The following is a 57,671-nucleotide window of genomic DNA, read 5'->3' as shown; positions in this document are numbered from 1 at the left end:
TACGGTAGATGTCCAGCAGAGCCTCATCGCGGTCCTTGACGGAGTCCTTCTCGAGGGTTGCGCGGATGGAGTCGTACTGACCGAACTCAGCCAGAATCTTGGACTCGGTCCAGCCCAGAGCCTTGAGCAGAACGGTCACGGACTGCTTACGCTTGCGGTCCAGACGAACGCCCACCTGGTCGCGCTTGTCAATCTCAAGCTCGAACCATGCACCGCGGGAGGGAATCACGCGGGCCGAGTAGATGTCCTTATCGGAGGTGCGGTCCGGAGCCTTCTCGAAGTAGGCGCCGGGGGAACGCACCAGCTGGGAGACAACCACGCGCTCGGTACCGTTAATCACGAAGGTACCGGCCTCGGTCATCAGGGGGAAGTCGCCCATGAACAGGGTCTGCTGCTTAACCTCGCCGGTAGCGAGGTTCATGAATTCAGCCTTGATATACAGCGGTGCCGAGTAGGTTGCGTCGCGGTCCTTGCACTCCTCGACGGAGTACTTGGGGTCGGCGAACTCGGGCTCGGAGAAGGAGAGCTGCATGGTCTCCTGGAAGTCGCGAATCGGGGAAATCTCTTCAAAGATCTCAGCCAGACCGGACTTTGCGGGAACAGAGGTGTCACCAGCAGCCTGCGCGGACTCCAGACGCTCCAGCCAACGCTCGTTACCTACGAGGCGGTCGAAGCTATCGGTCTGGATAGCAAGCAGGTTGGGAACCTTCAGCGGTTCGTTAATCTTCGCGAATGAAATTCGGCGCGAGACGTTCTCTGCGCCGTTAGCGGCGTCATGGTTAGAGGTGCTCGAAGCGACCAAAATGGGGATCCTTCCACAGACATGTCTGTTAGCAATCAGCCTCCCGGCGACTTTACCGGCGACATGACGACCTCGGCCCCCGCATAAACGGTGCTCGAAGCTACAGATGTCGGACGGAAAACGTCACCTTCAGCCCGTGCCCACCGCTATATGAAGGCACAAAGGTTAGGGAAAGCGTAAATACTAACGATACAGGAAGAAATCTATTTTGTCTACCACACCCAAAGAGCGAGTGCAAACCTAACACAGAAATGTATTTTCCACCCTGAAGAAGAACCATACACGAGTGGTCGCCGGCCGGTTCTCAAGGACTCATCCTCCTGAGAACCCGCCCGCTACCGCAAGGAACCTAGCACTCCACCACGTTAACGGCCAGGCCGCCCATCGAAGTTTCCTTGTAACGGTGCGACATATCCAGACCGGTCTGGCGCATCGTCTCAATCACCTGATCCAGCGACACACGGTGCATACCATCTCCGCGCAGGGCCATGCGCGCTGCAGTCACGGCGTTCGACGCGGCCATCGCATTACGCTCGATACACGGAATCTGCACCAGCCCACCCACGGGATCGCAGGTCAGGCCAAGGTTATGTTCCATTGCAATCTCGGCCGCGTTCTCCACCTGTTCGGGGGTTCCGCCCAGCACCTGAGCCAAGCCGGCAGCAGCCATCGAGCTGGCGCTACCCACCTCGCCCTGACAACCAACCTCGGCGCCAGAAATCGAGGCGCGCTTCTTGTACAGCACACCCACGGCGGCCGAAGCCAGGAAGAAGTCCACGATTGCCTGCTCACGGGCGGCCTGGCCGCAATGGCGGATACCCGGGGTGTAGTTCATCGCGTAGTGCAGTACCGCCGGAATAATGCCGGATGCACCGTTCGTCGGGGCCGTCACCACACGGCCGCCAAAGGCGTTCTCCTCGTTTACAGCCAGAGCAATCAGGTTCACCCAGTCAATCGCAAACTCCGGAGACTTGCCGGGATCCTCCACCATCAGGTCACGGTGCCACGCACCCGCACGGCAACGCACCTTCAGCGGACCGGGCAGATACCCCACACGAGCCAGAGAGGAGCCGATGCACTCCTTCATGATGCGATAGATATGCAGGATGCCCGCGCGCACCTCCTGCTCCGTGCGTAGCGAACACTCATTCGCCATCTTCAGCTGTGCAATCGACAGGCCAGCCTCGTTCGCCATCTCGACGAGCTCGGCACCCGACCCAAAGGGGTAGGGCGGGTTCGTGAGCGAGGCACCGCCGGTAGCTTCCTCGTCTCCCTCAACGATAAAGCCACCACCAATCGAGTAGTAGGTACGCTCCAGCAGTAGCTCCTCCCCCGCAAACGCGGCAATCTTCATGCCGTTCGTATGGCGCGGAAGAACAGTCAGGGGGCGCAAAGTCATGTCAATCTCACGGTAGTGCACCACCGGGCCGTATACCTTGTTCTCCTCACCGCCGGGAGCATTCACTCCGTACGAGGAGGAAGGATATCCGGCCAGAGGCAGGGTACCGTCAACACTATTGCGCTCAATCATCGCTTCCGCAGCGGCGATATCAATCGTCTCGGGAACGAAGCCGCACAGCCCCTTCAACGCGGCGCTCATCGTACCGTGACCGGCACCGGTTGCCGCCAACGAACCGTACAAATCGATATGCACGCCGGTCACGCGGTCCAGCAGACCTTCATCAATCAGCTCAGCCACGAAACGATTCGACGCACGCATGGGACCCACGGTGTGGGAACTGGAGGGACCAACACCAATACTGAACAGCTCAAAAACGCTGATGTCGTAGGGAAGGGCCTCCGCCTTTTTCTGGGCGCTGCTGGGGGTGCTCTGATTAATCGCCACGTTCTGTCTTTCGAAGTCATTGCGCCCTGCGGGGCGCAGTTGCGCGGAATATCGGTTACCGAAAACTATCCGGCTCGGTATTCCACCTAATTCATATGAGGTAGTGATAACGGACAGTCCTCCTTGACTAACCGCTCTAATCCTAACGCACTTCCGAGGATGCAGAAACTAAGGTGAGGGTACGCCTCGGTTCCTCCTCTCCCTCCCCTGCCGCTTCGGCGCAGTTGCCGCCCCGACACGCGAAAGGCGCCGTGTCCTCTCGGAAACACGGCGCCGTTCACCTCGCGGAGGTTACCTCACGCAGTATATTTCGTTACTTTTCGCGCTTGTAGAAGGGCAGAGCCACAACGTCGAAGGGTGCGCGCTTACCGCGAATGTCCACGTCAACGGTGGAGCCAAGCTCCGAGAACTCACGGTTCACCAGTGCCATAGCAATCGGGAAGCCCAGAGTCGGGGAAGGAATACCGGAGGTAACCTCACCAATCTCATTACCTTCAGCATCCACCAGCTTAGAACCGGCACGAGCAGGGCGCTTCGCCTGAGCCTTCAAACCAACCAGGATACGCTTCGACTCACTCTTAGCCAACTCAGTCAGAGCCTCACGACCCACGAAGTCGGAGGCCTTCTTCTCCAGCGCAATCTCAACCAGGCGGCCCAGGCCGGACTCGAAGGGGGTGATGTCCAGACCCAGCTCGTGGCCGTACAGGGGCATACCGGCCTCAAGACGCAGGGAGTCGCGGGAAGCCAGACCCGCGGGGGTCAGGCCAAAGGGCTCACCGGCGGCAGCCAGCTTGTCCCACAGCTCAACTGCGTGCTCGTTCGGTACGAACAGCTCGAAGCCGTCCTCACCGGTGTAGCCGGTGCGGGCCAGCAGAACGTCAACGCCGGCGATGGTCAGCGGTACGGACGCGTAGTACTTCAGCTCGCGCACGGCATTCTCGTCAGAGGCACCGGCTGCCAGTAGAATCTCCTCCGCGCGAGGGCCCTGAACAGCAATCAGGGAGGTCTGATCCGACTCGTTGACGAACTCAACGTTGAAGTCGCCCAGGCGCTCGCTCATAGCAGCGTAATCGGTGTCAATGTTCGCAGCGTTCGGAACAACCAGGAACTCTTCATCGCCCAGACGGTAAGTAATCAGGTCGTCAATCACGCCGCCCTTGTCGTTGACCAGAATCGAGTACTTTGCCTTACCGACCTTCAGGATGGACATGTTCGACACCAGAGCGTAATCCAGGAATGCGCCCGCATCCGGACCGGTCACGCGGAACTCACCCATGTGAGACAGGTCAAAAATACCGGCACGAGTACGGACAGCCTCATGCTCGGCAACGTCATTAGCGTACTTCAGGGGCATATCCCAGCCGCCAAAATCGGTGAAAGAAGCGCCAAGCTTCTCGTGGATAGAGTACAGAGAGGTCTTCTTGGGTGACATTAGATTCTCCTCACGCACAGCCTTGTGCTGTTATCGTTCAATCGTCATAGATTTCATTCACCCCCACAGACACAAAATACACTGTGGAGGCGACCCCCACCCGCCCCCAGAAATCTGAGGACGGGTGAGGCAGGTAGACCGCTACAGCCTACCCAGGAGCGTTATAGGCTCCTTATGCTTCCAGGTCGAAAGCCTCCATCGGGGGGCATTCGCACACGAAGTTACGGTCACCGCCGGCACCGTCAATACGGCCCACCGGAGTGAAGTACTTGTTGACGCGCAGGCTCGGAACCGGGAAGGCAGCCTGGGTGCGGGTGTACGCACGATCCCACTCGTCTGCGCTGACCACATCAACGGTGTGCGGTGCGTTGCGCAGGACGGAATCCTCAACGGCGACCTTACCCTCGGCGACCTCGATGATCTCGTCGTAGATGGTCTCCATCGCTTCGATGAAGCGGTCGAGCTCTTCCTTGGACTCGGACTCAGTCGGCTCAACCATCAGGGTGCCGGGAACCGGGAACGCCAGGGTCGGAGCGTGGAAGCCGAAGTCCATCAGACGCTTGCAGACATCCTCAGCAGTCACATGAGACTGATCAGTCAGCTGACGCAGGTCCAGGATGCACTCGTGCGCGACCAGACCGCCGGGGCCGGTGTACAGCACCGGGTACTTGTCGTTGAGCTTCTTCGCAATGTAGTTAGCGTTCAGAACCGCGTACTGCGAAGAGTCCTTCAGACCCTGAGCGCCAGTCATCGCAATGTACATCCAGCTAATCGGCAGAACGCCGGCAGAGCCGAAGAACGCCTGCGAAATCGGCAGTGCAGCATCGTTGGGGAGCTTACCCTCAGAGTCAGCGCGGTATGCGTCACCGGGCAGGAACTTCGCCAGGTGCTCACGAACAGCCAGCGGGCCAACACCGGGGCCGCCACCACCGTGAGGAATGGAGAAGGTCTTGTGCAGGTTCAGGTGCGAAACGTCGCCGCCGAACTTACCGGGCTGAGCGAAGCCCATCTGGGCGTTCAGGTTCGCGCCATCCACGTACACCTGGCCGCCAGCCTCGTGAACCAGCTGGCAGACCTCAGCAACCTGCTCCTCAAACACACCGTGAGTGGAGGGGTAGGTAATCATGATGCCGGCAACCTTGGGACCGTACTTCTCGATCTTTACCTTCAGGTCGTCAACGTCAATCGAACCGTCAGCCGCAGTTGCCACACCGGCAACCTTCAGACCAGCCAGAGCAGCAGATGCCGCGTTGGTGCCGTGAGCAGACAGCGGAATCAGAACGGTATCGCGCTCGTGGTCACCGTTAGCCTCATGGAAGGAACGGATAGCGCGCAGACCAGCGTACTCACCGGTCGCACCCGAGTTCGGCTGCAGGGACACAGCATCGTAACCGGTAATAGCAACGAGCCACTCGCTCAAATCCTTAATCAGCTCGTGCCAGCCCTCAGCCTGATCCTCCGGGACCAGCGGGTGGATGTTCGCGAACTCAGGCCAGGAGATGGGCTCCATCTCAGCGGCCGCGTTCAGCTTCATAGTGCACGAACCCAGCGGAATCATGGTGCGGTCAAGTGCCAGATCCTTGTCAGCGAGGTGACGCAGGTAGCGCATCATCTCGGTCTCGGAACGGTACTTGTGGAAAATCGGGTGCTGCATGTACTCATCAGTACGCAGCAGCTCAGCGGGCAGATCGTACTGTGCATCTGCCTCGCCCAGGGTGCCGCCCAGAGCCTCAACCAGGCCCTTGAGCAGCTCCTCACCGTGAGACTCACCTACGGAAATGCCAACACGGTTCTCGTCGAAGCGGCGGATGTTCACGCCAGCTTCCAGAGCCTTCGCAACCAGCTCGTCAGCACGGCCAGCAGCCTCCACCACGACAGTGTCGAAGAAAGTATCGTGAGCGATACCGTAGCCCGCAGCCTTCAGCGCAGTAGCAACACGAGCAGCATTGGTGTGCAGGCGGTCCGCGATAGCGCGCAGACCCTCAGGACCGTGGTACATCGCGTAAGCGCCAGCAACAATCGCCAGCAGAGCCTGAGCAGTACAAATATTGGAAGTAGCCTTCTCACGGCGAATGTGCTGCTCACGAGTCTGCAGAGCCAGACGGTAAGCAGGCTTACCGGCAGAGTCCTTAGAAACACCCACCAGACGGCCAGGCATGGTGCGTTCCATACCCTTGTGAACGGCCATGTACGCAGCGTGGGGGCCACCGAAGAAGAAGGGCAGACCGAAACGCTGAGTGTTACCCACAGCGATATCAGCACCCAGCTCACCCGGAGACTTCAGCAGGGTCAGAGCCAACAGGTCAGCGACCACAGTGACCAGGGCGTTACGCTCCTTAGCGGCCTTAATCAGCGGCTCAATATCGCGAATATCGCCTTCATTGCCGGGGTACGCCAGGACGATACCGTACAGGTCGCCCTCGGGCAGACCCTCAGAGAAATCGGTGATGACAAAGGGAATGCCGAGCATCTCTGCACGGCCGCGAGTCACCGAAATAACCTGAGGCAGGCAACGGGAGTCAATCGCGAAGAAGCCATTCTTCACCTTGCGGTTCGCACGGTGCATCATGACAGCTGCCTCAGCTACTGCGGATGCCTCATCCAGCAGGGAGGAGTTTGCAATCTCCAGGCCGGTCAGCTCCATCACGGTGTTCTGGAAGTTCAGCAGAGCCTCCAGACGGCCCTGAGAAATCTCAGCCTGGTACGGGGTGTAAGAAGTGTAGAAACCGGGGTTTTCCAGAATGTTACGGCGCAGAACCGCGGGAGTTACTGCATCGTAGTATCCGGCACCAATCATCTGGGCGAGAACCTTATTCTTCGCAGCATAGCCGGCAATCTTTGCCTGAGCCTCATGCTCCGACAGCGGAGCAGGCAGCTGCAATTCGCCGTCAAGGCGAATCTGGGAGGGGACGACAGCGTCCATCAGCGCATCCAGGGAAGAGTATCCCAGGGTTTCGAGCATCTGCTCTGCGTCTGCGGAACGGGGGCCGAGATGACGATCAATAAAGGACATAGGATTCTCCTATTGGTCGGCGCAAACCGTAGAGGGGTCACGTCGCGCTATTGCGACGAGTCGAACGCTTTAAGTGTCCCACATCTCCGCAAAGTTTCGCTAGCTTTACCAACATTTGACATGCCCAAACATCAGACTCTTCTGCCCCGACAAAGCTTACCCCTGTTAGACGAAAAACAGTAGAAAAGCACAAAGTCCGGCTCGTTCCCTCCGAAGAGAAAACGAGCCGGACTCAGTCAAAGCAAACTTCATATACACCCTGCAGAAGGATGTACTAGAAGAACCTACTTAGCGTGCTTAGCGTGGTCAGGCTTGCCACCGTGCGGCACGAGGAATGCCGACAGAAAGGCGAGGAACGCGGTCACGGCCAGCAGCATCAGACCGATGAAGTAGTTGTTCTCAGCCTGGTTGTAGGTTGCACCCATCACCAGCGGCGGGAAGAAACCACCCAGAGCGCCAGCAGCAGCAACCACACCGGACACCGCACCAACGTTCTTCGGATCAGCCGCACGAGCCACCCAGCCGAAGACCGAGCCGTGGCCCAGACCCAGAAGAGCAGCCATCAGGATGAAAACAGCACCGTACACGTGCTCAGCATCAGGCTGGAACGCGGTAATAACTGCCAGGATCACCACACCACCCAGGGAGATGAGGGTGATAATCTTCGGACCGAACTTATCAGCCAGCACACCACCGAAGGGACGAGCAATCACAGCAGCAACCGCAAAGCCAGCCGCACGCATACCAGCGTCGTTAGCGTCGAAGTGGTAGATGTTGCTCAGGTAAGTGGGCAGGTAGTTCGAGAATGCCACGAACGCACCGAACACAACTGCGTAGAGGAAGCAGAGCTGCCAAGTGGTCTTCACCTTGAATGCGCGAATAATCTTCGGCATCAGCGGGGTGACCTCACGGCCAATGGTTGCCGGGGAATCCTTCAGGAACACGAAAGAAATCACGGCGGTTACTGCACAAATCACAGCAATCAGAATGTGAGTCGGGAAGTAACCGATACCCTGCACCAGGCGGGGGGTAGCGAATGCGGAAACCGCGGTACCCACCATGCCTGCACCGAACACACCGGTCGCAAAACCCTTCTTGGAAGCGTCATACCATGCCGAGCTGAAGGGAATACCCACAGCGAACACGGTACCCGCAATACCCAGGAAGAAGGAGACAATCAGCAGCATGGGTAGCGAGTTCATCTGACCAGCAACACCAACCAGGAAGACCAGGGGTGCGCTAATCGCCAGAACAGCGGTGAACATAATACGACCACCGTAGCGGTCAGTCAGACCACCGACGGGAATACGGCCGATAGCGCCGATAAAAATCGGCATAGCCACCAGAACACTGGTCATACCAGCGTCCAGGTGCATCTGCTTGGCGTACAGCTTGGCCAGCGGACCAACAATAGTCCAGGCCCAGAAGCCGATGGTCGAGATGAACGTTGCCAGCAGAACGTTAAAAAGCTGACCCTTCTTTAGGTCGTAGCTCGGTGCAGCAGGGGTGCTCATATTTCCTCTTTTGCAATATGGATATGTGTATTAGCGGTCGGCACGCTCACGCGGGAGAGTACCCACCGGGTCCCAGCCTCGACGCGCACCCACACGCTGACCGCCACGGGTGCGGTACACGGTGTAGGGGCGGAAGACGTAGTGCAGCGGCACGGTCAGTGCGTGCACCAGGCGGGTGAAGGGCCAAATAATGAACAGAACCATAGCTACGACGATGTGAATCTTGAAAGCCACGGGGATGTTCACCATCAGGGCCACCTCGGGGTGGAAGTAGAACAGCGAACGGAACCATACGGCAATGGTCTCACGGTAGTTGAAGTGAACTTCGTGGCCATTGACCGGGGGCAGACCGCCCGACGGGTTCACTGCCGAGATCAGGGTAGCCGCGGTACCGGCGAGAATCACCAGAACCAGGACGATGTACATGAAAACATCGTTACGAGTGGTAGCCGCACGAACCTCAGAGTTCGTGGCGCGGCGACCCAGCAGAATAAACATACCAACGATGGTGGCAACAGCCGCTGCAGAACCTGCAACCAGCGCCACAATGTGGTAAGTCTCATCCGAAACGACGAGGTCAGTCAGGAACTTGGGGACCACCAGACCACCAACGTGGCCCATAAAGACGGCGGCCAGGCCGTAGTGGAACAGCGGCGAACCGATGCGAAGCCACTTGCCTTCGTAAATCTGCGACGAGCGGGTCGTCCAGCCATACTGGTCGGTACGGTAACGCCAAATGGTGCCGCCAATCAGAACGACCAGTGCAACATAGGGCAGAACGCCCCACAGCAGGATGTCTACGACGCCCGGATCGGCTACAGCGTGTGCAGCGTGTTCTGCGCTCTCAGAAGCAAGTACGTACACGTGTTGTCTCCTCAGGGATAAAACTAGTTAGAACGAGCCTGAGCCTGCTGGAGTAGCTGATGATCAGCGTAACCATTCAGGCCAACAGTCTCGACGGGCGGGCCGTAGCCGGCCATCCGCTGGACCTCTTCCTGGGTCTCGGGAGAGACGCCGGGAAGAGTTGCGCAGATGCTCTGCAACAACCCGTAGTGGGGCAAGCTTCCGTCCTTCATTGCAAGGCGGAGAAGCTCAAGGGAAGGACGGTACGCCTGCAGAGCCGAGCGACCCTTACGGCGATCAACCAGCGCGCAGAACTCGAGCACCAGCGGCAGGTAATCCGGAAGCTCACCGTTCAAAACGGTCAGCATGCCGGAGTCGCGGTACATCTGCTTGAAACGCAGAAGGGTCTCACCGCGACGGCGAGTATCACCATCAGTCCAGTACGACAGGTGCAGGGAGTGACGACGCGAAAGATCGTATTCCTGCACGTACTCAGACTGCACGTCCTCCAGATCCTTGGAGGTAAGCCACTTCTGCATCGCATCAACAGCTGCGATGAAGGACTCATCCTCAGTAGCTGCGGTGATGGCGACCAGCTCGGGGAGAACCTCCAGCATCTGCTCATCGGGATAGCCCAGGAGCATAGCGCTGACCTGGTAAATCACCGAGTCCTTGTCTTCGCCGGGTCCGTAGTCGATATCGAACGGATTCGCCGGCTGAGCCGGTTCCGAGGCCTGAGCCTCGGAACCGGCCTTGCCCATGAGCTTGGAAAAGAATCCAGCCACTTATTACTTCTTTCCGGTGGTATTCGGGAAGAGGCCGTCGGGGCGGGAAGAACCGTCCCAGCTGAACAAGCTGACCTTGTTGTTAGCCTCGTAGACACCGGTGGACACGGGGGTCGGGCGACCCTCCATATCGTTGAACGCATCGCCGTACATGCCGGGTCCGCCATCCACGCTCAGGGAGCAACCCATTTCCTCGAGGTTGTGGGCGTCTTCCATGTGAGCCTTCGGAATGACGTAACGCTCGTTGTACTTTGCGATAGCCATCAGACGGTACATTTCGTAGATCTGCTGACCGGTCATGCCAACCGCCTGAGCGATCTCCTCGTTGCCTTCGCCACCGAGGTTGATGTCACGCATGTACGAACGCATCGCAGCCAGGCGACGCAGAACGTTCGTCACGACCTCGGTATCACCTGCGGTGAACAGCTCGGCCAGGTATTCCACCGGAATACGCAGAGCCTCAATAGCACCGAAGAGGTTGTTGCTGTTCTCAGCGTCGTGGCCCTGCTCCTTGAGCAGGTCGACAATCGGGGACAGCGGCGGCACGTACCAAACCATCGGCATGGTGCGGTACTCGGGGTGCAGGGGCAGAGCCACCTTCCACTCCTTGGCCAGCTTGTACACGGGAGACTTCTGAGCCGCAGTAATCCACGAATCGGGGATGTCGTTCTTACGTGCCTGCTCAATCACGGCCGGGTCGTAAGGATCAAGCATCAGCGACAGCTGAGCCTCGTAGAGATCCTTCTCGTCCGGAACCGAAGCAGCCTCGGTCACGCGGTCTGCGTCGTACAGGAAGACACCGATGTAGCGCATACGACCCACGCAGGTCTCAGCACACACGGTCGGAATACCGGCCTCAATACGGGGGTAGCAGAAGGTACACTTCTCAGCCTTACCCGTCTTGTGGTTGAAGTACACCTTCTTGTAGGGGCAACCGGTGATGCACTGACGCCAACCACGGCAACGGTCCTGGTCCACCAGCACGATGCCGTCCTCGGCGCGCTTGTAGATAGCGCCGGAGGGGCAGGAAGCCATGCAGGAGGGGTTCAGGCAGTGCTCACAAATACGGGGCAGGTAGAACATGAAGGTCTGCTCGAACTCGAACTTAATCTTGTCCTCAGCCTTCTTGCGGACCTTCTCAACCAGCGGATCCAGGTGACCATACTCGGTTGCACCCGCCAGGTTGTCGTCCCAGTTCATACCCCACTCGATCTTGGTGTCCTCGCCGGTGATGAGGGAGACCGGCTTTGCTGCCGGGAAGTCATCACCGAGGGGCGCGGTGGTCAGGTTCTGGTAATCGTAAGTCCAGGGCTCGTAGTAGTCGCTGAGCTCGGGCTGAATCGGGGAAGCGAAGATCGAGAAGAGCTTCTGGAAGCGGTTACCGCTCTTGAGCTCCAGACGACCGCGCTTGTTCAGCACCCAGCCGCCCTTCCACTTTTCCTGGTCCTCGTAACGGCGGGGGTAACCCTGACCGGGGCGAGTCTCCACATTGTTGAACCAGACGTACTCGGTACCGGCTCGGTTCGTCCATGCCTGCTTACAGGTCACGGAGCAGGTGTGGCAACCGATGCACTTATCGAGTGCCATCACCATAGCAACTTGTGCCATAACGCGCATTAGAAAGTTACCTCCTGGGACTTACGGCGACGGATGTACGAGACGATGTCTCGCTGGTTACCGGTCGGTCCAAGATAGTTGAAGGCGAACGCCAGGTGAGCGTAGCCACCAATCATGTGGGTGGGCTTCAGCAGAATACGGGTCACCGAGTTGTGAATACCACCGCGCTTGCCGGTGATTTCAGACTTCGGGCTGACCATACGCTCCTGAGCGTGGTAAACGAAAGAGATACCCTCGGGGATACGGTGCGAGACAACCGCACGACCCACGAAGACACCGTTGGTGTTCACGCACTCAACCCATTCGCCGTCCTTGACGCCAATCTTCTCGGCGTCCTGAGGGCTCATCCAAGCGACCGGACCACCACGGAACATGCTCAGCATGTACTGGTTGTCGAAGTACTGCGAGTGGATAGCCCACTTGTTGTGCGGGGTCAGGTAGCGAACAGCAACCGAAACACCATCGGTCGTGCCGAGCTCGGGCTCGTTGTACAGACCGGTCATGTCCAGCGGCGGACGGTAAATCGGCAGGGCCTCGCCCATTTCGTGCATCCAGTCGTGGTCGAGGAAGAAGTGCATACGGCCGGTCAGAGTGTGGAACGGCTTCTTCTTCTCGATGTTGACAGTGAACGGAGCGTAGCGGCGACCGCCGGTCTCCGAACCGGACCACTCGGGGGAAGTCATCACGGGCTGCGGTGCGGCCTGGGTCATGGGGAAGGTGATACGACGTTCCTCGTTACCTTCTGCCAGGTCCATCAGGTGCAGACCGGTCTGCTTCTCGAGCTCCTTGAAGCCCTTGACAGCGACCGCGCCGTTAGCGGTACCGGAAATCATGAGGATTGCTTCAGAAATCTTCACGTCGGTATCCAGTGCCGGACGGCCTGCGCCCTTACCGGAGTCCATCACGCCGAATTCCTTAGCCATCTTCGCGACTTCGTCCTTCAGATCGTAAGTGATGAACTTAGTGGTGGCACCGAGCTTGTCGAACAGCGGGCCAACGGTGGTGTACATGTCATACAGTGCGCCGTAGTCACGCTCGACAGTGACGAAGTTCGGCATGTTCTTGCCGGGCACGCCCACCATACCGGGGGTGTTCTTCCAGTCGGGTGCGTGACCGCCAGGCTGAGCAATCTGGCCGGGGGTGTCGTGCAGCAGCGGGACCGAAACGATGTCCTTGCGGACGCCGAGGTGCTTCTTAGCCAGGCGAGAGAACTCGTATGCCAGAGCCTTGAAGGTCTCGTGGTCGGTCTTTGCCTCCCACGGCGGGTCAATTGCCGGGGAGAACGCGTGCAGGAACGGGTGCATATCGGTCGAGGAGATATCGTGCTTCTCGTACCAGGTAGCAGTCGGCAGAACGATGTCAGACAGCAGGGTCGTGGTAGTCATACGGAAGTCCGAGGTGACCAGCAGGTCCAGCTTGCCCTGGGGAGCCTCGTCAACCCACTTAACTTCCTTCGGGTGGGTCTCTGCGTCTTCACCCTGGACGTTGTCCATGCTACCGACGAGGTGCTTCAGGAAGTAGCTCTCACCCTTTGCAGAGGAACCGAAGAGGTTCGAACGCCACAGGGTCAGGGTACGGGGCCAGTTGACGGGGTTGTCAACGTCCTCGACGGAGAACTCCAGGTCACCGGAGTTCAGGCGCTGAGCAATGTAGTCTGCGTTCGAGGATGCCTCGCCACGTGCCACTGCCTGCTCTGCCTTGTCAGCCAGGTCCATCGAGTTCTCGGGGAACTGCGGGTAGAACGGCATCCAGCCCATGCGGGTGGAGCGTGCCACGACGTCAGCGGTGTGAACGTTGCGCAGCTCGCCCTTAGCCAGCGGGGACTGCAGGTAGTCGGTGGAGTATGCGTCCTGACGGAACTGGTCAGTGTGCATGTACCAGAAGCCGGTACCAATCATGTGACGCGGCGGACGGCTCCAGTCCAGTGCGTTTGCAATGTTGGTCAGACCGGTCAGCGGACGTGCCTTCTCCTGGCCCACGTAGTGAGCCCAACCGCCGCCGTTACGACCCTGGCAACCGGTCAGGTTCAGCAGGGCGAGGATAGCGCGGTATGTGGTGTCAGCGTGGTACCACTGGCAGATACCCGCACCGAAAATCACCATGGAACGGCCGCCGGAATCCAGGGCGCTCTTAGCGAACTCACGGGCAATGCGGATAACGGCCTCGGCGGGCACGGAGGTAATCGGCTCCTGCCATGCCGGGGTGTTCTGAACGCTCCAGTCGTCGTAGTCCTTAGCCCAGGTACCGGGCAGGCCCTCACGGCCAACACCGTACTGTGCCAGCATGATGTCGAAGACGGTGGTGACCTCGTGGCCCTCAACGTAGGCAACAGGCACACCACGGGTGATGACGTCGCCGTGACCCTTCGGGTCGTCGAAGGTCGGCATCTTAATCTCGACGGCAGCGGACTCGCCCTGGGGCAGGTCGCGGATCGACAGAATCGGCTTGCGGCCCTGCAGGTCCAGGTTCCACTTGCCCTGGTCCTCGGCTGCGTAGCGGTGACCCATGGTGCCGTTAGGAACGAAGACCTCACCGGTCTCGCGGTCCATCATGACAGGCTTGAAGTCGGAGTTAGTTTGCTCAGCCTCGCCAGCAAGCTTTGCAGCGGTCAGGAACTTGGAGGGGACCTTCACGCCGTCTTCGCGGGTTTCCAGGGTGACCAGGAAGGGAAGGTCGGTGTAGGTCAGGGAGAAGTCCTCGAAGAACTCGACACGCTGGTCAACGTAGTTCTCCTTGAGGATGACGTGGCCCATTGCCATAGCCAGTGCCGCGTCGGTACCTGCCTGTGCGGGCAGCCACTCGTCAGCGAACTTGGTGTTGTCGGCGTAGTCGGGGCTCACGGCGACAACCTTGGTACCGCGGTAGCGGACCTCGGAGACCCAGTGAGCATCCGGGGTACGGGTCAGCGGAACGTTTGCGCCCCACATGATGAGGTATGCAGCGTCCCACCAGTCGCCGGACTCGGGAACGTCGGTCTGGTCGCCGAAGACCTGCGGGGAAGCCACGGGAAGGTCGGCATACCAGTCGTAGAAGCTGGTCATGACACCACCGGTCAGCTGGATGTAGCGAACACCCGCGCTGAAGGAGGTCATGGACATTGCCGGAATCGGGGTGAAGCCGGTGTTACGGTCGGGACCGTAGTACTTGATGGTGTGCACGTGAGCAGCAGCCATCAGCTCAAGAGCCTCAGCCCAGGTCGAGCGCACCAGACCACCCTTACCACGTGCGTTAACGTAGCGTGCACGCTTGGCGGGGTCGGACACGATGGAGTGGAAGGCGTCCACGGGATCGTTGTGGATTGCCTTCGCTTCGCGGTACATCTCCAGCAGGAGACCGCGAACGTAGGGGTACTTAACGCGAGTGGGAGAGTAGGTGTACCACGAGAACGCCGCACCGCGGGGGCAGCCGCGGGGCTCGTACTCGGGGCGGTCGGGACCAACCGTGGGGTAGTCGGTTTCCTGTGCTTCCCAGGTGATAATGCCATCCTTGACATACACCTTCCAGGAGCAGGAGCCGGTGCAGTTCACGCCGTGGGTAGAGCGAACTTCCTTATCGTGGCTCCAACGGTCGCGGTAGAAGGCGTCACCTTCACGGCCGCCTTCACGGAAGACGGCGCGGCCGTCTTCAGTCTCATCCCAGCGGGAGAAGAACTTACCGAACTTAATCAGCTGATCGGTAAGGGGGCCATCCGGGCCCTTAATCTGTGATGCTTGTTCCATACTGCCCAATATATCTGAAATTTGGCATGGAAAATACGAGATAAAAACCTTGCCTAATTCATGCGAAATAAGGGTGTTTTAGACCGTAAGCCAGGCAGAAATTCCGCCCTCCAACATATACACAGAACGCCCTACCAAAGGGGCAATTTCGCGAGCCGCCTCAACCGTTCTAGCGTATCCAGTGCAGTAAATAACGATTTTCTGGGCATTTGCGGGGATTTTACGCTCAATCAAGGCCTTTAAAACACTATTCCGACCGGCCTCCAGCAACTCAGTCAGAGGAAGATTAATAGCGCCATCAATAGCGAAAGCTTCGAATTCCACCTGCTCACGGACGTCCAAAAGGGCAATATTTTCATCCGATGACAGCTTTTTAAGGTCCTGGGCACTTATGGGACGAGGCGTCGAATCAGTAGAAGAGCTAGTAAAATCCTGAGAAATATTACGAATTGTTACATAATTTTTGGGCTTATAACTCGTTTCTTGAGGCAAAACGACACTTTTCTTAGGTACAGCTTGCACGCTAGCTACAAGAGGTATATATTCCCACCTCCCACTTAACGCCGAATATAGGCCAACCTCACCCATGAGCGGCTCCCCCCCCCCGGTCAACAGCTTCACTGCCTCCATAGCCATCGCAGCGCCCACCACACCAGTCATAGCGCCCACCACGCCAGCGGTACTACACGAAGGCACACTGCCAGCGGCAGGAGCATGAGGGTACAAATCCTCATACACCGGACCGTGCCCCGCCCAAAACACGCTCAACTGCGCATCAACACCAAGAATCGCAGCCCACACATGCGCAATCCCAGCACGCGCAGCAGCCGCCGAAACCACATACCGCGACTCAAAATTATCGCTACCATCCAGCACCAAATCAGCACCAGACAGCAAATCATCAACATTCCCCTCCGTCAGACGCTCACGCACCGGAATCACCTCAATAAAAGGATTCAGCGAGCGCAAAGACTCAGCGGCAGACTCAGCCTTAGAATTACCCACCCTGGCGTGCGTATGAATCACCTGGCGATGCAGATTCGAAGCATCCACGACGTCATCATCAACCACCACAATCTGACCGACCCCGGCACCCGCCAGGTACAGCAGCGCGGGAGCACCCAAACCGCCAGCGCCAAGCACCACCACTCGCGCACGCTTGAGTGCCAGCTGAGCTTCGTACCCCATTTCGGGCAGAATCAGCTGACGAGAGTAGAACGCACGCTCAGCGGCAGAGAGCTCGCTCGCGCTACGAGAGGTGTGAGAAGACATAGGGGTTCCTCGCATCAAATAGTAGAGATGGTTTGAATTTTAGGGGTCCAAGCTTCAAGGAGAATAAGCCTGCCCGAGAGAAATCCCCCTGACAGGCTTATATTCAGAATATTCAGAAGGCTAGACGGACGAAGTATCCACGCCAACCCACTCGATGCTTCCATCGAGCAGTTCCTGTTCCTTCCAAATCGGCACGCGAGCCTTCACCCGGTCAGCCACCAGCTCGCAGGCATCAAACGCGCGACCACGGTGAGCAGCCGCCGCCATCACGGTCAGAGCCGACTCGCCAATAGCAATCGGACCCACGCGGTGCACAGCCCACAGACGCACGCCATCCAGCTCGGCGGCAACCTCAGCGGCAACCTCGGCAATATACTCACGAGCCTGCGGATGCGCGCTGTAAGACAGCCCGCGCACCGCGCTACCGTGATCATGGTTGCGCACAATGCCGTCAAAAATTACCAGGGCACCCATGGCGTCAGTCATAACCTCAGCCTTAGCCGCTGCGTACAGCGGTTCCAGGGGCGCCTCCGTAATATCGGTGAACACCACGGTCGAGCCGCTCGGCTCAGCACCGTGCGCGCCCGAATGATCCAAGGGTTCTTCCTTCTGCGGCTTAGTGGTCATGGTAGTCCTCCATCTGACGGCAAATGTGCTCAACAAGCGGATCGAGGGTTGCCACGCCGTCCTTCACGCCACCGCGCGAACCGGGCAGAGTCATCACGAAGGTACGGTCAATCACGCCCGCCACGCCGCGTGAAAGCACCGCCGAGGGAACATTCTTCAGACCGTTCATCCAGAAGGCGTGCATGATGCCGGGCACTTCCTTATCCAGGTGGGGACGAACCGCCTCCACGGTCTGGTCGTCAGAGTTTAGGCCGGTACCACCGCTGGTCAGGATGAACGTCGGCAGGTTACCGTTCTTCTTACCCTCGGCCACCAAGGTGTTGAAGTAATCGATAATCTCGCGGTCCTCAATCACCACGGGATCCGGGGTCTCGAAACCGCGCGAGCGTAGCCACTCCACCGCGATGGGACCGGACTTATCCTCGTAGATACCGCGAGCCGCACGCGTCGAGGCGACAATCACCAGACCGGTCAGGTTCTCAGGCATCGTGAAATCGTCAGTGCTCATTGAATACTTTCCTCCTTTGGGACGGCGCACCACTACGCCAACCCCGTTTCTTCATTCTACGAATCTGCGCGCACGGACCAATCGCCGGACTTACCGCCGCTCTTCTCCAGGACCCGAATATCGGTAATCACGGCGTGCTTGTCAACGGCTTTAATCATGTCGAAGACGGTCAGCGCGGCCGAGGAAACCGCGGTCAGCGCCTCCATCTCAACACCGGTCACACCGCGAGTCTTGACGGACGCCTCGATACGCACAAAGTCGGGTCCGCGCTCGAAATCCACCGTAATCTTGCCCAGGGGCAGCGGGTGGCAGAGCGGAATGATCTCGGGAGTGCGCTTGGCGCCCATAATGCCCGCAACGCGCGCCACAGGCAGAGCATCGCCCTTGGGCAGGTCGGCATCAAAAATCTTCTCGATGACGTCCGAGCGGGTGTGGACGGTTGCCTCAGCCACCGCGGTGCGGGTGGTTACGGATTTTTCCGTCACATCGACCATGTGTGCCGAGCCGTCGGCGCGCACATGGGTGAGGTCCTGTTCGGGGGTAGAGGTCATCGTGTCTCCTGGAATCTATAAATTGACGTATCGTGTTCGTCGATACAGCACCGTAGGGGCTACCTCGGCGCGTCTCAAGGGGTGTCTATTAATCGTCGGTAAGGCGGATACGGTGGTAGGGCACGGCCTCTCCCCCGGTGTACGTCATGCCCGGGGAAAGTTCGATGAGCACGTCGGCCTGGGCGGCACGATGTAGCAGGTGCGAACCAGAGAGGACGTCCGGATACAGCTCCACGCGGTAGGTGCCCGGCTCGGTTTCCACCATGGCGAGGGTGCCGCGCAGGAACTGGCGCTTAGTCGGCGGTGCGGTGAGCGAAGTATCGGTCACCAGCACGCCGCGGGGTGCGTTATCAAGGGTGGCCTGCTCGGAGGCTACCGCGTGGGGTACACCGTAGGGGCCGCCAGCGCGCAGGTAGGGGCGCAGAATCAGCGCGTAGGAGATGAGGGTACTCACGGGGTTGCCGGGGAAGGAAATCATGGGGACGCGGTGCCCCTTGAAGTCCAGGACGTTCACGCCCTGGGGACCGCCGGGCTGCTGGCTCACGTGGCCGAACCATGAGACGGGCACCAGGATGTCCGCCTCGTGCGCCTTAGCGATGGCGTTACGCACAACCTCGTACTTGCCGTGGCTAATACCGCCGGACGTAATAATGATGTCCGGTTTGAAGGATTCGTACTCGGCAGCCAGACGGTGTAGCAGTTCAACGGGGTCGTCACCGATTGCGATGCGGCGAACCGTCGCGCCGTCCTCACGTAGCATGGCGCTGAGCATCGGACCGTTGGCGTCAAAAATCTGGCCCTGCGCGAGGTCGTCCGGGGAGGCGTTGTCCTCACCGGCGGTACCGGAGCGAATCTCGTCGCCGCCGGTGCACACCAGCACGCGAGGACCCGCCGCAACGGTCAAACGTGCGTACCCCTGGGAGGCGAGCGCGCCCAGCAGAGCGGGAGTCACACGCTGTCCGGCGCGGGCAAGCACCTGGCCGGTCACAACGTCCTCGCCGCGGCGGCGCACGAACTGCCCCACGCGGCCGGTGGCCAGCTTAATCTTCTCGCTGGGACGACCGAAAGACTCGGGAAGGTCGGGGTACTCGATACGTTCCGACTGCTCCACGGGAATCACCGCATCGTATCCCTTGGGGATGGGAGCGCCGGTCATAATCGGGTAGGTCAGGTCATCGGATGCGCGGGAGCGCTGCAGGGGCCGACCCGCGGGAATCTCGCGGCCGACCGTAAAGATGCGGTCCTCACGATCGACGGCAGCCGCGGTGAGCGCGTAGCCGTCCATCTGCGAGTTGTCGAAGCTGGGCACATCCATGCGGGCGGTGACATCCTGGGCGAGGATTCGGCCTGCCGCATGATCGAGAGGAACGGTCTCCGCCGTGCCGATGAAGACCTCCCTCAGGAGAAGGGCCAGGTAGGCGCGGTATTCCTCGGTGTTGGGAGTTCCGTTGAACTCAGGAGCGATCATTGCGGTTCCTATCGTGCGACATACGGATATAAACAGTGTACGGTGCACCCGGGGGCGGGTAAATACAGTGCCACCTAACGGCCTGCCCCCGTAACTTGGCTACCCGAGGCGCTCGCGTAGCTTCTTGAGCGTGCGAGCCAGGCCCAGCACGCCAAAGATTCCCAGGTAGAGGCTGATGAGGATGAGAGCACTACCCAGGGCGCTCGGGAGGTCACTACTGTTGATGGCCAGGTCAATCGCGAGGGGAATAGTCTGGGTTTTACCCTGCACGTTACCGGCAAAGGTAACGGTTGCACCGTACTCACCCAGCGCACGAGCAAAGGAGAGCAGAAAAGCGGTGGCAAGACCGGGAGCCGCCAGGGGCAGGAGCACCTTAAAAGTCACCTCGGCGGGACCGGCACCCTCGACCAGCGCGATTTCCTCGTACTCGCGGGGAATGGCCTGCAACGTGGTAACCGCGGTGGCCACGAAGAAGGGAAGAGCCACAAAGGTCTGCGCAATAATCACGGCGTTCGAGGTGAAGGGAATCGAAATACCAGCCTGATAGAGGTACGAGCCGATTAGACCCTTACGGCCCCAGAAGAAGAGCAGCCCCAGACCCGAAACCACCGGGGAGAGAATCACCGGGGTGTAGATGATGGCGTAGAGAACCGCACCGAATCGGTGCAGGCGCGAACGATTCAGCACCTTGGACAGGAGCAGGGAGATGGGGGCACCCAGAAGACCGCAAATCAGGGTTGAGACGGCAGCCGTTGAGAGCGAAAGATTAGCCGCGCCCATCACCTGCGGAGTGAAGACGGTCCCGAGCTGGCTCCACGGGACGTTAAGGAACAGGCCCAGGAGCGGACCGGCAATCACCAGAAGACCAATGAAAGCCGGGATGGTGAAGGAGCGAGGAACCGACGCAAAAAGACGAGCCGAAGATCGCGGCGCGCGACGGGCAGAAGAAGATGCAGACATAGATTCGTGAGGGGTTGGGGGCGAAGGCGGTGGATGGGAGTGGGTATCCCGCGAGTAGTGGGTAAAAGTTGGGACGGGATGCGGTGGCACACTTCTATAAGGTGCCACCGCATCCCGGCTTTTCGCGCTAACCCCGCTGAGCGGGCGGGTTAGCGTTTACAGGCTACTTGGTGGTGTTGAAGCCGTAGTCAGCGAGGATTTTCTTGGCCTCGTTGGAGGTCTTCAGCCACTCGTTGAACTTCTTAGCGGCATCTGAGGATGCGCCGGTCTTGCTCAGCGCTGCGGGGTATTCGTTGGGCTCAACGTCCGGCAGGTCGACAGAGCCGAGGTTTACGCCCTTCTTCTTGGCTGCTGCGAGGTCGGTGGTGTAGATGAAGCCCGCATCGGCGTTACCGGTGGTGACCTTGGTGGCCACGTCGGTGACCTTACCCTCGGTGGTTGCGTTCTTGAGGGTGATGTCGTGCTTCTTCAGCTCTTCGTGTGCCAGGGTGCCGCAGGGGACGTCTTCCTTGCAGACTGCGACGACGCCTTCGGTGGTCTGCAGGTCGTCGAGGCTGTTGATCTTACCGGGGTTGCCTTCAGCGGTAACGAGAACCAGCTTGTTGGTGACCAGAACGGTGGAGTCGGATCCAGAGAACTCGTCCAGCTTCTTAGCCTTGTCCATGTTCTTGGTGTCTGCGGTGATAAGCATGTCGGGGGTTGCGCCCTGCTCGATCTGGGTGACGAGCTTTGCGGAGCCCTCGTAGACGAAGGTGATGTCAACGCCGGGGTTAGCTGCCTCGTAGGCCTTCTCCAGGTCGGCGCCCGCATTGTTCAGGGATGCTGCGGCGAAGACCTGAATCTTGCCGGAGGATGCCTGAGATGCAACGGAGGAAGAGGCCTGGGAAGAGCCGCAACCGGTCAGAGTCAGGGTTGCAGCAGCCAGTGCGCTAAGAGCGGCGAGAGGAGTCTTCATGAAAGTACTTTGTCCTTGAACTAGTCGTGTTAGTTGCATGAGGTGAGGTGCTCCACGCGAGGCTTTTGTGACAATTTATGTACGCCCCCTAGCTTGCGTACACCATGACACGTTATCGCGGTTTCTTTGGGTCACCGCGAATGTAACTTACCCTTCACACACTATGTAATGGGTCTTCGAACGTGGAATAATCATATTGTTACCCGAAATATACTAATTTTCTACATAGGTTTTCCATGGCGTACACGGCAGATTCTGGCCGCTCTCAGCTGATTGCAGGCCCTTTGTTAAGCACCTTATCTTCTGCGGATAACAGCGGTGTTGCTTTTGTGACGCCCGAAAAATCTGAGACCTCCACAAAGCCGCGGAGGAAGCTCCCAAATATTACGAACAGCGGTCCGCTCCTCGACCGCTGGGGACGCACCGCAACCGACCTGCGCATCTCATTAACCGATAAATGTAATCTTCGTTGCATTTATTGCATGCCGGCCGATGGACTGCAGTGGCTCCCCAAGGAAAACCTGCTTTCCGCCGAAGAAATTGCGCGCCTTGCAGATATTGCTATCTCCCAGCTGGGCGTCGAAGAGATTCGCTTCACGGGCGGTGAACCCCTCGTCCGCGCTGATTTGGTCGACATTATCTCCCGCATCCATCAGGAGCACCCCGAGGTTCCCCTGTCCATTACGACCAACGGCATCGGCCTGGACAAGCGGGCCGTAGCCCTTGCCGAGGCCGGGCTGACCCGCATCAACGTCTCGCTGGATACCATCTGCCGCGAGACCTTCGCCGAGCTCACCCGACGCGACAAGCTGGAGGCCGTGCTCAAGGGTATCGACGGCGCCGCCGAAGCCGGCCTGTGGCCCATCAAGATTAATGCCGTGCTCATGCCCGGCCTCAACGACGGGCAGGCTCCCGAGCTCCTCGAGTGGGCGCTCAAGGGCGGCTACCAGCTGCGCTTCATCGAGCAGATGCCCTTGGACGCAGACAACCGCTGGACCCGCGAGGGCACCATCACCGCTGCTGAGATTCGAGAGAAGCTTTCGGCCGCCTACGTGCTCGGTTCGGTACGCGAAGCACGCGGCGATTCCCCCGCCCGACTGTGGGAGGTCTACCCGCTCGGCACCGTGCTGGATGAGGCGGGGTTCCCCGTCGACGGCGCCGAATCCCTGGGCCGCGTGGGCATCATCGCTTCGGTGACCGAGTCCTTCTGCGGTGCCTGCACCCGCACCCGCCTAACGGCCGACGGCAAGATACGTTCCTGCCTCTTCTCCGATACCGAGACTGACCTCATGCAGCTATTGCGCTCCGGCGCCACGGACGATGAGCTGGCCCTGCGCTGGCGTGAAGGCATGTGGTTCAAGCCGCGCGCCCACGGCAAGGAAGACGCAGATTTCGATATTGAGGAATTTGCCAAGGCGAGCCGCTCCATGAGCGCCATCGGAGGCTAACCCCTCTCGCTGTCCCGAGCATCCCCTTGTTTTTCGCGCCCCCTCGTATAGCATTAGGAGCATGATGCAGGTTCATTTCTTTGCTGCCGCGCGCGCGGCGGCGGGTACCGCCGAGCTGTCGGTGGCCCCGAGCGACATTGATTCGCCGACCCTGGGCGCGCTCATCGCCCACCTGGGCCGGGAGCTTACGGGGACCACCCCCTCCGGCCTGACCCTGGCCCAGGTTATGGGGCAGTGTTCCTTCCTGGTCAACGGCACCCGCTCCGATGCCGACGCGCCACTAACCGATGGCGATCGAGTTGATGTCCTTCCCCCCTTCGCGGGTGGTTAAGATGAGCGATTCTTCACCGTCGCCCGCCGCGATTCCCCCGATTCTTCCCGAGTACCCCGAGTTCTCCTGCGCCGCGGTTATCGTGGCCGGCGGGCAGTCCAGCCGCCTAGGGCATGTGCCAAAGGCCTCGCTCTCGGACGGCACGAACACGCTTCTCGACTGTGCTTTGCAGGCGGTACGGCAGGCCTCGCCGCGAGTTGTGGTCGGGCCCGATACCCTGCCCGTCCCCTCCGACGTTCTACTCACCCGAGAAAACCCACCCTTCTCTGGACCGGCCGCGGCCATTCACGCAGGCCTAGAACGTGTGGCGGCCCAATGCGAGGGCTCAGGTACCCCGACGCCGAAATGGTGCCTCATCCTGGGTGTTGATACCCCGCGCATCGCTCCCGCGGTACAGCGACTTATGCGTACCGCCGCGGCCAACGATGCGACTGCCCGACCTCTCGATTCCCCCGCATCCGAGGGCTTCTGGGGGGTTTCTGAGGGCATCTACCAGCCACTGGTGGGTATCTACCGTTATGAGAGCATCCGTTCGGTGTTTTCAGAGGGCACCACCGACGCCTCCGTCCGTTCCTTCCTGCGCCGTCTCAACCCGGTCAGCGTTGAGCTCTCCGCCCAGCACACCGCCGATGTCGATACCTGGGAGCAAGCGGAGCGACTGGGGTACACCACTTCCCTGTGGTCTAGCTACTAGACCGCCCCGCTACCACGGGCATCTACTTTCAGCGGCCAACTAGCGCCGCTTCAGCACACACGAGGTACCATGTCCCACCATATTCCCGCCGTCTCATGGGATCAGGCGCGCGAGCTGTTGCACGCCGCCGGCACACAGGCCGCCCCGGACACCAAGGCCGAGGCTCTTCCTCTCTTAGCGACGATTGACCATTACCTATCCGAAGACGTGCACGCCATGATGCCGGTGCCGCACTACAGCTCCTCCGCGATGGACGGCTACGCTGTGGCGGGCAACCCGCCCTGGCGTCTGGTGAGGCCTTCCTACCCGGAGGATTCTCGAGCCAATATTCACCGTCTCACCGTGCCGATTAGCCCGGGCGAGGCCACCCCGATTCTAACCGGCGGCCTGATTCCCGAAGGCACCGAGGCCATCGTGCGCGAGGAGCACACCAGCAACTACGAGGGAGCCGATTCCCTGGCCTCCGCCGATACCCGAGCCAGCATCCACTACCTGGAGATGGCTGAGGGATTTGAACCGCCCGCCCCCGGAACCGATATTCGTTTCGCCGGTGTGGAGCTACAGCACGGTGATTACCTGGCTCGCCACGGCGAGCGCATCTCCTCCCGCATGGCAGCGTTTCTGGGCACGAACGGTTTCGATGAGCTGCCCGTCTACGCGCCCATCCCGGTGCGTTGCGCTTTCACCGGTAACGAGGTGATTACCTTTGGCCTGCCCGACCCGGGTCAGGTGCGCGACGCTTTCGGAGGTTTCGTGGAGCACGCCATCGCCGCGGCCGGATGCGAGGTTCGCCCCTCGGCCCGCCTGGCCGACGTCGAGTCCGAATTCTCGACCTTCCTGACGACCTCCACCGCGCGCATCCTGGTGTTTACGGGCGGCTCGAGCACCTCGGGCGTGGATATGGTGCGTAAGGCCCTCAACGATTTGGGAGCGACCTATATCTTCGAGTCGGTGGATGTGCGTCCGGGCCACCCGGCCCTGGCCGCAAGCCTGCCGGTACCCGAAACCGGGCCGAACGCCGGTCACCAGCGTTTCGTACTGGGCCTTCCGGGTAACCCGTTGGCCGCCTATACGGCTCTCTACTCCTACCTGCCGCCTCTTCTGGCCGGCCTGCGCTCCATGCCCCTGCCCGCAGCAGACGCGGCCGTTCTTGCCGAGGATGTTCCCACGTTGCGCAAGGCTGTGACAACTCGCCTGGTGCCCGTCCGGGTGACCGAGGGCGTTGCCTATCCGCTACCGAAGTCGGCTTCGCACATGCTATCTTCCCTGGCAGCTGCCACGCACTTTGCGGTGCTCGACGATTCCACGGTAACCGGCGGGGCGCATCCTGCGGGTTCACGCGCGCGCATTATTCCGGTCTTCTAAGCCTGGGACACTTCATGCGGGGTGGGAAGGCTGGTTTCACCGTGGGTGTTATCGGCGTTCCCATCCAGTAGAAGGTATAGTTGATAGAGATATGTCAATCGTTTAGCATATCCTGTCTCAACCACAAAGGAGCCCCGTGGCAAAGCCCAAACTCAGCGACGTTGCCGCACTGGCGGGCGTCTCCCCCACCACCGTATCCCGAGTGCTCAACAACCGCGGTTACCTGAGCGAGGCCACCCGCACCAAGGTGCACGAGGCCGTCCAGCAACTCGGCTACCGGCCCAACGCCATCGCCCGAAGCCTGCAGGGTCAGCGTTCCCAGACGGTGGGTCTCATCTTCCCCACCGTGGCCAACCCCTTCTACGGAGAGATGGTGTACCAGCTCGAGAATCACCTGGCCGATGCCGGGTACAGGGTGATTCTCTGCAATAGCGAAGACCACCCCGAGCAGGAGAAGCGCTATCTCGATATGCTCTTCGCCAATCAGGTGGACGGCATCATCACCGGCGCCCATTCGGATGCGCTCGTGAACGTCCCGCATGCCCAGGCCCCCCTGGTGACGGTAGACCGTCGCGAGACCGGTTTTTACCCCAACATCCGCTCCGATAACTACGGCGGCGCACACGCGGCCACGGAGCACCTTATCGCCACGGGCGCCCAGACAATTGTGCACGTAACCTCCACCCTGGGCGAGCACAATGAGCGTCAGCGCGGTTACCGCGAAGCAATGCTCGATGCTGGCCTGACCCCCGAGTTTGTGGAGCTTGGCTTCCGCCCCTCCCTCGGCCTTAAGCGCGAGATGCTATACCGCTACTTAGACGAGCGAGCCGATAGCGCCGAGCCTGTGGATGCAGTGTTCGCCTCCAACGATAACTACGCCGCGCTGGCCCTGGGCTGGGCGCGCACGCGAGGTATCCGCGTTCCCGAGGATTTCCAGGTCATCGGCTACGACGGTACACAGACCGTTCAGCTGCTCATGCCGGAACTCGCAACCGTCATTCAGCCCATCGAGGGAATCGCTCGACGAGCCGTTCAGCGCCTGCTGGAGCTCATCGAAAGACAGGATGCATCGACCGCCTCCGCGGCACCCGCAGATTCGCCTTCCGAGGGTTCCGCGTACCTTCCCGGGGATGTGCTGCCCATCGAGCTACACCTGGGGGTCACCGTGCGAACCATCCCCGATCTCTCGCTCGTGGAGCCGGACACCTCGGCGCCGGACGAGCTGCAGTAGCTCTCCCCCGCTTTTCTTCCAAAGATTCGCCCCGCCACTCCACATTTGTGGGGCGGCGGGGCAAATCTTTACGTTTAGGATTTTGTGGGGCTCTTGAGTACCCGAATTACGACCGGGCCGTCGCGCTAGGCCTGACCGGCGGCACGGGCGACGACTTCCGCGGGGCCGATTGCGGGATACACCATGCCGACCGCGTGAGCCTTCGGGAAGATACCCCCGAGAGGCCCCAGGGAGAGGAAGCCGCGACGCTCGTAGAGGCGAGCGCTATCGTAGGTCGACGCTTCGAGGTAGGCCGGGTAGCCTTCAAGACGCGCGGTGCCGTAGTCGAGGAGCTTGCTGCCGATACCGCGGCCGCGTAGCTCCTCCAGCACGCCAATGTTGAAGAGATACCAGTGCTTGTACGAGGGGCGATACTTGAGCAGGTGTAGCTCCATCATGATGGCGCGAACCAGGGTAACCGGCCCCAGTCCACGGTAGTAGGCGCTAATCTGCTTGATTTCGTTGAGGAATGATCCCTCCTGGGACTCCGGGTTATTCCAGAGGCAGACGCCAACAATCTTGCCCGAGGAATCATCCACGGCAACGTCGATTCGTCCGCGGTCCTTGAAATTACCGTAAACCTGCAGGGTCATAATAGCGCGGAGCTTTTCCATCTCCTTACGGCGGTTTTTGCCACCGATGATGGCCATCATGGCGGGGTCACCGTCAAAAGCCGAGATAAGCACCTCCACTACCTCCGAGTACTCGTGAGGTTCGGCGGTGCGGACGGTATAGGATTCCGAGGACATATTCACCCTTTACGAAAGCTTGAAGTCTACATAAATATTAGCTGTATTCCGTCCTCATGGCTAACGAATCGTGCCTAATCAAGACATTTTACATGCATATGCACAGACTCCCGACAGCAAATATTGCACCATTATGCATAATTTATATGAATAGTTATTCACCCTTTCTATTTAGCTGCCCATAAAAAATTTGAACACCCCGCATCATTTCAAGGAAAAGATACGGGGTGTTCAAAAATGGAGAGTTTATCTACTCACTCTGTGTACAGACTATGCGTTAGCCTTAGCCTTCAGAACAACCTTCAGCACGGAGTCAGCGTTGGTCACAGCCGCGCCGGAATTCTGAGCGTCCTGCACCGACTCGGCCAGCTTCTTGGAGTTCGTGATAACCAGCGGAGTGGCCAGCGGGTAGCCGGCTGCCTTGATCGCGGGAATATCAAACTCAGCGATGACATCGCCGCGCTTGACGGTGTCGCCCTTAGCGACCTTCGGGGTGAAGTGCTTGCCGTCCAGTTCCACGGTGTCCATGCCGATGTGCATCAGCAGGTCCAGGCCGTCCTCGGTGCGCAGACCGTATGCGTGGCCGGTGGGGAAGGCGACGGTGATCTTGCCGTCAGCCGGTGCGTAGAGCTTACCTTCGGTGGGCTCCACTGCGGTGCCTGCACCCAGTGCGCCGGAGGAGAAGGTGGGGTCCTTGACGTCTACGAGAGGCACCACAGTACCCACCAGGTGAGCGCCCAGCTCAACGCCTTCGCCGGAGGTCTCAGCAGAAGCTGCCGAAGGAGCCTCGGCGGAAGCTTCGGTAGCTACAGGAGCGGCAGGTGCCTCAGCTTCCTCAGTGTTGCCTGCCTCGACCTTCTTACCCCAGATGAAGGAGGCAACGAAAGCGATGATGGTGGTCAGAATGAGGCAGCCGAAGAAGCCAGCCCAGCCCGCGCCGGTGGAAGGAATAATCGAGGGGAAGCCAATGTAACCAGCGGCACCCAGAGCCTTAGCCTTCACATTCAGGATGGAAGCAAGCATTGCACCGATACCAGCGGAGACGATTGCAATGTAGAAGGGCCAGCGCAGAGCCAGGTTCACACCGAACATTGCGGGCTCGGTAATACCCAGGAATGCGGAGGGCGCAGATGCCGAAGCAATACCCTTAATCTTCTTGTTCTTGGTGGTCAGTGCGACGCCGGCTGCGGCAGCACCCTGAGCCACGTTAGAGATGGAGGCGACGACGAAGATGAAGGAACCACCGGTAGCCCACAGGCTCATCTCGATGGGCGGGAATGCCTGGTGCATACCGGTCATCACGATGAATGCGTAGAAGGTACCGAAGAGCAGACCGCCGAGCGGGCCGGCAACGGTGTAGAGCCAGTTAATGCTTTCACCCAGCCAGGTACCCGCCTGGAACATCGGAGGACCGACCAGCAGGAAGGTCAGGAAGCCGGTAATGAGGATGGTGAGGGTCGGGGTGAAGATGAAGTCGATGGTGCCCTTGAGAATCTTGTGGAAGAACTTCTCAATGTGGGAGAGGATGAAGGCAACCAGCATGATGGGCAGCACGGTACCCTGGTAGCCCGCCTGCTGAACCTGCAGACCGAAGAGGTTCCAGTACTGCATAGGATCCGCCCCTTCGACGCCTGCCAGCGACTTTGCGACGCTGTAGCCGTTCATCAGGGCGGGGGATACCATTGCGGCACCCATGGTCATACCCAGGTAGGGGTTACCGCCAAAGACCTTGGTGGCGGAGAATCCGACCAGCACGGGCAGGAAGGCGAAGGGAGCTGCGGAGAGCAGGTTCACGATGTCCGCGAAGCCCTCCCACTCGGGGTACATCTCGATGAAGGGCTGCGGACCGAAGATACCCTCGGAGGTCAGCACATTGTTGAGCGCCATCAGCATACCGCCACCGACCAGCACCGGGATTAGCGGGACGAAGATGTCGGCAATGGTTTTGATGAAGCGGGAGACAATGCTGCTCTGCTTCGCGGCGATGCTCTTGAGTTCATCCTTGGACGCCTCGGGTGCGCCAGCAGCGATGAGGTGCTTGTGAACCTCGTTGACGTCGCCGGGGCCGACGATGATCTGGAACTGGCCAGCGTTGAGGAAGCTGCCCTTGAGGTCTTCGTCGTTGTCGATTGCCGTCTGGTCGACCTTGTCCTGGTTCTTCAGGACGAGGCGAAGGCGGGTTGCGCAGTGTGCGGCTGCAACGATGTTGCCGGCGCCACCGACGTCCTTCAGCACGCGCTGTGCCACTGACTTGTGGTCCACGCTCGCTCTCCTTTGCTTGGAGCACCACCGTATGATGCTTTGTGAATGAGGTGAGATATGTCTGTGTGTGCATGTCATGCATATGTCATACGTTTGACATATCGGCTGTAAAACATGGTATCACGGGAAAGTTCTTAAAAGCGAGGGCCCACCCTCCACATGGAGAGTGAGCCCTCAGACATATTCAGAAATTACCGGAAACCACCCGTGCGGGCGGCTCCTAACGTGTAGAAAACGGCTTAGAGACGGCCGTACTCCAGGGACAGCACCTCGCCACCGGTCAGGCGGACGCGGCGCTTATCCCCCTTGAAGAAGGTGCGAGCCGTCATAACCTCTGTACCCATAGAGGCGGCCAGCTTGCCGCCCACGTACAGCTCGGTTGCCGAGCCGTCCACCAGTAGGTCGAACTCACGAATCTTCGAACGTTTCAGGCTGCGACGGCGCAGGCTACCACCCTCGGTGTAGCGGGTACCGCCGCGGTCCATCTGCACAAAGTCCTTATCCAGAACGATGCTCAGGGCCACGCCGTGAGTGTCCTTAATCTTGATCTTCACCCGTTCATCAGCCACGTTCACGCGGCCGCGCAGGCGGAAGGTCAGGGCGTTCTTCAGCTCGACGAGCTTGCCCTTCTCCTCCTCGCGGTACAGCGGCTTCATCTCCATCGCGTCGTTCAGCTGCGGAACCGGACGCTGGAAGAGCTTACCGTTGCGCAGGTGTAGCTCACGCGGGTAGGTGAACATGTGCACCCAGCGGTGGCTCCACGAGGGCAGGTCATCCTGATCCGCGTTGCCGAGCCAGGCGATCATCACCGGGGCATCGCCGCTTGCGGTGTGCGGTACCTCCGGGTCGGCGCTCAGGCCGGTGCCCGAGATGGTCTGCGGGGCGTAGAACTCGAAGCCTGCATCCAGCTCGGTGAAGGGGGTCTCCACCTTAAACTTGAGGGTCTTGTTATCCAGCGAGCCCACAATGTAACCGCTCTGGAAGATATTGTTGTACTTCTCCCCCAGCGGCTCCAGTCCCTGCGGGCTAAAGATCAGCACATCACGCAATTCGCCGGTCAGCTCATCGCGCATGCTCAGCAGGGAGGGGCACTCGTACATGTAGGTGCCCTTGAGGGTCTTATCCTTAATGCCCAGCTCACCGCGGAAGGTCCACTCGCGGCGATCGGCGGAGGTGTACACGACCACGGCACCGGTCAGGTCCTCACGCTGAGCGCCGATGACCATCCACCAGCGACCGTCACGCTGGAACACGTGCGGGTCTCGGTAGTGGGCGGTGTAGCCCTCCTCGGGGCCGGAAATCAGCGGGGGCAGCTGACGAGTCGGCTTGGCGTCCTCACCGGCGGTGGCAAGAATCTGGTAGGTCTCGCGGTTGCCCTTGGAGTCCTTGACGTTACCGGTGTAGAAGAACTCAAAACCGCCGGGAACCTTAATTCCGGAACCCGAGTAGCAACCGTGCGAGTCGTAGCGGCTGTCCGGGACCAGTGCGGTGCCCTCATCGGTCCAGTGGGTCAGGTCCTCGCTCACGGCGTGACGCCAGTACACCATGCGCTCGGGGTGCAGGGGCGAGTACTGGTAGAAAGCATGGTAGCGCTTGCCGTCAAAGACAAGGCCGTTCGGGTCGTTCAGGCGACCGACCGGAGGAGCCAGGTGCAGGGCGGGGTAGTCGCGATCTTCGCGAACTCCGGCACCAAAAGCATCCAGGATCTGCTGTGCCTCTGCCGCCAGGTCACGGGCGGGGCGGGGCGAGGACTTCTGATTCTTTTTCTTCTGCTCGCTCATGTCTTATCCGTTTTCGTCAGGAAGAATGTCTGGGTTGTCTCATCCCATCATACGGCACCCCGGAGCCCCGTACCGGGCCAAGGAGAGAGGCACCACAGAGGACGTTAAATGCCGCAGGGCGGCACATCCAGTGGATGTACCGCCCGCGTAAGAATCGAGAAGAAGTCGATTACTTGAGGGTGACGGATGCGCCGGCAGCCTCGAGCTGCTCCTTAGCCTTCTCAGCGTCTTCCTTGGAAACGCCCTCGAGCAGGGTCTTGGGAGCGCCGTCAACCAGGTCCTTTGCTTCCTTCAGGCCGAGGGAGGTCAGGGCACGAACTTCCTTGATCACTGCGATCTTCTTGTCGCCAGCGGACTCCAGGACAACGTCGAACTCGGACTTCTCTTCAGCAGCCTCGCCTGCTGCGCCGCCTGCGACAACTGCAACGGGAGCAGCTGCGGTGACGTCGAACTCTTCCTCGAATGCCTTGACGAACTCGGAAACCTCAACCAGGGACAGTTCCTTGAATGCTGCAATGAGTTCTTCGATGGACAGCTTAGCCATTGTTTGGCTCCTTCACTATCTGTGCGGGTCGCCCCGCTGTGTAAATCTTGGGTACCCACCCCGTAGGGGTCGGTCAAACTAAGGGTGCGCATACGCTGTTGCGTTGTGCGCTGCTGAGTATCTCAGCGGCTGGTGCAGTAGCACGAAGGGGCTTATGCCTCCTCCGAAGCCTCCTCGGCAGCAGCGGGAGCTGCGCCTTCCTGCTCCTCCAGCTTGACGCGCAGTGCGTCCACAACCTGTGCGATGCGTGCGATGGTAGCCTTTGCACCACCTGCAACCTTGGACAGCAGAACCTCGCGGGATTCCAGGTCAGCGTAACGCTTGACGTCGTCCTCGGACAGAGCGGCACCTTCGTAGTAACCGTTCTTCACGATCAGCTGGGGGTTAGCCTTGGCAAAGTCACGCAGGCCCTTGGCAGCATCGATCAGGTCGCCCTTGATGAATGCCAGTGCGGAGGGACCGTGGAGGTGGCCTTCGAATGCGTCGATGCCAACTTCCTTAGCTGCGATAGCAGCCAGCGTGTTCTTCACCACGGCGTATTCGGTCTCTGCACCGAGTGCGCGACGCAGCTCCTTGAGCTGTGCAACAGTGAGACCGCGGTATTCGGTCAGGATGACTGCGTTCGAAGCTTCGAAGAGTTCCTTCAGCTCGGATACTGCAGCGATCTTTTCCTGAGTCGCCATGGTAGTTCCTTCTTCCGATTCTTGTAAGGTCGCCGGTAGAGCCTCGAAGCACTATTGCAAGCAATAAAAAATGCCTCGACGCGCAGGCGTACGAGGCACGATAGACGAAACCCTCATGGGTTTGCGTCTATTCACTTCGAGTCACCTACGCGGGCGGCGATTTCTTGAGGGAAATCAGCTCTTATCAGAACCCTGTTCTTAACCTCCACCAAAGTGGGGATAAAGGACATAGTTCTAGACCGGCGGTCTTTGGTTTGTTTATCATCTCAGGTTCTCGGGCAGGCCGCAAGTTAAAACAGGAAAATCCCGCCGTTAAGCGGGGTTAATCACTTAAAAGCTCAGAACCTCCGCCAACAGCGGGATTTACCAGCCTCAGCTCGACGTCGAAACAACACCGAAACTCGAGCTATCCGCCCAGGTAGAAGCGTTTGCCCCCGGAGAAGAGGAAGCACCGCTGCGGAGCAACACCCAGCTGCACATCGCTACCAATTGCGTAGGAGATTCCCCCGGCATCAGAGAGGAAGAATTCCAGCTCCTGACCGGCCGGCACACGCACCGAGTACTCAGCATTTTCAACATTCGAGGGTTCCACGGGATGACCGTCCGCCCCCAGCTGTTCCGAAGCCACAGGCAAAGTTGCGGTCTCACTCAGAGCCGCGCGGTAGAGCATACCGCCCACCAGGTGACGCTGCCCCAGAACCTGCGCCGACAGGACACCGTGCAATTGTTCGGATTCTCCCCCACCCAGTTCGTAGAAGGAGGAGGCGCGAATCACCAGGCGGCAATCGGCGGGCAGGGAATCCTCCGGTTCGATATCCAGCAGATTCAGCGCGGGGGCCGAAAGCAGCTTCGCCACCTGCAGGGTGTGAGGATAGTCCAAAAGACGACCCGGGGTATCCACCTGCACCAGGTAGCCGGAGTCCATGACCGCCACACGATGACCCAGCATGAGCGCCTCATTCTGATCGTGAGTCACGTACAAGCCGGTGAAACCGTAACGCTCGTGCAGGCGCACAATATCGGCTCGGATGCTCGCGCTCATCTCCTCGTCAACGCTGGCCAAGGGCTCGTCAAAAAGAACCACGGGAGCACGACGGATAAGGGCTCGGGCAATGCCCACGCGCTGGGCCTGACCGCCCGACAGCTGCGAAGGCTTGCGGTTCTCCAAGCCCTCAAGCTTCAGGGCTGCCAGCAGCTCGCGGTAATAGTCAATATCGACCTCACCGGAAAAAGCATGCAAACGCGTGGGGAAAAGAATATTATCCTTCACGCTCAGGTGCGGGTACAGAATGGGACGCTGAAACACCACACCCACAGAGCCGCGCTCCAGAGGCTGACCGCCGTAGGTCACCCGACCCGTCGTGGGGTCCTCCAGGCCGGCAATAATGCGAAGAAGCGTTGACTTACCGGTACCCGAGGAACCAACCAGCGAAATCAACTCGCCGGGGTGCACATCCAGGTCAATCTCATTCAGAACCGTCGTACCGGTGCCAAAGGTCTTCGCGACGCCTCGAATACGCAGGCCCTCAAAAGGCTCCGCCGCGGCAGAAGAATAGGATGCAGAAGTCATTCCCCCATTATCGCCGAAACCCACCCACGGCATAGGCGCAGAAGATAAGCGCCGTCATACAACAGCGCACTAACTTCACGCCGGCACCTCACACGGGAACCTTAGTTCGGGCGCACCAACAGGCGTCCCTTCACAGCCAAGTACAGCGTGCCCGCCCACAGGAAAATCAAGAAAGCAGTACCCGCCACAGTCAAGACGGGGCCCACGAACCCCAGCGAGCCAGCAGCGGTCAAGCGAATACCACTCGCCGCCATGGAAGCCATACCGAACGAGAAACCCCACATGCTCATCGAGAAACCACCCTCAAGAGTCCACGGGAGCAGACGCATCAGGAAAATCAGCTGCAGAATGCCGTAACCGGTCAGCACCAGGAAGAACCAGTCCACCGTGCCGCCGTTAGCCGCCAGGTACGCGTTACCACCAACAAAGGGCGGGGCCATCTGAATACCAATAATGCCGCGCTCCCCCTGCGGCAAGGGGGTCAGGGTGCGCAGGCGGCTCAGAATCGCGCCCTCAATGCTAAACCACGAAATCAGGCCCGCACCGAAGAAGAGCATCGCCATATCGTGCCACCCCACAAAACCCATCGCCGTAGCGGTCGCAAAATTTGTCGCCACAGTCGGCAGATACAGCACCGGCGAGGCAGCCTCGGGCGCATACCCGCCACGCCACGTACCCGCAATGCGGTGAGAGGCAAAGTACAGCTGGCCCACGCCTCCCAGTACCACCAAAGCGAGAGCCGGAGTCTCCGCATAGGGGTAGAGAGCCGCACCCACCTGCGCCGTCGTTGCCGGAATCAGCGAAAAGAAGCAAGTACGTGCCGGATGCTCCCAAAAACTGCACACCCACGCACGATACTTCACCACCGCGTGAACCAGGAAACCCACAAGGAGCAGCCACACCACGGCGTTAAAAGCCAGGATGCTCTCACCCACCCAATCAGGCGCCATTCCCTTCGAAGCACCAGTACGCCAGGCAGCTCCCAGGGCCCCGGTGCCCAGCGCCACCGCAAAATAATTGACCGGTACACTGAGTCCGCTACGAGCGTTCTGCTCGCTCTGAAGGGAAGAAGGCATTAGGTTTTACCTCTCATGGTCGTAGGGCAGGATAAGGGCGTACAACCCCGTGTATTTGTTTCGACGGTGCCGGGACATGGGCAACACCATAGGAACCAGGGACCAGAAAATCATTCTATGTTTTAAGCCTATACAAGCTGGAAGTCCGTGACGTACTTCAACTGGCCCCGGTTACACATGTCTTGAATCTTCACACAGACAAAATCATGCACAAAAAATCGCCCCCGACGCCTAAACGTCAGGGGCGATCACTAGCGAATGCTAGACGCTACAGGTGCATACCTTAGGCAGCAACGGAAGCCGGATCAACGGGGATACCGGGGCCGAAGGTGGTAGCAACGGTTGCCTTGGAGATGTAACGACCCTTAGCCGAAGAGGGCTTCAGACGGTTAATCTCTTCCAGCGCTGCCTGGAAGTTCTCCTCGAGCTGCTCAGCGGTGAAGGAAGCCTTACCGATGATGAAGTGCAGGTTGGAGTTACGGTCAACACGGAAGTCGATCTTACCGCCCTTGATGTCTGCAACAGCCTTTGCAACATCCATGGTCACGGTACCGGTCTTGGGGTTCGGCATCAGGTTACGGGGACCCAGAATCTTACCCAGGCGACCAACCTTGCCCATCATGTCGGGGGTTGCAACCGCTGCGTCGAAGTCGGTCCAGCCGCCGGCGATCTTTGCGATCAGGTCGTCGGAGCCAACGAAGTCAGCGCCAGCTGCCTCGGCCTCAGCAGCCTTGGGGCCTGCTGCGATAACGACCACGCGAGCGGTCTTACCGGTGCCGTGGGGCAGGTTCACGGTACCGCGAACCATCTGGTCTGCCTTACGGGGGTCAACGGACAGACGCATTGCAACCTCAACGGTTGCGTCGGTCTTGGTGGAAGAGGTCTCCTTCGCCAGGGCGACTGCCTCGGCGGGGGTGTAGAGCTTACCCTCTTCAATCTTGGCTACAGCTGCCTTGTACGCCTTGCTGCGCTTTGCCATCTGCTTTTCTCCTTATGCAGTTGTGGTCTCGTGAGCCGCGCTCGGCTCTGCCACATCCCGTCACTCGACGGGCATTTACAAGTTCTGTGTAGAAAAATCTACGGTGCCGATCACTCGGCTATTCGGTGAACCGAAATTACTCGACGGTGATACCCATGGAACGAGCGGTACCTGCGATGATCTTGGATGCTGCATCCAGGTCATTTGCGTTCAGGTCGGGCATCTTGGTCTCTGCGATCTCGCGCACCTGAGCCTCGGTCAGCGAGCCAACCTTGGTGGTGTGGGGAACAGCGGAACCCTTAGCAACGCCAGCAGCCTTCTTGATCAGCTGGGCAGCCGGAGGGGTCTTGGTGATGAAGGTGAAGGAGCGATCCTCGTAGACGGTAATCTCAACGGGGATGATGTTACCGCGCTGCGACTCGGTTGCAGCGTTGTATGCCTTGCAGAACTCCATGATGTTCACACCGTGCGAGCCCAGTGCGGGGCCGACGGGGGGAGCCGGGTTAGCGGCGCCTGCCTGGATCTGCAGCTTAATGAGGCCAGTGACCTTCTTCTTGGGAGCCAATGTAGGGTCCTTTTCTTAGCTGGGAACCGACGCACAGGAGCGTACGCCGGCAGGGTGATGACCGTGGCGCGGCCATCGACGTGCGCGCACGAAAGCGTGACGTGCGCATACACAAACCAACATTCTAGCGTTAATCCGCTGCTTAATCCAGTGTTCACCGGTATTCGCTAATACCGGAGGCACGCGCCGGAACGAACGACCGGCGGCGGGAATGAAAAGATGCGGGTTAACGCAGAGCGAGCCCGGCCCCTTTCGGGTACCGGGCTCGCTCATGCGCTACAGCCTCGCTAGATCTTCTCAATCTCGGTGAAGCTCAGGGTCACGGGGGTGTCGCGGCCGAAGACGGAAATCATCACGACAATCTGCTGAGCCTCGGCCTTAATCTCGGACACGGTGGCGTCCATACCCTCGAATGCGCCGGACTTCACGCGGACGTTCTCACCCACGGTGTAGTCGGACTCAACGACGGGCTTGGAGACGGGCAGGCCCTGGCTCTGCTGCTGCTCCTCGAAGACGGGCAGGAGCATCTCGAAGACCTCCTCCATGCGCAGCGGAACCGGGTTGTACGCATCCTGGCCCACGAAGCCGGTCACGCCCGGGGTGTGGCGCACAACGCCCCACGAGTGGTCGGTCAGTTCCATACGGACCAGCACGTAGCCGGGAACGCGCACGCGGCGGATGGTCTTCTTCACGGTGTTCTTGAACTCGACCACGGTCTCCATGGGAACCTGGACCTCGAAGATCTCATCCTCGGCCTCGAGGTTCTGGATACGGGTCTCGATACCGGTCTTCACCTTGTTCTCGTAACCCGAGTAGGTGTGCACCACGTACCAATCGCCCACCTGACGGCGCAGCTTCGACTTGAATTCTTCCAGAGCGTCGACTTCCTCAGCCACCTCGGCAACTTCCTCGGCTGCCTCAACAGCCTCGGTAGCCTCCTCGGCCAGCTGCTCGACAGCTTCGGCCTCTTCGGCAGCCTCAGCAGCGGCTACCTCGACCTCTTCAATCTCGGATACCAGTTCCTGCTCGGACACGTCGCTCCTACTTTCTATCGCTTACGATCTGGCTACGCTGCATACGCAGCACCGATCAATAATCCGGGAAAAATTATGATACTCGGCGCAACACCCCACCGGGGATGCGCTCGGTATCGGTTGGCTAGTTACGCTGAATCGTTCCGTTACCAAAGATCCAGAATGCTCCCTGGCCGAACAGATAATCCAGGCCGGAAATCAGCAGGAGCATCACCACGACGAACAGCAGAACCGCGAGGAAGTAACCAATCAGCTCGCGTCCGGTGGGAGTGGTAACCTTCTTCAACTCCGCGATAACTTCGCGAAGGAATGCAAAAATACGGCCGAAGAAACCGCGCTTCTCATCGCTCTTTGAGGATGCGCCAGACTCAGCAGCCTGAGTGGCAGTAGCAGACGATGCCATTTCTTCTGCCCCTTTCTGTATCTAAAAAAGTACGCCCGGAGTGCGGGCGTACAATCGTTTATTGAGGCAATTTGAGCAGGGCGGACAGGACTCGAACCTGCAACCTGCGGTTTTGGAGACCGCTGCTCTACCAATTGAGCCACCACCCTTTGAAGCCTGAGCTTCGGTGTGAGAGTTGCTTCTCACTCGTTCGCTCCTCCATTGCCTCCTAAGCCAGTGGGCTTTAGAGGGGCAAACAATTACACCCTTGCGGGTGCAGAACTAACTCTAAACCATGCCGACGCGCTCGTGCAACTCCAAAACGCAATATTTTTTCAGAAAAAGGCGGTCCATTCTTTCTTTCGGGGGTATCCTATCTCCGGCGATGCCCCGTATCCTATAAGGAAGAACGCATCTTTACACACGAGGAACGTACGAGGTGACGCACCCGTACGCCCTCCAACGGGCCCGCCGGCTACGACCTCACCGGCGTTTCGCCCCCGCTACACACAATAAGAGAGAAGAGAGCCCCCCATGGCGCGCATTTCCAGCCGTATCGGTGCCATTGCACCCTCCGCAACCCTTGCCGTTGATGCAAAGGCCAAAGCACTCAAGGCTCAGGGACGCCCCGTCATCGGCTTCGGCGCCGGCGAACCCAACTTTGCTACCCCCGCACACATTGTGGATGCCGCCCACGAAGCGCTGAAGGACCCCAAGAACTTCCGCTACTCCCCCGCCTCCGGCCTGCCCGAGCTGAAGAAGGCCATCGCGGACAAGACCCTGCGCGACTCCGGCGTTGAGGTCGATCCCTCCCAGGTCATCGTGACCAACGGCGGCAAGCAGGCCGTGTACCAGGCCTTCGCCACGGTCATTGACGAGGGCGACGACGTTCTGCTGCCGGCTCCCTATTGGACCACCTACCCCGAGTGCATCCGCCTGGCCGGCGGTAACCCCATCGAGGTTTTTGCCGGTAGCGACCAGCACTACAAGGTCACCGTCGAGCAGCTCGAGGAAGCCTACACCCCCGCAACCAAGGCGCTCATCTTCGTCTCCCCCTCCAACCCGACCGGTGCCGTGTACACCGAAGAGGAAACCCGCGCCATCGGCCAGTGGGCTCTGGAGAAGGGCATCTTCGTCCTGACCGACGAAATCTACGAGCACCTCACCTACGATGGCGCCGACTCGGTCTCGATTCTGAAGGCTGTGCCCGAGCTGGCCGATCGCTGCGTAATCCTCAACGGTGTGGCCAAGACCTACGCCATGACCGGTTGGCGCGTGGGCTGGATGATTGGTCCTCGCGACGTTATCGCGGCGGCTTCTAACCTGCAGTCGCACATGACCTCCAACGTCAATAACATCGCCCAGCGTGCCGCCCTGGCCGCCCTGACCGGCCCGCAGGACGACGTGAAGGTCATGCACGCCGCCTTCGACCGCCGCCGCCGCGCCATCGTCGAGGGTCTTAACGCTATCGAGGGCGTGCACTGCCCCGTTCCCACCGGCGCGTTCTACGCCTACCCGGACGTTCGCGAGTTGCTGGGCAAGGAAATCGACGGCGTACGCCCGCAGACCAGCGCCGAGCTCGCCGAGCTCATCCTCGAGAAGGCCGAAGTTGCCGTTGTTCCCGGCGAGGCCTTCGGCCCCAGCGGCTACCTGCGCCTGTCCTACGCCCTGGGAGATGATGACCTGGCCGAGGGCGTTGCCCGCCTGCAGGAACTACTGGGTCGTGCGCGCGATTAGTCGCCTCTCGCGAGTGCGTTTCATGAATCGTTAAATATTTTTTTGAGCGCCCGGGGCCTGTCTCTACCGTCGCGGCGGAGGCAGGCCCCGGGCCTCTCTTCGTTGTCAGGGCGCGGATGCGGCAATCACTCGCTCAAAATATGCCAGCTGAGGGTGTAAAGCACCTGAACTTTTATGCCGGAATGAGGCCATTCCCACCCCAATCCACCACTACCCACACATCCCAAACCTCGCTAAAATAGAGACCAAGAGAATGACCTCCCGAGCGGCACTTTCGTGCGTGCCGACTTCGTGGAGGCCATAGTTATATACGCGCGCAACACACCCCCGACGCGCAGACATTCACAAGGAGCCAACATGAAGATCGGTCTGCTTACTTCCGGCGGCGACTGCCCCGGCCTGAACGCTGTCATTCGAGGTGCCGTGCTCAACGGTGTCAAGAAGTACGGTTACGAATTCGTCGGCTTCCGTGACGGCTGGCGAGGCGTCGTCGAGGGCGACTACATGGATCTGCCCCGCCAAAAGGTCCGCGGCCTGGCAGCCCAGGGCGGTACCATCATCGGCACCTCCCGTACCAACCCCTTCGACGGCCCCAACGGCGGCCCCGAAAACATCGAAATCATGATGGAGCGTCACGGCATCGACGCCATCGTCGCCATCGGCGGTGAAGGCACCCTCGCCGGCGCCAAGCGCCTGGCCGACGCCGGCCTGCCCGTCATCGGCGTGCCCAAGACCATTGATAACGATCTGCGCGCGACCGACTACACCTTCGGTTTCGATACCGCAGTCTCCATCGCAACCGAGGCTATGGACCGCATCCGCACCACCGGTGAGTCGCACCACCGTTGCATGGTCGCAGAGGTCATGGGTCGTCACGTCGGCTGGATTGCGCTGCACTCCGGCATGGCGGCAGGCGCACACGCCATCCTGATTCCCGAGGTCAAGGTCTCCATGGACCAGGTCGCCGAGTGGATCACCGAGGTACACGACCGCGGCCGCTCTCCCCTGGTCGTTGTTGCCGAGGGCTTCATCCCCGAGGGCTTCGACGATGTCATGGCCAACAAGGGTACCGAGAAGGACGGTCGTCCGCGCCTCGGCGGCATTGGTGAATACGTGACCCACGAAATCGAACGCATGACCGGCATCGAGACCCGTAACACCATCCTCGGCCACATCCAGCGCGGTGGCGCCCCCACCGGCTTCGACCGCGTGCTGGCAACCCGCCTGGGCATGGGCGCCGTGGACATGGTCGCGCAGAAGCAGTGGGGCAAGATGGTTTCGGTCCAGGGCACCGTCGTCAAGTACGTGCCGCTGGAAGAGGCTCTGGACGGCCTGAAGTCCGTTCCGCAGGAACGTTGGGACGAGGCCTCCGTTCTCTTCGGCCGCTAAGCCGCTCCCCGTACACAAAACCGCTGAGGCGGGCACTCCATCGCGAGTGCCCGCCTCAGCGGTTTCTACGCTTCCAGAAAGAACAGAGAGTCGGTTTCTAACGCTTCAAGAACTCCTGGCCGGGGAGGGAGCGGCGCGCCACCTCGCCCGAATCGGGCGAAACCACAGTCGTCTGAGCCACCGCATACTCCGTGGCCGGTGCCGGGGACCCGTCGGGCAGGAAATCCCCACCGTCTACCGCGCGCAGGGGCGCCTTCGGATCAACGCCACGCTTAATGACGGCCAGGGCGATGGGCCCGGCCTCGTGGTGCAGCGCCACCGAAGTGATACGGCCAACCGGGCGGGCCTTGCCCTCCACGAAGAGCTCACTACCGACGGCCGGCAGGGTGTGCTCCGAACCGTCGATGTCCAAGAATACCAGGCGGCGCGGCGGGCGGCCCAGGTTGTGCACGCGCGCAACCGTCTCTTGCCCCTTGTAGCATCCCTTATCGAAGTGCACCGCAGTGCGGGAGTAGTCCAGCTCCTGCGGAATACTCTTGTCATCCACCTCGGTGCCGTAGCGGGGACGCCAGGCCTCGATGCGCAGGGCCTCGGCGGCCCATACACCCGCGAGGCGAACGCCCTCGCGGTTCTCCGCCAGGACGTTCAGCACCCCGCGAGGAACAATCGTCCAGAACCGCACGTAGTCAGCTCCCGGGTGCGCATCCCCGGCCTCGTCGTAGCGGTAGCCACCCGGGGCGGGGGTATTCCAGGGGTCCTCCCACACCGGCAGGCCTTCGGCGGAGGCACCGGCGAGCGCCGCGGCCAGGGCCGGATGTACTACTCCATCAGCACCGCGGGGATCGCGGCTCGTCTCGAGCACCGCGTACTCGTCGCTGAGATTCTGAATCTCGACGCGCAACATGAACTTCATACGGTTGAGGTACTCCTCCAGGGATTCGGCCTGGTCACCCTCGACGATGAGCCAGAGGGCCTCACCGTCTTCGAAGGCTGCGGGGGCGTACTCGATGCGTCCCTGCGGGGTCAACAGCAGGAATTCACGGCTATCGCCGGCCTTCATATCGCTCAGAATCTGCGAGGCGATGGAGGTCAGCCAGGTCAGGCGGTCCGGGCCCGTCACTCGCACGATACCCAGGGACGAGCGGTCTACCACCACCAGGGGTTCGTCCGCCCCGGCGGAACGGTCGCGGCTCAGAGCTCGCTGCTCGTGGATGGGGTCGCCGTAGTGGGCCGCCACACCCTCGTCGGGGCCGCCGGCGGCGAAAGCCCCGCTCACCGAAAGCAGGGGGCTTGCGAGGCGTGCGGTCCGGTCCTGTTCGGCCCGGACCGGGTCGGTCAAAGATTCAGTCACGAAGAATATACCTTTCACGCAAAAGAACCCACCCCACCGGGGAGCGGGGCAGGCTCTGATGATTGGCACGAACTATTCGGCGGCGGGCTTATCAGAAGGCTCGCCGGTGGGCTCTTCGCCGTCCAGGGAACCGAACATTGAAGTTCCCAGGGAATCGCCGGTCATCGAGGAGGTCTTGCGCAGCTCGGCGGAAGCGTGCTTGTGCAGCTTGCCCTCGGCGTCCGCAATCTCCCAGTCCCACATGAGGTTACCGTTGACCAGGCCCCACAGGCGCACCGAGCCGGCGTACTCGTGGGAAATCTCGTCGCGCAGCAGGTTGCCGGTCTGCATGCGCACGACCGGGCCCTTAACCATGCCCACGTAGTTCTCGCTGATACCGCCGGGGTGGGCGATGGTTGCGAGCAGGGAGAAGCCGTCGTCCTCGTTACGCAGGGTCTCGACGCTCTCCGCGTCGGCGAAGGCGGGAACAACGTCCTTGGGCACGATGCCGAAGCCGCCGTCGGCATCGGTGAGCGGGCGATCGATCTGCCAGAAGCCGGTCTCTACGGTGATGGGACGGAGCTTCTTACCCTCGTCGTCGAGGAGGAAAGATTCGGCGCGGTACTCAATGAAGGGCAGGCCATCCTGCTCAAAGGTAATAATCTGGCCGAAGGGGGTGTTTTCCTGACCCTCGTACCACATGGTTCCGGTGCCTTCCCAGGTGCCGAGGAGCCACGCAAAGGGAACGAGTTCAGGGGTTAGGTTGGAAGGAATTTCAATAGCCATACCCACATTTTACCGGCTAGGGTAGGCAACGGATAGAGATATGTTACGAGTTCGCCAGCGGCCCAGAAGCCTACCGCCGGTAGCCCACCGGAGAAAACAGGCATAGGAAACCCCCGCCCGGATGAACCCGGACGGGGGTTTACGCCGTCATTGGCGCGGGCGGCTCGCGAACCGCCCAATGCCCTATGTCAGGCTTATGCTTCTGCCCTTATCGGAAGATTACTTCTGACCGCTGAAGAGGCCGCGCAACACCGCGAAAGCACCGATTGCGATGCACACGGAGATGATAGCCATCAGCACCATGAAGAAAGCTTCGAGAGCCATAAGATTGTTATCCATGTCTTAAAGCTACCACACGCCCCAGCGCGAAAGAGCGCACGAGAGGCTGGCGGGGCGGGGTGTCCTTAGTCTGAGGCGGGCGCCGCTCCCGGCGGTTGGGGGCCGGGCGGGTACACTAGAAGAGATTTATCAAACCGCCGCGTGACGTGTAGGAAGGGAGAGAACGTGTACCGTATTGCGCTTCTGAGCGACACCACGGCTCAGGACGTCGTTCCCTCTCTGAGCCTCCTCAGCCACCGGGTGCAGCTCTTCCCCCTCGACACGGCGCATAAGGTCCTCGAGGATCAGGGGTTTGACCTGGTCATACTGGATGCCCGCACCGCGCTCGTGCAGGCTCGCCACAGCGCCCAGCTGCTCCGTGCATCCGGCCTACAGCTCCCCCTCATCGCGCTTCTTAACGAGGGTGGTATGGCGGCGGTTGCCTCCTCCTGGCAGGTGGACGACATCGTTTCGGATCAGGCTTCCCCCTCCGAAATGGATGCCCGCCTGCGCCTGGCCATCGTGAGTGAGGCCGAGCCCCAGGACGAGCCGATGCAGGAGCGCATCATCCGGGCCGGCAACCTGGTTATCGACACGCAGGCCTATTCGGCACATCTCTCCGGGGCCGCGCTCAACCTGACCTTCAAGGAGTTTGAGCTCCTCAAATTCATGGCCATGCACCCGGGCCGCGTCTTCTCGCGCGCGCAGCTGCTCTCGGAGGTCTGGGGCTACGATTCCTACTACGGCGGCACCCGCACGGTCGACGTGCACGTGCGTCGCCTGCGATCGAAGCTGGGCACCGAGCACGAGCAGATGATTTCGACCGTCCGCAACGTGGGATATTCCTTCAGCTCGACCCGTTAACCGACACTCGAGGGGCGTAGGACGGTCGGTTCCCGTCATATTCGTTCGTAACCTAGACCAAACTCTTCAAAGAACAATATTCCCCGGTAGAGTTAAAGGGAAGGCTACGAAAGAAGGCAATGATGGACACCAGTCAGACAACCCCTCCCTCAACCGACCTTGTCTACACCGAACCCGCACTCACCGCCGAGCTGCTGGACCGTTTCGATACTTTTGCCCGCGAGGTTGCGCTCCACGACGGCGTCTCGGCGTTCTCCGAGCAGACCCGCATCGAACTCACCAAGGCCCTGCGCGAGCGCACCCTCACCCCTCCCCGCATCTTCCTGGCCGAGGACGGCGGCACCATCGCGGCCGCCTTCGTGGCCCTCGCTCCCGTCTCCGATGAGGACGGCGGCGTCATCGAGGCGGCCGTGGCTCCCGCCTACCGCGGTCGCGGCGCGGGAAGCGCGTTCTTCGAGCACGCCGTCCGTCAGCTCGGGGAGGACGCCGTGCGATACCGCCTCTGGGTGCACGGAAGCGCCAACGACACCGGCATCGAAACCCCCGCGCATGCCTTCGCGACCCTGCACGGGTTCAGCCCGGTGCGCGTTCTGTACAAGATGGTTCTGCCGCTGGACGAGTCAACCCGCGAGGACCTCGTTGAACGCTCCGACGCGCGCGCCCTCCCCGAGAACCTGCGGATGCGAACCTACACGGGCGCGGACGAGTTCCCCTGGCTGCGGGTCAACGCGGCCGCCTTTGCACACCACCCGGAGCAGGGCAAGCTCACCCTGGCCGATTTGCGCGAGCGCACCGGCTCCGATTGGTTCCGTCCCGAGGGCTTCTTCATCGCCTCCGAGAAGGAGGACGACGCCTCGATTGCTGCGTTTACCTGGACCAAGATTCCGACCGGGCAGGTGAGGGGCGAGCTCTCCCCCGCCGGCGAAATCTACGTGGTGGGAGTGAACCCCGACTCGCAGGGAGGCGGCTTGGGCCGCACCCTGACCCTGCGAGCGCTGGCCTACCTGGCGTTGGCCGCCGACGAATCGGGCGAGCCCCTGCACGCCATCGAGCTCTACGTGGATGCCGACAACACCGCGGCCTACTCGCTGTACACCTCGTTGGGATTCAGCGTGGCCACGGTGGACCGCATGTACGCTTCCGGTCACGCCGCCTAGCCCTCCCGCACGCGAGCCCGCTCAGGCCTCATTGCATGCCGGGCCCGCCCCGGTGCGCCGCCGCGGGTGCGCCCACCGATTTAGCTAACCACTACACAGGAAAGGAAGTACAGTATGGCACCCGCCCCTAACGGTCTGAATAAGGCACCCAAACCCAAGCCCACCGAGCCGGCGCCCATGACCGGCGTTATCCACATCGGCAACGACATCTCCAAGATTGAGCGCGCGGACTCCCGCGGCGACCGCATCGAGAAGGGCGAGAAGCGATCCTACTTCAGCCTGGAGGAAGAGTTCGGCCCCGAGCGTTTCTTCGACCGCGAGAGCAGCTGGCTCGACTTCAACACCCGCGTGCTGGAGCTGGCGGAGGATCCGGACCTGTACCTGCTGGAGCGCCTGAACTTCCTGTCCATCGTCGCTTCCAACCTCGACGAGTTCTTCATGGTGCGCGTGGCCGGCCTGAAGCGCCGCATCGCCACCGGGCTGGCCGTGCCCTCCGCCGCCGGTCTGAGCCCCGAGGAGCAGATGGAGGAGATCGCCGAGCGCGCCCACAAGCTGCAGGAGCGCCACGCCAAGGTATTCCACGAGCAGGTGCTGCCCGCCCTGGAGGAGCAGAACATCCGCATCGTGAGCTGGGAGGATTTGGACACCGACGCCAAGGTACGCCTGCGCCAGGATTTCATGCGCGACATCTTCCCGATTCTGACCCCGCTGGCCGTGGACCCGGCTCACCCCTTCCCCTACATCTCGGGTCTTTCGCTCAACCTTGCCGTGCTGGTGCGCAACCCGCAGACCGGCAAGGAGCTTTTCGCCCGCGTCAAGGTACCCGATCAGCTGGACCGTATGGTCTCCGTGGACGGTGCCCGCGCCGCCAACACCGCCGGCCGCGAGAGCCGCTACATTCCGCTTGAGGACATCATCGCGGAGCATCTCGACACGCTCTTCCCCGGCATGGAAGTTGTGGAGCACCACGTCTTCCGCGTGACCCGTAACGAGGATCTCGAGGTGGAAGAGGACGACGCCGAGAACCTGCTGAAGGCCCTGGAGAAGGAGCTTCTGCGCCGCCGCTTCGGCCCGCCGGTGCGTCTGGAGGTTGAGGATACTATTAACCCCACCATCCTCGACCTGCTGATTTCTGAACTGAACATCGACGAGTCCGAGGTATACCGCCTGCCGGCCCCGCTGGATTTGCGTGGCCTGAGTGCCATCGTGCGCGCCAACCGTCCGGCGCTGCACTACCCCAAGCACATTGCGCACACCTCCCGCTGGCTCAACGCCGCCGAGACCGCCAAGGAAGCGGATGTCTTCGCCGCAGCCCGCGACCACGACGTGCTGCTGCACCACCCCTACGATTCCTTCGCCACCAGTGTGCAGGCTTTCCTGGCTCAGGCCGCCGCCGACCCGCGCGTGCAGGCCATCAAGCAGACCCTGTACCGCACCAGCGGCGACTCCCCCATCGTGGACGCCCTGATTGAGGCCGCTGAGGCCGGCAAGCAGGTCGTGGCGCTGGTCGAGATTAAGGCCCGCTTCGACGAGGAGGCCAACATCTCGTGGGCTCGCAAGCTCGAACGCGCCGGCGTGCACGTGGTGTACGGCATCGTGGGCCTGAAGACGCACTGCAAACTCTCCCTGGTGGTGCGCCGCGAGGGCAACCACCTGCGTCGTTACGCCCACATCGGCACCGGTAACTATCACCCCTCCACGGCCCGTTTCTACGAGGACCTGGGCATCATCACCTGCGACGAGCAGATTTGCGAGGACGTCTCGCGCCTGTTCAACCAGCTCTCCGGCTACGCCCCGAAGACCAGCTACAAGTCGCTGCTGGTTGCACCCCGCTCCCTGCGTAGCGGCCTGATTGAGCGCATCGACCGCGAGATTGAGAACCACCAGGCGGGTAAGCCGGCCAAGATTCAGATCAAGTGCAACTCGATGGTGGATGAGGCGGTCATCGACTCTCTCTACCGCGCTTCCCAGGCGGGCGTGCCGGTGGATGTGGTCGTGCGCGGTATCTGCGCCCTGCGCCCCGGCGTTCCCGGTCTGAGCGAAAACATTCGCGTACGCTCGGTTCTGGGTCGCTTCCTGGAGCACTCGCGCGTGTTCGCCTTCGAGAATGCGGGCGATCCGGTCGTGTACATCGGCTCGGCCGACATGATGCACCGCAACCTGGACCGCCGCATCGAGGCGCTCGTGCAGATCAAGGATCCGCGCCACATCAAGTACCTGCTCGATATGTTCACCATCTACATGAGTGATTCTTCGCGCACCTGGCATCTGGCCGCGGACGGCACCTGGACCCGCCACAACACCGATGGCGAGGGCAAGCCTCTGCAGGATGTGCAGTCCTACTACCTGCGTTCGCGCTCGCGTAAGAACGTGGACAAGGTCTAGGCCGGTATCCCCCCTTCCACGAGGAGCCCCGCTTCCCACCCCGTACGGTGGGAGCGGGGCTCCTTCGCTATCCTGCCTTGGTTTGCCGGTTCCCGCACGCCCACCCAGACATAACCCGGATGCAACCCGGACGCAAAGGTGAACAGAAGGTTACGTCAAGGTGACAGGTTGTGGTTTTTCTCCCGTACAATAAGACGCGGAACTCGGCGCTCCCACCGCGCCGTGCAGACCCAACCACCAAGGACTAGAGAGACATGGCCCCGCAGGATTCCTCCTCCATCTACTACTCGGCCCGACGCTTCGACGCGGTGAACAGCGTCGACCGTTCCCCCGCCAACACCGCAGAAATCGTTGCTGCCGGCGCGCTGATTTGGCGCGTGCGCGACGATGTCTTCGAGGTGCTCATCATTCACCGACCCAACTACGACGACTGGTCCTGGCCCAAGGGCAAGCAGGACCCGGGCGAGTCCCTCGCAGAAACCGCAATCCGCGAGATTCGTGAGGAAGTGGGCCTGCAGGTGACCCTGGGCGTGCCGCTGGCCGTCACCTCCTACCCCGTGGGCGGCCGTCCCAAGGATGTCTTCTACTGGTCCGCTCAGCTTCCCGAGGGCGCTCGCGCCCTGGCCGATGAGGGTGAGGTGGACGAGCTTCGCTGGGTGACCCCCGAGGTGGCCCGCGCCCTGCTGACCAACCGTGATGACCTGGGCCCGCTAGATTCCCTCGAGGCTCTGCGCGAGGCGGATGCGCTGCGCACCCGCCCCGTCATCATTGCCCGCCATGCGAAGGCCAAGCCGCGTTCGCACTGGGCCGCAGCCGAGGATGACCGCCCGCTGGCCGGCACCGGTAAGCGCCAGGCCCTCGCCTCCAGCGGCCTGTACGCCGCCTGGGCGCCCAACCGAATCCTCTCCTCGCCGTGGCTACGCTGCCTGCAGACGGTGACCCCCTACTCCGTGGAGCACGGCGTGGCGGTCAAGGAGAAGAAGTCCCTCTCGGAGGCCGGCGCTCAGCGTCACCCGGCGCGCACGACCCGTACCGTGGCCTCCCTCTTCGAGAAGGACGCCCCCTCGCTGCTGTGCACGCACCGCCCCGTGCTGCCCATCGTCATGGAGGTTCTGGGCGAGCACCTGTGGGAGGGATCGCCTGCCGATATCCTGCCGGCCGCCGACCCTTACCTGGAGCCCGGCGATGCCCTGGTGCTGCAGGTGACCGAGGGTGAGAACCCGCGCATCGTTTCGGTGGAGCGGGTACGCCCGGCCCTGGACTAGCCCTCCGCTTTTAACTTCTGACCGCGAACGCGCCGATTCTTACTCCTCGGCGCGTTCGCGCGCTTCTACAATGGATAAACGGCCCGGCACAAACCGCGCCCGGCCATCCCGCACGGACTACCACGAAGGTTCATCATGAGCGACACACCCATCCCCACCCCGTACGAAGATCTTCTGCGCGACATCCTGGAGGAAAACAAGGACGCCATCGCCGCCGACGCTCAGCGTTCCGACCGCACCGGCACCGGCACCTTCGGCGTGTTTGGCCGCCAGATGCGCTTCGACCTGCGGGATTCCTTCCCGCTGATTACCACCAAGCGCGTGCACTTTAAGTCGGTGGCAATTGAACTGCTGTGGTTCCTGCGCGGTTCCTCGAACGTCCGCTGGTTGCAGGAGCGCGGCGTGACCATTTGGGATGAATGGGCCGACGAGAACGGTGACTTGGGTCCGGTGTACGGCGTGCAGTGGCGTTCCTGGCCGACCCCCGACGGAGGCACGATCGATCAGATCGCCAAGGTCATCGACTCGCTCAAGAACAACCCCGCCTCGCGCCGCCACATCGTTTCGGCGTGGAACCCGGTCGAGGTGGACAACATGGCGCTTCCGCCCTGTCACGCGCTCTTCCAGTTCTACGTGCACGAGCGCCCGGACGGCGTGAAGGAGCTCTCCTGCCAGCTGTACCAGCGTAGCGCGGACATGTTCCTGGGCGTGCCCTTTAACATCGCCTCCTACGCCCTGCTGACCTACCTGATTGCCGAAGAGGTCGGCATGGTTCCGGGCGAGTTCGTGTGGACCGGCGGCGACTGCCACATCTACTCGAACCACCTGGAGCAGGTGAAGAAGCAGCTGGGCTACGGCACCGACCCGGAGGGCAACCCCTACCCGCCGCGCGAGCCCTACCCGTACCCGAAGCTCGTTATTAAAACCAAGAAGCCTTCTATTTTCGATTACGAGTACGAAGACTTCGAGCTGGTGGATTACAAGCACCACCCCGGTATTGCCGCCCCGATTGCGGTCTAACTGCAGGTAGCTCTAGGAGGCATGATGTATTGTCTGGGTGCTATTTGGGCTCAAACTGATGCCGGAGTCATTGGCCGCGCGGGGGATATGCCCTGGCGCGCCCCGGAGGATTTGGCGCACTTCAAGGCGGTTACCCTGGGGGCTCCGGTCATCATGGGGCGCCGCACGTGGGAGTCCTTCCCGCCGCGTTTTCGTCCCCTGCCGGGCCGCACGAATATTGTGATTAGCCGTTCGGTCACCGAGGCGGAAGAACGCGATGGTGCACTGTGGGTTCCCTCGCTGGATGCGGCGCTGTACGCGGCTCGTGACGCTGCGGGTGCGCCGGTCGAAGCTACCCCCGCAGATACCGCCGCGGTTGATGCTTGGATTATTGGTGGCGGCTCCGTCTACGCGGAGGCACTCTCCCGCACCGACCTGCCCGCCTTCGGTCGGGTGGAGACGGTGGAGCGGACCCTCTTCTACTGCCAGGAAGGTAACGAGATTACCGGCGATACGCGAGCGCCCGAACTGCAGCTCGCGGACTCCAGGGGTAACTGTGCGGCTGGCTCCTCGAACGGGTGCTGGCGGACGGTCTCCGAGACAGCCTGGGAGAAGAGCGAGAAGGGCTACCTGCTCGATGAGTCGGGCACGAAGAACCCCATGTACTTCTCCTTCCAGAGGCTCGAACGTCTCCCCTAAAGAACGCATCCCGTAAACTGCATCTCAAGCCCGCGGATACTTCGCCCGGAGTGCCGCGGGCTTGAGCGTTTAACCCGCCCCGAGCGCCCCGAGGATAAGCCCCGGCGGTAAGCTCCGCGCCTCCGCGGGATGTTCCGTTCCGAATACCAGATTTTTTGTACGGTGTTATCCCGGATGCGCCAACCTGAGAGTACACTGGGAACCATGAACTTTAATCCCGGTGACTCTGTAGGTTTTGTTGGCTGGCGCGGCATGGTGGGCTCGGTCCTCATGAAGCGCATGGTTGAGGAAGGCGACTTCGAGGGCATTACCCCCGTTTTCTTCACCACCTCTAACGTTGGTGGCCAGGCGCCCACCTTCGACGGCGTTCTCGAGCCGTCCGAGCTGAAGGACGCCTACGACATTGATGAGCTGCGCAAGCACTCGATTATTGTGACCGCTCAGGGCGGTGGCTACACCGAGGCCGTGCACCCGAAGCTGCGCGCGGCCGGTTGGGACGGCCTGTGGATTGACGCCGCCTCTACCCTGCGCATGAACGATGACTCCATCATCGTGCTGGACCCCATTAACCGCGACGTCATCGACCGCGGCCTGGCCTCCGGCGTGAAGGACTACATCGGCGGCAACTGCACCGTCTCCTGCCTGCTGATGGGTCTGGGCGGTCTCTTCAAGAACGATCTGGTCGAGTGGGCAACCTCCATGACCTACCAGGCCGCTTCCGGCGGCGGCGCCCGCCACATGCGCGAGGTGCTCGCACAGTTCCGCGACCTGGGCAATGAGGTGGCCGCCGAGCTGGACGACCCCGCATCCGCAATTCTGGACATTGACCGCAAGGTTCTGGCTAAGCAGCGTTCCGGCGAGCTGGATTCCACCCAGTTCGGTGTGCCGCTCTCCGGCTCCCTGATTCCCTGGATTGATTCGGATCTGGGTAACGGCCAGTCCCGTGAGGAGTGGAAGGCTGAGGTCGAAACCAACAAGATTCTGGGCCGCTCCGCCGACGATAAGGTCACCATGGACGGCCTGTGCGTCCGTATCGCCGCGATGCGCTCGCACTCTCAGGCGCTGACCATCAAGCTCAAGAAGGACCTGCCGCTGGAGGAAATCGAGCGCATCATCGCCGAGGATAACCCCTGGGTTCGCTTCGTGCCGAACGAGCGCGAGGCCTCGATGGAGCAGCTGACCCCCGTGGCCGCCTCCGGCTCCCTGGAGATTCCGGTTGGCCGCGTGCGCAAGCTGGCCATGGGCCCCGAGTACATTAGCGCGTTCACCGTGGGTGACCAGCTGCTGTGGGGTGCAGCCGAGCCGATTCGCCGCATGCTGCAGATTGCCGTGGGCAAGCTCTAAAGCTCGCTGACTAGAACATACGAAAGCCCTCGCTTTCCATCCCCGACGGATGGAGGCGAGGGCTTTTGCTCTGTCAATAGCGCCGGCGGGTGGGATGCAGGCGTGAGACGGGCTCTAGCGTTGCTGAGCTCGGGCCGCCTTGCGTGCGGCTTTGCGTTCCTTACGCTGCTGGCTCCAGGCGCGGTAGCGGTACCAGGCGGTGAGCACCACGTGCTTCATGAATCGGTTGGCGCGGCGGGCCCAGGTAAATTCGGTGCCCCAGATGCCCAGGCCGATGAAGATGAAGAGCCAGCCGGGGCCGGGGGTGACGAGCATGATGAGCCCGGCGATGAAGCAGAAGGCGCCCACACCGATCACGAGGGGTTTGTAGAGGTGCCGCAGGACCGGATGCGCGTTCATACGCTCCTTGCGGGCTTCGAGCCAGCGGTGAAAGCGGCTGGTTTCGCTTTCCTTGACTTCGTCTTCGATGGTTTTCAGGGGTGGTCCTTCCAAACGGGCGGCGAGTTTCGCCGAGCGGCGGGCTGGTTAGAGAATATCATCTGCTGCTGGGCGGGGGCTGTGAAGGATTTCTTAATCTATGAGATTTTTTGTCATCTTCACGTTTTTTTGTTTCTATAGTGTTCAAGTCGAAAATACCTTTATACACTGTAAGGGAAACAATTCACCGGCATTACGCCTAAACACTAAGGAAGCGACCCACCACCGTGTCCTCCTCCCGTCCCGTCTCAACGGACTCATCCAGCACCAACGCCGCTGCGCCCGCCACGGAACGCAACGCCGCACCCACTCTCAACGAGCGCCTCGAAAACCTCCCCTTCACCCGCGCCCACGGCAAGCTCCTGGGCATCTCGGGCCTCGGCTGGGCACTCGACGCCATGGACGTAGGCCTTATCTCCTTCGTCATGGCCGCGCTCCTCAAGGAATGGCACCTCAGCCCCACCGAGGCCTCCTGGCTCGGTTCCATCGGTTTCGCCGGCATGGCGCTCGGCGCAACCTTCGGCGGTCTGCTCGCCGATAAGCTCGGCCGCCGCTACATCTTCTCCCTCACCCTGCTAATCTACGGCCTGGCGACCGGCGCCTCCGCGCTATCCACCTCGCTGGGATTGCTGCTGGTCTTCCGCTTCCTGGTCGGCCTGGGCCTGGGCGCCGAGCTGCCCGTGGCCTCCACGCTCATCTCCGAGTTCTCGCCCCGTTCCATCCGCGGTCGCGTCGTGGTCGCTCTTGAAGCATTCTGGGCCGTCGGCTGGATTCTGGCCGCCGTCATCGGCACCTTTGTCGTTCCCCAGGCCAACGGCTGGCGCTGGGCCCTGGCCATTGGCCTGATTCCCGCCATCTACTCGCTGGTGGTCCGCATGGGTACCCCCGAGTCCGTGCGCTTCCTGGAGTCCGTCGGCAAGCACGATGACGCCCGCCGCGTCGTCGAACGCTTCGAAGCCTCCCCCGCTCTCTTCCCCAAGGCGCAGAAGGCCGAGGAGACCGCCGTCCACGGCACCGAGGAGAGCACCGACAACGCCGAATCCGCCAAGGTCCACTCGATTTGGGCCGCGGGTCAGCGCCGCAAGACCATCGCCCTGTGCATCATCTGGTTCTGCATTAACCTCTCCTACTACGGCGCCTTCATCTGGATTCCGGCGTTGCTGAGCGCTCAGGGCTTCAGCCTGGTCAAGTCCTTCGCGTTCACACTCATCATGACCCTCGCGCAGCTGCCCGGTTACGCCGTGGCCGCCTACCTCATCGAGAAGTGGGGCCGCCGCGCCACCCTGGCCGCCTTCCTGATTGGATCCGCGCTGGCCGCGGCGGGATACGGCCTGGCACACTCCGACGTGTTCATCATCATCGCGGGTTGCCTGCTCTCCTTCTTCAACCTGGGTGCTTGGGGTGCGCTCTACGCCCTGAGCCCGGAAATCTTCCCGACTCACCTGCGCGGCACCGGCACCGGTGCTGCGGCCGGTATTGGACGCCTGGCCTCGATTGCGGCACCGCTCATCGTGCCCCCGCTCGTGGCCTTCGGCGGAACCCCACTGCTGTTCACGCTCTTCGCTCTGGCCTTCCTGACCGCCGCAACCACGGTGTTCTTCCTGCCTGAACGTCGCGGCCAGTCGCTCTAACCGCGATTCGCTGTAAACCCGCACGCCGTGCCCTCCCGCAGCTGTTGGGCGTGCCCTCCCGCAGCTTTTGGGGAGGGCACGGCGTTCTTGTGGGCCATAATGGTTGAAGACCTAGAATACGTCTGTGAGGGGTCACCTCAATGCTTGATTCTTTTGTACCCACCGCCTACCGGACAGAGTTCACGCCCTGGCCCGTGAGCGAGCGCTACGCCACCGCCCGCCGCGCGGGAACGCCCGAGGCCCAGCTACTCCCCGGCGAGTTCACGGTGCATCGCGGCGACGGGGCTTCCATGAGCTACTACCTGGACTGGCCCGAGAACTTCGGACCCGCCGATAAGCCGATTGCGTTGAGGCCCCGGTACAAGAACTCCTACCCGCAGGACTTCGTGCTCACCGTGCAGGTGCGCGATGCGCAACTCCTCTTCAGCGTGTCCTCGCGTAGCTTCTGGGAGCAGCGCGACGGTCGCGCGGTGGAGCGCGGGTTGATAGCCCGCGGCTACCTTCCGCTGGATGCGCCCGGAACGCCCCGGCGCGATGAGAACCGGGGCAAGGAGAATCTACGCCAGGAAGGGGATTCTTCCCCCGCGGTCTCTTCCGCCCCGCCCCTGCTCGGCTGGGATATCACCGACATCTACCCGGCCCGCATGGCGCTGATTCGTGCACTCTGTGAAGGCCTCTGCGCATCTCTCGCGGCACAGGCCTCTGTTCTGGCCCCCGGCGAGGCCCGCGTGGACGAGCTCGGGGACAGGCTGCGGGCTGTACATCTGAATCCCTCCGAACGCCCGGATGAGGCAGAGGCGGGCCGAGAGGTTTCCGCGGGCATGGTGCGCGCGCTCATCATTGAGCAGGATGAATCCGCGGGCGGCGAGGCCCGCGCCTACTACGCCAACGTGCTCTCGCCTGTGCCGAACGAGTTCGGCAATATCGTCTGGTCCACCCGCGAGGACGCCGAATACTTCCCCTACCGTCCCGTGAGGCACAAGCCGATTTTCCACGTCCCCTGCCCCCGCGAACGGGTCCCCTTTGCTGTACAGGCACTCGTGCGGCATCTGCCCGAGGCTCCCGCAGCTACCGGCCGCGAGGCCCCTCCGCGGAGCCAGACCCTACCGGCCCCCGGCGAATCTCCCTCGGCCGATCCCCGTTAGGTTGCATCCGGCACGGTCACTTCCGGCACAGTCGCTTGCGGTCAGGCAGGCTCCGGGCGGAATAACCGCTTCCCCATAAACGCACGATGCCCCGGTTCCGCTTCACACAAAACGGAACCGGGGCATCCTCACTACAATGGCGTCTAAATTTCGCCGTTGACCACGACAGGCTCAGGAACCAGGGTCACGCCAAAACGTTCACGCACGCCGTCGCGCACAGCGCGGGCAATAGCGAAGATATCCTCAGCGGATGCGCCGCCGCGGTTCGTAATCGCCAAGGTGTGCTTGGTCGACAGACTTGCGCGGCCCTGAGCAATCTCGCGGGACTCGCCCTCCAGACCGAAGCCCTTATCGAAGCCTGCGTGCTGAATCAGCCAGGCCGCAGAGAGCTTCACGCGGTCCGGATCCTCGGTGCCGGGGCCGAAGGGGTTCATCTTGGTAATGACCGGGAAGTTCGGGGCGCCCTCGGGCAGGGACTCCAGGGTCGAGCGGGGCACAATCGGGTTGGTGAAGAACGAACCGGTGGAGAAGGTGTCGCGGTCCTCGGGGTTGAGCACCATGCCCTTGGAGCCGCGCAGTTCCAGAACCTTCTGGCGTACCAGCGCGGAGTCGGCGCGTTGACCGGGCTCCACGCCCAGGCTCTTAGCCAGCTCGGAGTACTTAATCGGGGAGGAGAGGCTACCCAGGGTGAACTGGAAATCGACGGTCAGCACCACGTAGCGGGGCGAGCCGTTGACGGTTGCGCGCTTGAGTACCGAGTCGCGGTAGCCGAAGCGCAAATCTGCGCTCGCGAAGGTCTTCTGAGTGTTCTTTTCGCGGTCCCAGGTGCGTACGGAGGCGATGAACTCGCCCACCTCAACGCCGTATGCGCCGACGTTCTGCACGGGGGTTGCGCCCACAGTGCCGGGAATGCCGGAGAGAGCCGCGGGGCCAACCCATTCATTCTCGATGCTGAGCTTCACGAAGTCGTCCCAGATGGTGCCTGCCTGCACGCGCACGTTCGCGCCGCCGCATGCGGGGATGGGCAGAACCTCTACGCCTTCGGAGGCGATGTGCACGACGGTTCCGTTGAAGCCTTCGTCGGAAACCAGCAGGTTGGAGCCGCCGCCCACGATGAGGACGGGTTCGCCTGCGGCGTCTGCAGCGGAGACTGCTTCGATAATTTCTGCTTCGGAGGTGGCGCGGACGTAGGTCTTAGCGGGGCCGCCTACCTGGGCGGTGGTCAGTTCGCTCAACAGCTTTTCAGTCATAGGTTAAGAATACCGGTCGTTGTGCGGGGTCAACACCCGCCACACGTTAAAGTCACGAAAACCTTATGGTGATTTTGTCTTCATTTTCCGGCGAGCCTCCCACGAAAAAGAAGCGCCACCACCCGCCGGCGAGCGCGCAGTCGAGCGCACAAAAGCCCCGGCACCACCGCATCAGGTAGCGCCAGGGCTTTCACACTGTTGCTTTTACACAGTTGCTTTCACACGGCTATCTGCAAGCGCAGAAACTCTA

General features: G+C 61.1%; 48 protein-coding genes and 1 tRNA gene (2 of these 49 cut by a window edge). 16 read left to right on the top strand and 33 right to left on the bottom strand.

Annotation, left to right across the window (positions count from 1 at the left end; genetic code table 11):
- From rpoB to modA, 16 genes are all read right to left on the bottom strand, one after another.
- On the bottom strand, positions 1–802 hold the beginning of the coding sequence (gene rpoB / locus ADJ95_RS01460) for a DNA-directed RNA polymerase subunit beta (protein WP_049331898.1). 2,705 nt of this gene lie to the left of the window's left edge; 802 of the gene's 3,507 nt are visible here — the first part of the coding sequence; it begins with the start codon at positions 800–802; its stop codon lies off the left edge, out of view.
- A gap of 349 nt (positions 803–1,151) precedes the next feature.
- Complete coding sequence (locus tag ADJ95_RS01455; RefSeq protein WP_053088799.1) at positions 1,152–2,648, bottom strand: L-serine ammonia-lyase; 1,497 nt, start codon at positions 2,646–2,648, stop codon at positions 1,152–1,154.
- A gap of 313 nt (positions 2,649–2,961) precedes the next feature.
- Positions 2,962–4,080, bottom strand: coding sequence for a glycine cleavage system aminomethyltransferase GcvT (gene gcvT, locus ADJ95_RS01450; RefSeq protein ID WP_049331897.1), 1,119 nt, complete (start codon positions 4,078–4,080; stop codon positions 2,962–2,964).
- 172 nt (positions 4,081–4,252) lie between these two features.
- A complete protein-coding gene (gene gcvP, locus ADJ95_RS01445; protein WP_049331896.1) occupies positions 4,253–7,093 on the bottom strand; it encodes an aminomethyl-transferring glycine dehydrogenase in 2,841 nt (946 codons plus the stop codon).
- Between the two features lie 284 nt (positions 7,094–7,377).
- Entirely contained in the window at positions 7,378–8,607 is a 1,230-nt protein-coding gene (locus tag ADJ95_RS01440; protein ID WP_049331894.1) for an MFS transporter, read from the bottom strand.
- Positions 8,608–8,637: 30 nt separating this feature from the next.
- Complete coding sequence (gene narI / locus ADJ95_RS01435) at positions 8,638–9,471, bottom strand: respiratory nitrate reductase subunit gamma (RefSeq protein ID WP_049331893.1); 834 nt, start codon at positions 9,469–9,471, stop codon at positions 8,638–8,640.
- Positions 9,472–9,494: 23 nt separating this feature from the next.
- Complete coding sequence (gene narJ / locus ADJ95_RS01430; protein ID WP_049331892.1) at positions 9,495–10,235, bottom strand: nitrate reductase molybdenum cofactor assembly chaperone; 741 nt, start codon at positions 10,233–10,235, stop codon at positions 9,495–9,497.
- Between the two features lie 3 nt (positions 10,236–10,238).
- Positions 10,239–11,852 (bottom strand): nitrate reductase subunit beta, encoded by a 1,614-nt coding sequence (gene narH / locus ADJ95_RS01425; protein WP_049331890.1) that lies wholly within the window; start codon positions 11,850–11,852, stop codon positions 10,239–10,241.
- A complete protein-coding gene (locus ADJ95_RS01420; protein ID WP_049331889.1) occupies positions 11,852–15,571 on the bottom strand; it encodes a nitrate reductase subunit alpha in 3,720 nt (1,239 codons plus the stop codon). The genes narH and ADJ95_RS01420 overlap by 1 nt, the downstream gene beginning before the upstream one ends.
- A 78-nt stretch (positions 15,572–15,649) precedes the next feature.
- Complete coding sequence (locus ADJ95_RS01415; RefSeq protein WP_049331887.1) at positions 15,650–16,843, bottom strand: ThiF family adenylyltransferase; 1,194 nt, start codon at positions 16,841–16,843, stop codon at positions 15,650–15,652.
- 120 nt (positions 16,844–16,963) lie between these two features.
- Positions 16,964–17,470, bottom strand: a complete 507-nt coding sequence (locus ADJ95_RS01410) for a molybdenum cofactor biosynthesis protein MoaE (protein ID WP_049331883.1) — start codon at positions 17,468–17,470, stop codon at positions 16,964–16,966.
- Positions 17,460–17,978 carry a MogA/MoaB family molybdenum cofactor biosynthesis protein gene (locus tag ADJ95_RS01405; RefSeq protein ID WP_049331881.1) on the bottom strand — a complete coding sequence of 173 codons (519 nt, stop codon included), beginning with the start codon at positions 17,976–17,978 and terminating at the stop codon, positions 17,460–17,462. The genes ADJ95_RS01410 and ADJ95_RS01405 overlap by 11 nt, the downstream gene beginning before the upstream one ends.
- Before the next feature lie 56 nt (positions 17,979–18,034).
- Positions 18,035–18,529, bottom strand: coding sequence for a cyclic pyranopterin monophosphate synthase MoaC (gene moaC / locus ADJ95_RS01400; RefSeq protein ID WP_049331879.1), 495 nt, complete (start codon positions 18,527–18,529; stop codon positions 18,035–18,037).
- A gap of 88 nt (positions 18,530–18,617) precedes the next feature.
- Positions 18,618–19,997, bottom strand: a complete 1,380-nt coding sequence (locus tag ADJ95_RS01395; protein ID WP_049331878.1) for a molybdopterin molybdotransferase MoeA — start codon at positions 19,995–19,997, stop codon at positions 18,618–18,620.
- A gap of 99 nt (positions 19,998–20,096) precedes the next feature.
- Positions 20,097–20,957, bottom strand: a complete 861-nt coding sequence (locus ADJ95_RS01390) for an ABC transporter permease (protein ID WP_049331876.1) — start codon at positions 20,955–20,957, stop codon at positions 20,097–20,099.
- A 163-nt stretch (positions 20,958–21,120) separates the two neighbouring features.
- Positions 21,121–21,912, bottom strand: coding sequence for a molybdate ABC transporter substrate-binding protein (modA, locus tag ADJ95_RS01385; protein WP_049331875.1), 792 nt, complete (start codon positions 21,910–21,912; stop codon positions 21,121–21,123).
- Between the two features lie 236 nt (positions 21,913–22,148).
- Between modA and moaA the strand changes: the two genes are divergently transcribed.
- The 5 genes from moaA to ADJ95_RS01360 all read left to right on the top strand — a co-directional run bounded on the left by moaA (position 22,149) and on the right by ADJ95_RS01360 (position 26,981).
- The gene (gene moaA, locus ADJ95_RS01380) at positions 22,149–23,360 is read left to right on the top strand and encodes a GTP 3',8-cyclase MoaA (RefSeq protein WP_049331874.1); all 1,212 of its coding nucleotides are present in this window, start codon (positions 22,149–22,151) and stop codon (positions 23,358–23,360) included.
- Positions 23,361–23,424: 64 nt separating this feature from the next.
- Positions 23,425–23,691, top strand: coding sequence for a MoaD/ThiS family protein (locus ADJ95_RS01375; protein ID WP_049331870.1), 267 nt, complete (start codon positions 23,425–23,427; stop codon positions 23,689–23,691).
- A gap of 1 nt (position 23,692) precedes the next feature.
- A complete protein-coding gene (gene mobA / locus ADJ95_RS01370; RefSeq protein ID WP_049331869.1) occupies positions 23,693–24,385 on the top strand; it encodes a molybdenum cofactor guanylyltransferase in 693 nt (230 codons plus the stop codon).
- A gap of 69 nt (positions 24,386–24,454) precedes the next feature.
- Positions 24,455–25,750 carry a molybdopterin molybdotransferase MoeA gene (locus ADJ95_RS01365; protein ID WP_049331865.1) on the top strand — a complete coding sequence of 432 codons (1,296 nt, stop codon included), beginning with the start codon at positions 24,455–24,457 and terminating at the stop codon, positions 25,748–25,750.
- 136 nt (positions 25,751–25,886) lie between these two features.
- A complete protein-coding gene (locus ADJ95_RS01360; RefSeq protein ID WP_049331863.1) occupies positions 25,887–26,981 on the top strand; it encodes a LacI family DNA-binding transcriptional regulator in 1,095 nt (364 codons plus the stop codon).
- Positions 26,982–27,106: 125 nt separating this feature from the next.
- Here the strand turns inward: ADJ95_RS01360 and ADJ95_RS01355 are convergent, their stop codons facing one another.
- From ADJ95_RS01355 to ADJ95_RS01300, 12 genes are all read right to left on the bottom strand, one after another.
- Complete coding sequence (locus tag ADJ95_RS01355) at positions 27,107–27,769, bottom strand: GNAT family N-acetyltransferase (RefSeq protein WP_049331860.1); 663 nt, start codon at positions 27,767–27,769, stop codon at positions 27,107–27,109.
- Between the two features lie 270 nt (positions 27,770–28,039).
- The gene (locus ADJ95_RS01350; RefSeq protein WP_049331858.1) at positions 28,040–30,031 is read right to left on the bottom strand and encodes a PTS beta-glucoside transporter subunit IIBCA; all 1,992 of its coding nucleotides are present in this window, start codon (positions 30,029–30,031) and stop codon (positions 28,040–28,042) included.
- Between the two features lie 239 nt (positions 30,032–30,270).
- Positions 30,271–31,812 carry a glycoside hydrolase family 32 protein gene (locus ADJ95_RS01345; protein ID WP_049331856.1) on the bottom strand — a complete coding sequence of 514 codons (1,542 nt, stop codon included), beginning with the start codon at positions 31,810–31,812 and terminating at the stop codon, positions 30,271–30,273.
- 169 nt (positions 31,813–31,981) lie between these two features.
- The gene (gene rplL / locus ADJ95_RS01340) at positions 31,982–32,356 is read right to left on the bottom strand and encodes a 50S ribosomal protein L7/L12 (RefSeq protein WP_049331852.1); all 375 of its coding nucleotides are present in this window, start codon (positions 32,354–32,356) and stop codon (positions 31,982–31,984) included.
- A 152-nt stretch (positions 32,357–32,508) separates the two neighbouring features.
- On the bottom strand, positions 32,509–33,039 hold the full coding sequence (gene rplJ, locus ADJ95_RS01335) for a 50S ribosomal protein L10 (protein ID WP_049331849.1): 531 nt from the start codon (positions 33,037–33,039) through the stop codon (positions 32,509–32,511).
- A 406-nt stretch (positions 33,040–33,445) separates the two neighbouring features.
- A complete protein-coding gene (locus ADJ95_RS01330) occupies positions 33,446–34,609 on the bottom strand; it encodes an ABC transporter ATP-binding protein (RefSeq protein ID WP_049331846.1) in 1,164 nt (387 codons plus the stop codon).
- Between the two features lie 101 nt (positions 34,610–34,710).
- Positions 34,711–35,685 carry a TDT family transporter gene (locus tag ADJ95_RS01325; RefSeq protein WP_049331843.1) on the bottom strand — a complete coding sequence of 325 codons (975 nt, stop codon included), beginning with the start codon at positions 35,683–35,685 and terminating at the stop codon, positions 34,711–34,713.
- Positions 35,686–35,968: 283 nt separating this feature from the next.
- Positions 35,969–36,664 carry a 50S ribosomal protein L1 gene (gene rplA, locus ADJ95_RS01320; protein ID WP_049331841.1) on the bottom strand — a complete coding sequence of 232 codons (696 nt, stop codon included), beginning with the start codon at positions 36,662–36,664 and terminating at the stop codon, positions 35,969–35,971.
- A gap of 136 nt (positions 36,665–36,800) precedes the next feature.
- The gene (rplK, locus tag ADJ95_RS01315; protein ID WP_049331838.1) at positions 36,801–37,229 is read right to left on the bottom strand and encodes a 50S ribosomal protein L11; all 429 of its coding nucleotides are present in this window, start codon (positions 37,227–37,229) and stop codon (positions 36,801–36,803) included.
- Positions 37,230–37,516: 287 nt separating this feature from the next.
- The gene (gene nusG, locus ADJ95_RS01310; protein WP_049331835.1) at positions 37,517–38,263 is read right to left on the bottom strand and encodes a transcription termination/antitermination protein NusG; all 747 of its coding nucleotides are present in this window, start codon (positions 38,261–38,263) and stop codon (positions 37,517–37,519) included.
- Positions 38,264–38,387: 124 nt separating this feature from the next.
- Positions 38,388–38,666: a preprotein translocase subunit SecE gene (gene secE, locus ADJ95_RS01305; protein WP_049331833.1), complete on the bottom strand. Its 279-nt coding sequence runs from the start codon at positions 38,664–38,666 to the stop codon at positions 38,388–38,390.
- 76 nt (positions 38,667–38,742) lie between these two features.
- Positions 38,743–38,815 (bottom strand) — tRNA-Trp (locus ADJ95_RS01300).
- Between the two features lie 364 nt (positions 38,816–39,179).
- Here ADJ95_RS01300 and ADJ95_RS01295 point away from each other — a divergent pair.
- Positions 39,180–40,382: a pyridoxal phosphate-dependent aminotransferase gene (locus tag ADJ95_RS01295; protein WP_049331831.1), complete on the top strand. Its 1,203-nt coding sequence runs from the start codon at positions 39,180–39,182 to the stop codon at positions 40,380–40,382.
- A 357-nt stretch (positions 40,383–40,739) separates the two neighbouring features.
- Positions 40,740–41,771: a 6-phosphofructokinase gene (locus tag ADJ95_RS01290; RefSeq protein WP_049331830.1), complete on the top strand. Its 1,032-nt coding sequence runs from the start codon at positions 40,740–40,742 to the stop codon at positions 41,769–41,771.
- A 97-nt stretch (positions 41,772–41,868) separates the two neighbouring features.
- Here ADJ95_RS01290 and ADJ95_RS01285 read toward each other — a convergent pair whose 3' ends face one another.
- Both ADJ95_RS01285 and ADJ95_RS01280 read right to left on the bottom strand, forming a co-directional pair.
- Positions 41,869–43,122: a YgfZ/GcvT domain-containing protein gene (locus ADJ95_RS01285; protein WP_049331826.1), complete on the bottom strand. Its 1,254-nt coding sequence runs from the start codon at positions 43,120–43,122 to the stop codon at positions 41,869–41,871.
- A gap of 72 nt (positions 43,123–43,194) precedes the next feature.
- Complete coding sequence (locus ADJ95_RS01280) at positions 43,195–43,887, bottom strand: FABP family protein (RefSeq protein ID WP_049331824.1); 693 nt, start codon at positions 43,885–43,887, stop codon at positions 43,195–43,197.
- A gap of 504 nt (positions 43,888–44,391) precedes the next feature.
- Here ADJ95_RS01280 and ADJ95_RS01275 point away from each other — a divergent pair.
- The 7 genes from ADJ95_RS01275 (at position 44,392) to asd (ending at position 52,918) form a co-directional block, all read left to right on the top strand.
- Positions 44,392–45,069: a winged helix-turn-helix transcriptional regulator gene (locus ADJ95_RS01275; protein WP_049331822.1), complete on the top strand. Its 678-nt coding sequence runs from the start codon at positions 44,392–44,394 to the stop codon at positions 45,067–45,069.
- 122 nt (positions 45,070–45,191) lie between these two features.
- The gene (gene mshD, locus ADJ95_RS01270; RefSeq protein WP_152691686.1) at positions 45,192–46,226 is read left to right on the top strand and encodes a mycothiol synthase; all 1,035 of its coding nucleotides are present in this window, start codon (positions 45,192–45,194) and stop codon (positions 46,224–46,226) included.
- Positions 46,227–46,340: 114 nt separating this feature from the next.
- A complete protein-coding gene (locus tag ADJ95_RS01265) occupies positions 46,341–48,611 on the top strand; it encodes an RNA degradosome polyphosphate kinase (RefSeq protein ID WP_049331819.1) in 2,271 nt (756 codons plus the stop codon).
- Positions 48,612–48,865: 254 nt separating this feature from the next.
- Positions 48,866–49,876, top strand: a complete 1,011-nt coding sequence (locus tag ADJ95_RS01260) for an NUDIX hydrolase (RefSeq protein ID WP_049331818.1) — start codon at positions 48,866–48,868, stop codon at positions 49,874–49,876.
- Between the two features lie 135 nt (positions 49,877–50,011).
- Entirely contained in the window at positions 50,012–50,896 is an 885-nt protein-coding gene (locus tag ADJ95_RS01255) for a thymidylate synthase (protein WP_049331816.1), read from the top strand.
- A gap of 24 nt (positions 50,897–50,920) precedes the next feature.
- Positions 50,921–51,574, top strand: coding sequence for a dihydrofolate reductase (locus ADJ95_RS01250; RefSeq protein WP_049331814.1), 654 nt, complete (start codon positions 50,921–50,923; stop codon positions 51,572–51,574).
- Positions 51,575–51,778: 204 nt separating this feature from the next.
- Positions 51,779–52,918 (top strand): aspartate-semialdehyde dehydrogenase, encoded by a 1,140-nt coding sequence (asd, locus tag ADJ95_RS01245; protein ID WP_049331813.1) that lies wholly within the window; start codon positions 51,779–51,781, stop codon positions 52,916–52,918.
- A gap of 114 nt (positions 52,919–53,032) precedes the next feature.
- Here the strand turns inward: asd and ADJ95_RS01240 are convergent, their stop codons facing one another.
- Complete coding sequence (locus ADJ95_RS01240; RefSeq protein ID WP_049331811.1) at positions 53,033–53,410, bottom strand: TIGR02611 family protein; 378 nt, start codon at positions 53,408–53,410, stop codon at positions 53,033–53,035.
- A 212-nt stretch (positions 53,411–53,622) separates the two neighbouring features.
- Between ADJ95_RS01240 and ADJ95_RS01235 the strand changes: the two genes are divergently transcribed.
- Positions 53,623–55,026, top strand: coding sequence for an MFS transporter (locus tag ADJ95_RS01235; RefSeq protein WP_049331809.1), 1,404 nt, complete (start codon positions 53,623–53,625; stop codon positions 55,024–55,026).
- A 140-nt stretch (positions 55,027–55,166) separates the two neighbouring features.
- Positions 55,167–56,171, top strand: a complete 1,005-nt coding sequence (locus ADJ95_RS01230) for a hypothetical protein (protein WP_049331806.1) — start codon at positions 55,167–55,169, stop codon at positions 56,169–56,171.
- A gap of 143 nt (positions 56,172–56,314) precedes the next feature.
- Here the strand turns inward: ADJ95_RS01230 and ADJ95_RS01225 are convergent, their stop codons facing one another.
- Positions 56,315–57,421: a UDP-N-acetylmuramate dehydrogenase gene (locus tag ADJ95_RS01225; protein ID WP_049331804.1), complete on the bottom strand. Its 1,107-nt coding sequence runs from the start codon at positions 57,419–57,421 to the stop codon at positions 56,315–56,317.
- Positions 57,422–57,668: 247 nt separating this feature from the next.
- On the bottom strand, positions 57,669–57,671 hold the final stretch of the coding sequence (locus tag ADJ95_RS01220) for a MaoC family dehydratase (RefSeq protein ID WP_049331803.1). Its footprint extends 459 nt past the window's final position; 3 of the gene's 462 nt are visible here — the last part of the coding sequence; the start codon falls outside the window, past its right edge — the gene reads right to left on this strand; its stop codon occupies positions 57,669–57,671.

The sequence above is a fragment of the Rothia mucilaginosa genome (assembly GCF_001061665.1).
Classification (GTDB): Bacteria; Actinomycetota; Actinomycetes; order Actinomycetales; family Micrococcaceae; genus Rothia; species Rothia mucilaginosa_A.
This window is presented reverse-complemented; position numbering and strand designations above follow the sequence as displayed.

Bases quoted from the DNA above. Each gene is read 5' to 3' on its own strand.
- gcvT (WP_049331897.1), bottom strand. From the start codon at position 4,080: ATGTCACCCAAGAAGACCTCTCTGTACTCTATCCACGAGAAGCTTGGC.
- gcvP (WP_049331896.1), bottom strand. From the start codon at position 7,093: ATGTCCTTTATTGATCGTCATCTCGGCCCCCGTTCCGCAGACGCAGAG.
- ADJ95_RS01440 (WP_049331894.1), bottom strand. From the start codon at position 8,607: ATGAGCACCCCTGCTGCACCGAGCTACGACCTAAAGAAGGGTCAGCTT.
- narH (WP_049331890.1), bottom strand. From the start codon at position 11,852: ATGCGCGTTATGGCACAAGTTGCTATGGTGATGGCACTCGATAAGTGC.
- ADJ95_RS01420 (WP_049331889.1), bottom strand. From the start codon at position 15,571: ATGGAACAAGCATCACAGATTAAGGGCCCGGATGGCCCCCTTACCGAT.
- ADJ95_RS01415 (WP_049331887.1), bottom strand. From the start codon at position 16,843: ATGTCTTCTCACACCTCTCGTAGCGCGAGCGAGCTCTCTGCCGCTGAG.
- ADJ95_RS01410 (WP_049331883.1), bottom strand. From the start codon at position 17,470: ATGACCACTAAGCCGCAGAAGGAAGAACCCTTGGATCATTCGGGCGCG.
- ADJ95_RS01405 (WP_049331881.1), bottom strand. From the start codon at position 17,978: ATGAGCACTGACGATTTCACGATGCCTGAGAACCTGACCGGTCTGGTG.
- moaC (WP_049331879.1), bottom strand. From the start codon at position 18,529: ATGACCTCTACCCCCGAACAGGACCTCACCCATGTGCGCGCCGACGGC.
- ADJ95_RS01395 (WP_049331878.1), bottom strand. From the start codon at position 19,997: ATGATCGCTCCTGAGTTCAACGGAACTCCCAACACCGAGGAATACCGC.
- ADJ95_RS01390 (WP_049331876.1), bottom strand. From the start codon at position 20,957: ATGTCTGCATCTTCTTCTGCCCGTCGCGCGCCGCGATCTTCGGCTCGT.
- modA (WP_049331875.1), bottom strand. From the start codon at position 21,912: ATGAAGACTCCTCTCGCCGCTCTTAGCGCACTGGCTGCTGCAACCCTG.
- moaA (WP_049331874.1), top strand. From the start codon at position 22,149: ATGGCGTACACGGCAGATTCTGGCCGCTCTCAGCTGATTGCAGGCCCT.
- ADJ95_RS01375 (WP_049331870.1), top strand. From the start codon at position 23,425: ATGCAGGTTCATTTCTTTGCTGCCGCGCGCGCGGCGGCGGGTACCGCC.
- mobA (WP_049331869.1), top strand. From the start codon at position 23,693: ATGAGCGATTCTTCACCGTCGCCCGCCGCGATTCCCCCGATTCTTCCC.
- ADJ95_RS01365 (WP_049331865.1), top strand. From the start codon at position 24,455: ATGTCCCACCATATTCCCGCCGTCTCATGGGATCAGGCGCGCGAGCTG.
- ADJ95_RS01355 (WP_049331860.1), bottom strand. From the start codon at position 27,769: ATGTCCTCGGAATCCTATACCGTCCGCACCGCCGAACCTCACGAGTAC.
- ADJ95_RS01345 (WP_049331856.1), bottom strand. From the start codon at position 31,812: ATGAGCGAGCAGAAGAAAAAGAATCAGAAGTCCTCGCCCCGCCCCGCC.
- rplL (WP_049331852.1), bottom strand. From the start codon at position 32,356: ATGGCTAAGCTGTCCATCGAAGAACTCATTGCAGCATTCAAGGAACTG.
- rplJ (WP_049331849.1), bottom strand. From the start codon at position 33,039: ATGGCGACTCAGGAAAAGATCGCTGCAGTATCCGAGCTGAAGGAACTC.
- ADJ95_RS01330 (WP_049331846.1), bottom strand. From the start codon at position 34,609: ATGACTTCTGCATCCTATTCTTCTGCCGCGGCGGAGCCTTTTGAGGGC.
- ADJ95_RS01325 (WP_049331843.1), bottom strand. From the start codon at position 35,685: ATGCCTTCTTCCCTTCAGAGCGAGCAGAACGCTCGTAGCGGACTCAGT.
- rplA (WP_049331841.1), bottom strand. From the start codon at position 36,664: ATGGCAAAGCGCAGCAAGGCGTACAAGGCAGCTGTAGCCAAGATTGAA.
- secE (WP_049331833.1), bottom strand. From the start codon at position 38,666: ATGGCATCGTCTGCTACTGCCACTCAGGCTGCTGAGTCTGGCGCATCC.
- ADJ95_RS01295 (WP_049331831.1), top strand. From the start codon at position 39,180: ATGGCGCGCATTTCCAGCCGTATCGGTGCCATTGCACCCTCCGCAACC.
- ADJ95_RS01290 (WP_049331830.1), top strand. From the start codon at position 40,740: ATGAAGATCGGTCTGCTTACTTCCGGCGGCGACTGCCCCGGCCTGAAC.
- ADJ95_RS01280 (WP_049331824.1), bottom strand. From the start codon at position 43,887: ATGGCTATTGAAATTCCTTCCAACCTAACCCCTGAACTCGTTCCCTTT.
- mshD (WP_152691686.1), top strand. From the start codon at position 45,192: ATGGACACCAGTCAGACAACCCCTCCCTCAACCGACCTTGTCTACACC.
- ADJ95_RS01265 (WP_049331819.1), top strand. From the start codon at position 46,341: ATGGCACCCGCCCCTAACGGTCTGAATAAGGCACCCAAACCCAAGCCC.
- ADJ95_RS01260 (WP_049331818.1), top strand. From the start codon at position 48,866: ATGGCCCCGCAGGATTCCTCCTCCATCTACTACTCGGCCCGACGCTTC.
- ADJ95_RS01255 (WP_049331816.1), top strand. From the start codon at position 50,012: ATGAGCGACACACCCATCCCCACCCCGTACGAAGATCTTCTGCGCGAC.
- ADJ95_RS01250 (WP_049331814.1), top strand. From the start codon at position 50,921: ATGTATTGTCTGGGTGCTATTTGGGCTCAAACTGATGCCGGAGTCATT.
- asd (WP_049331813.1), top strand. From the start codon at position 51,779: ATGAACTTTAATCCCGGTGACTCTGTAGGTTTTGTTGGCTGGCGCGGC.
- ADJ95_RS01230 (WP_049331806.1), top strand. From the start codon at position 55,167: ATGCTTGATTCTTTTGTACCCACCGCCTACCGGACAGAGTTCACGCCC.
- ADJ95_RS01225 (WP_049331804.1), bottom strand. From the start codon at position 57,421: ATGACTGAAAAGCTGTTGAGCGAACTGACCACCGCCCAGGTAGGCGGC.